The following is a 57671-nucleotide window of genomic DNA, read 5'->3' as shown; positions in this document are numbered from 1 at the left end:
CGTTGATCGCTCCACTCGGATCAACAGAGTCACTGACAATTTTCGAAAGGGATTTTCGAACCTCTATAGGTAGCGTACTCTTAAAAATTTCCGCAAGATTATCGCTAAAATTCGAGTCAAGTCCGTTTAATACTGGTATGCCTTCCGCTTTCCAACCCTGGGCATTCAATTTTTGATTATCTGCAGTTAAAATCGCAATCATTGGACGGCCGGTAGCAGCAATTTCATAGGTAGTGTGACCGCATGCGGTCAAGCATAAGTCTGATCTTTCAATTAATGTCTTCATATCGGAAATTGATAATGCTCTGTTAAACCTGATCCTTTCGTTATTCAAGGGAAAGAATTCGAAGGATGTATTACCAGGACCGATAATTACTTCAAATACGATGCTTGGAAAGTTTTTAACAAGAGTTTCCAAAGCGACTTTTGTCAAATTCGCATTGTCCGCTCCGCCAAAAGTAATTAATACCGTTTCGACTTTCTCCCTTATCTCCGAACTTTTCTTTGATAGAAGTTGCCAATAGTCCCTTGCAAGAAGGGCGTATTTCGGTCCGAGCAAATAGGATTTTCTACCGGACTGGTTTTCGTACATTTCAAGATTTGAACCGATTGAATAATTTATAATTATGCCGTTCGGATAATCCAGACGGTTAAAGTCATCAATGTACGCAAACTTTATAGAATTTACAGAATTTGAGACGATTTCCCTTAAGACTTCTATTCCGACTTGGTAGCTATCGAAGAATACCAAATTAGAGTTATTAATGTAAGCGATGGATTCGGTTGGTTGATCCTTCCAGTCGAAATTCTTCGTATTTAATCCATTCATGTATATGGAAGCATTAGCGTCATAGTTAGCTAGAATAAAGCAATCCATGCCTAACGATTCCGCGGCTTGATACAAAGATTTTATTCGTGATAAATGACCATAACCTGTTTGTGAAGTACCTTCGGTCAGGAATGTCGCCCGCATCTAATCTTAATGAACCCGGAACTTACGAACCGGAATTCCATTCGCCTCTAAGAATTTCTTCGCTTCCAAGGGAGTTTGCTGCGTAAAATGAAAAATACTGGCGGCGGCGACCGCGGATGCATGCCCTTCCTTAATTGCCCCAAGCATATGTCCGTAATTACCGGCGCCGCCGGAAGCAATCACAGGGATTTTTACGGCGTCGGCGATCTTTCGGAGCATTGTTAAATCATAGCCCGTCATCGTACCGTCTCGATCCACGGAAGTTACGAGCAATTCTCCGACCCCAAGCCTTTCTAAAGTTAGAGCCCATTCGACCGGGTCCTTATCCACCTTAACCTTTCCCGAATGTGAGTAGCATACATATTTTCCGGGCTCCGTTTCTCCGAAATCGATGCTACCAACTATGCATTGTGATCCGAATTTTTCGGACGCTTCCGTTATAAGTTCCGGAAAATCGAACGCGGCTGAATTTATACAAACCTTGTCGGCTCCGGCTAATAAGACTTTACGAATGTCGGTTATTTTTTTTATTCCACCACCGACCGTTAACGGAACAAAGCACTCCTCGGAAAACTCTGCAACCGATTCATAGTCTAATTCTCTGGATTCGCTAGTAGCAGTTATATCGACGACAATGAGCTCATCGACTTCTCGCATATTATAAACTTTAATAGCAGGTAATATAGTGTCGACTCGACGCCAACTATCGAATTTTACTCCTTTGACAATACCTACGTTTTTAAGTAGCAAAGTTGGGATAATTCTAGTCTTTAACATATTTTAACTTCGAAATTCCAAATTTTAATTAATATCGAGGAAGTTACGAATAATCCTAAATCCCAACTGACTACTTTTCTCCGGATGAAATTGAACTCCCATTACGTTGTCCTTTCGAACGACAGACACAAAGCCTTGGCCATAAGGGGTAATTCCGACAATTACACTTTCGGATGAGGGTTCAAAATGATAGCTATGTACAAAATAAAAATCGGAGTTATCAGGAATGTTTGTAAAAAGAGAATCCTCTTTTTTATAATTAACTTCGTTCCAGCCGACGTGAGGGATACGTACACCGGCCGCTTCATCCAGTTTTTTAACCTCGCCGGATATCAAGCCCAAACCATCGCTCTTCCTTACTTCGTAACCGGTATCGGCCAAAAGCTGCATCCCTAAACATATACCTAGTAGAGGAATGCCGTCCGCAACGATATGTTCAATCGCCTGATCGAACTTCCTTTCTCTCAAATTATTAATTCCGTCTGGAAAAGCCCCGACTCCCGGTAAAACGATATGCGTTGCTTTCTTCAAATCTAACGGGTTATCTGAAATTTCCGCAGATGCCCCGCATTCTTGAAAGGCCCTCAAGACGGATGAGAGGTTTCCCATTCCATAATCAATTATTATGACGTTCATCTTTTCAATCGACCTAGTTTATCCGTTAATCCAGGTTATCATAGTTAACCTTCGTAAGGTTCATTTCCTTATCTTTAATCAGGTTTCCTCTAGAATCTTTTAAAAATAGTTTTTTATTTGTAAACTTATCGGCGACCCTTACGAACTCATCCACAGTCATACCGAGCGGCTTTAATATCTCGGAAAGCGGCCTATCTAAATAGGTTGAAGGGAACTTGCCGTCGTGCTTCGATACTAGATAAATTCCATCCTCTCTCGTCAATCGGCCTCTTCGAATATGTAAAGAAGCGTGATCGCTAGCTCTTCCAAAACCGAACTTAATGAATTTAAAAAATTCATGGATAGCCGTCTGATAATTATCCAAATTTTCGTAATTTACGATCGAACCTTCAGTAACCTTGTACCAAGTTTGAAATCCATGAGCCTGAGCTAAAAGTGAATTCGAATAGCCGTCCCAGGGAAGATAATAGCCTAAAAATAAACCCGTTACACCGACCTTCTTCAGGTCTTCGTCCGTTGGATATGTGTACGGTATCAAATCTTTCTGCGCTATACCGTCGATCCCTACCAAATCCGAGACTCTGAGACCAAGAAGACCACCGAATTCCTCTAACCATCTACGATCCAAGACATTTCTGTCTGAGTCGGCTGCTGGTCCTCCGTACTCGTTCTGAGAATTCTCTCCCCAGATAATTAACGGAATATTATATTGAACCGCTACTCGGACAGGAATCGTAAAAATACTTACATGCTCCGGCCACGAAATGTCGCCAACCTTCGTCAAACCTATATAATTTAATTTAGCTCTGACTCTCGGATTAGGAGAAAACTCCAAGTAATCGACCCCTAACTGCTTAATATTTTCTATATTTTTTCTTCCGATTTCGGTAAGATCGCAAGTGGAAGCCGTAACACAAAGCGGATTCATTCCTAGTTGCAACAAGCGAACGACCTGAAAGGTGCTGTCCTTTCCCCCGCTTACCGGAACTATGCAATCCCAATTGGATGAATCCTTAGAGCGGTATTTATTCAAAAGTACCATAAGTTCTTCTTTACGAAGATCCCAATTTACGACCTTGCGATTTTCGTAGCTTCGGCAAGCGTTACATACGCCTTCCTCGTCAAGAAAGAGGTTCGGCTTCGTATCGGGCATTACGCATCTTCTACAATACTTGATCATTTATTATCCTTTATACTTTTTTCTGAATAACATGTTCGTTGATCTTCAAATGCTCAGGGAACTCGTTAAGAAAGTTAATAATTTCATCAATTCCAAACTCGTGATTCTTTGGGTAAAGAGCTTCGATGATGACTTTAATCAACTGAAAGTCTTCAGGAGTATCGACGGTTAATCTTAAATTACTATTATCAATGGAACTTACTATGCTCCTTAACCTAAACTTGTCAGGATTAGCATAAATGTAAGCCGTAACATGCTCTCTATAGTTAGATTCGCGCGCTTCGAGATGAGCTCTAGTTAAAGCTTCATATGAGAAAATTTCCGTGTCCATTCCGCGAGGATAGCTTCTTTCCAGGCAGTTAGAAGCATAGTCAATTGACTTTTTGGACTCTAAGTAAGATACGATTACCTTACTCACGATCACAGGGTCGATAACTGGACAATCCGAAGTCACCCTAATAATATCATTCAAACCGAAATGAGTAGCCGCTTCGTAATAACGAGAAAGAACATCGTTTTCCGATCCTCTATAATAAGGAATATCCAGTTTTTTACACAGCTCAACTACCGGCAGATCAGTCTCGTTAATCGTCGTCGCGATTACGATTCCGTCGGCTTCTTTTACTCTTCGCAAACGCTCTATTTGATATTCGAGCAAAGGTTTATTTAATACTTCTTTTAGAATCTTCCCCGGAAGCCGAGTGGAAGTCATTCTAGCCTGGATTATGAATGCAGTTTTCATTTTTGCAGCAAACTTCGAATCGTATTTACTACGTATAATTGTTGTTCGTGAGTTAGGTCATAGTAAATCGGAAGACTAACAACAGACTCATAATACTCTTCCGCCTCCGGAAAGTCCCCTAATTTAAAACCTAATTTTTGATAGTAAGGCTGAAGATGAACGGGAATATAATGAACTTGAACGCCGATTCCCGATTTACGCAACTCATCAAAAAATTGTTTTCGACCGATTTTTGCATCCTTCGATAATCTAATCGGATAAAGGTGCAGAGCTGAATTAACTTTCGGATTACGATAAGGGATTATCACCGGTAATCCACTCAATAGCTTATCGTAATTTTCTGCAATGTTTCGTCTTTTTTCGATAAATCTTTCGAGTCTTGCGAATTGACTAATGCCCAACGCAGCCTGTATATCGGTCATCCTATAGTTAAAACCCAGCTCAAGCTGCTGATAATACCAACCGCCCTCCGACTCGGAAACCATAAGGTCAGGATCACGACTAATTCCATGCGATCGCAATAGCGCCAATTTTTCATGTAAATGTTTTGAATTAGTCGTAAGCATTCCACCCTCTCCGGTCGTAATTATTTTGACCGGATGAAAACTAAACACGGCTATATCAGAATATTTGCAATTTCCGATAGACTTCCCCAGATATTTTCCACCGATCGCATGGGAAGCATCCTCAATAATTTTAAATCCGTACTGTTTACTAAGCTCCGAAATCTCTTCCATGTCGCAAGACTGACCTGCAAAATGCACCGGAATCACGACTTTTGGTAATCTATTCTTATTTTTCGCTTCGATAAGTTTTAATCGAAGCTTATCAACGTCCATATTGTACGTCTTAGGATCGATATCGACGAATCCAATTTTAGCTCCGCAGTACAGGGCGCAATTTGCAGAGGCTACAAAGGTATTTGGGGAAGTCCACACTTCGTCGCCCGCCCCAACCTCAAGGGCTAAACAAGCTATATGAAGGGCGGCGGTTGCATTGGAAACCGCTAACGCATATTGCGAGCCGCAGTATTCAGATACTGTTTTTTCAAACTGATCGATAGTCGGTCCTTGTGTGATGAAATCGGACTTTAAAATCTGAATTACCGAATCAATATCGGCTTGCGTTATATTTTGTCTACCGTACGGAATCATACGTGAAATGCCGGATCTACATGCTCTACGATCAACTTTCTAATCTGCTCAACGGTAAGCCAATCTGCATTCAAACCGCTACTATAACGAAAATCTTTGGTACAATATTCTCCGTTAAATTTCTTTTTAAATTCATTAATACTCCAGAGTTCCACCGAAGGAAGAATAACGAAATAATCTTTGAATTCTATGGTACTCATTCCGTCCGTTTCCGTTATCATTTCTTCATGAAGTTTTTCGCCCGGCCGAATTCCGACTACTTTCTGTTCACAATTCGGACCGATCGCCTCGGCTACTACTTTGATGTTATAACTTGGAATCTTCGGCACAAAAATCTCACCGCCCCACATATTCTCTAGGGCGTAAAGAACCAAATCGACGCCTTCCTCTAGAGTAATATTAAACCGAGTCATTCTTTCATCGGTTATGGGCAGGACTCCTTCAGATCTTTTTTTCAAAAAGAACGGTATCACACTTCCCCTGCTCCCCATCACGTTACCGTAACGAACAACCGAAAATCGAATATCATGCTTTCCTTTATAGTTATTTGCAGCTACGAATAACTTGTCCGAACAAAGCTTAGTAGCTCCGTAAAGATTGATAGGTGCTGCAGCTTTATCCGTACTTAATGCGACAACTTGTTTCACTCCCGAATCCATCGCCGCATCGATGACGTTTTGAGAACCCAAAATATTAGTTTTTATTGCCTCAAAAGGATTATATTCGGCAGCCGGAACTTGTTTAAGAGCCGCAGCGTGCACCACGACATTTATACCTTCCATCGCGCGCATCAACCGATCCTTATCGCGAATATCGCCGATAAAATATCGCATCTGCGGATATTTTGACTCCGGGATCTCTTGTTGCATTTCAAACTGCTTCAACTCGTCGCGGGAAAACACAACAAGCCTTTTCAAATTCGGATATTTAGTTAGGACAGTTTGTATAAATTTTTTCCCGAAAGAGCCAGTCCCTCCAGTCACCAAAATAGATAAGTTATTCAACATTTATATTACCCTTACATTATATATCGAACAGATGTCACAAAAATCAAACAGTATCAACGAAATCCCTTTCTGCCCGTGAAAAGATCAAAATACCTATAAAAAAAACCAAAGCAGTAATAATCCAGCTTTGCGCCCATGCATAAAGATCCAAATGTCCGTGCCCCAAAAAGGAAAACCGAAAATTTTCAATCAAATTAGCCATCGGGTTCAAATTATACAAAAACTTAAATCGTTCGGGAACAAGCGATAAAGGATAGACAACCGGGGTTGCATACATCCATAGCTGAACGCCGAAAGCCACAAGAAGCGAAAGATCTCTATACTTGGTGGTCATGGAAGAGACCATGACTCCAAACCCTAAACCTAAAATGGCAATTTGGAGTATAAAAAATGGAAGTAAAATGACAGACCATTGCATCTCAAGCGTTGCACCTTTAAGAATAAAGTAGGAATAAAATGCGAGGAAGGTAGCGAACTGAATCGCAAATTTAATAAGGCTACTGATTACTATGGAAAACGGGACTGCTAGCCTAGGAAAGTAAACTTTGCTAAAAATCCCGGCATTTGCCACAAACGTATTCGAAGTGGCAATGAGGCAATCGGCGAAATAACTCCAAAGCACGGTGCCGGATAAGTAAAAAATAAAATGAGGCACTCCGTCCGTTGAAACGTTCGCAATTTTACCGAAGATTATTGTATAAATCACGGTGGAGGCCAGAGGTTGTATTATATACCAAAGAGGCCCCAAGATGGTCTGTTTATAAAGGGAAATGAAATCCCTTTTAACGAATAAAAATATTAGGTCCTTATAATTCCAAAGATCAACTAAATGTAAAGAAAACCACCCTTCTTTAGGCCGAATGACCAAATCCCATTTTTGATCAATTGCCTCCTCCTTTCCGAATTTTTGTATAATGTTACTTATCATCGATTTCCCTAAAATACTTCATTGTCAATTTGAGGTCACAAAATTAATGTCCGTCGGACATCTGCGCGTCATCCTTGATTATCCCGTCTTCCCGAATTCCCAATTTTTCCAATTCTTCTCTTAACTCTTCATATTCTCTTTTCTTAATAGAATAATATGTCAGAGTTAGCTTAATTTTCTCTTCTAGTCCAGCCGGAGTAAGAATATAAGCGTAAGCCAACTTATTCTTACTGTTCTTAAAGTTTTTTGCCTTGATCCAACCTTTCTCTAGTAGGGCTTTAAGACAGTAATTGGTCTTACCTAAACTAATCCCGAGCGTATTAGCCAAATCTCTTTGGTTAAAGTCCGGACGATCTTCGATCAGTTTTAAAATTTTATGCCTGAGTTCGTCGGTCATTGAATTTATAAAAACGGGGATTTTTCCCTTAAATGAAATATAGGGAAAAGGGAATGAAGAATGAGGATTCCGCAGAATGAACTCCCTGGACGTAGCTTCGCCCCTTGGGTCCCATTCCGATTAAATCGAGTCCAGTAAATTGCGTAAAAGACAAGTGTCAAGAATTTTGTTCAAGAATTGAACGAACAAAAGAGGCCTAAATGTCAGGAATTCGATCAAAATCAATCCTTTAATACTTTTTATCTTGCGCAAAGGCACCTTGTAGGAGCTCCCACAGACTCTTCGCATGAAAAAAGATTGCCAACGGAAAGATTTTATGAAATAGCAAGCAGGTACCACCGCTTCGCTCCGGCCCCCGCCCAGGAAGGGTGGGGCCTCCTTAAATCCCCCCCCCCCCCAAAAAAAAACGCAACGCCGCACTCGTAAATAGCACTATCCGCTATGGCCTGCTAAATTTTAGAAAAAAAAAGTTGAACCTTTTTCAAAAATTGGCACTCTATATTAATGAGTGCCAATGCACAGGAGAATTTAGAAATGAGACATCAAGTCGACCTTTTCCACCAGATGCGCAGAATGCAAAACCGAATTCATAACCTATTTGATCCCGTATGGGAGAGTGGTCGCGCATTTCCCGCATTAAACGTTTATTCAAACGAAGATCGAATCACCGTTACTGCCGAAGTTCCGGGCTTGAGTCCCGAAGATCTAGAAATTACCGTGGCTCATAATTTACTTACGATCCACGGAGAAATCAAAGATCCGGCTCAAGAATCAGGAGCTAAACTTCGTAGATTGGAACGATCTCGCGGAAAATTCAAGCGGACTCTCGAATTGCCGGTTGCCGTCGATTCGGAGAAAGTACAAGCCACTGTCAAGGATGGAGTTCTTACGCTAACTCTTCCGGTCCAAGAGAGTGAAAAACCTAGAAAGATCAAAATCGAAACGCAGGCCTAAAAACAGGAGGAAAAATTAAAATGAGCGTTGAAGAACTTACAAAAACTCAAGAAACTACAACCGATAAAAACAAATCGGATAACGCCAAGAACGAAACGACTCGTAAGCCGGTATACACGCCCGCAACCGACGTTTATTCGGACGAAGAAAAATATCTCCTCGTACTGGATCTGCCAGGCGTAAAGGAAAGCGATCTCGAGATTAGCTTAGAAAAAGATGAGCTCAAGATAATTGGTAAAACATCCTATATTGAGACCGATGGCGATTTGCGGTATTCGGAATATAAAACGGGAGATTATCGTAGAAGCTTTGCGATTTCGGAACCATTAGATGAGGAGAAAATCTCCGCAGTACTTTCCAACGGAATTTTGAAAGTCACCCTTCCTCGTCGGAAGCCGTCGACTAAAAAAATTGAAGTTAGAACAAACTAGACAGAACTTCTCGACCTGAATCGAACGGGCCACGCTCTGTTCAAACCGATTTGCCCGGAGTAAACTCCGGGATTTTTTTTGCCGTTTCCGGTCGACTCAAATTCTATGGGCTAATGAAGACATTATTTCTTCTTTCCCTTTCCAACCTTTTCATGACCTTCGCATGGTACGGTCATTTAAAATTCTTTAACGAATTACCGCTTTGGAAAACGATCTTGATATCCTGGGGAATCGCGCTATTCGAATATATCCTTATGGTACCCGCCAATAGAATCGGCTTCTCTGAGGAAGGATTCAGCGGCTTCCAACTAAAGATATTGCAGGAAATTATCACGATAACTATCTTTATTGGCTTCGCAAGTTTGATTTTAAAAGAAAAGATGAAGTGGAATCATGCAGTTAGCTTCTTTCTAATTCTATTAGCGGTGGTATTTGCATTCTACGATAAAAAATAGCGGTTTTATTAACCGCCTAAAATCCGTTATTTCTGAATAAAGGTCCGCATTTGCAAGCGAGCTGACATTAGACGCTAAACTTTATCCATCCAGGCTAAAATTGCCTTTGTTAGGTCTGCCGGATTCGTTCCGGTTGGGAATGCAGCCAAAATATTTCCCTTTTTATCGACCAAATAGATTAACAAAGTATGATCGACTCCATATCCTGCTTCTTTAGACGGAAGAATTACTTTTTTTGAAACTACTCCGAATCCTGACTGTAATGAATCAATATTCTTTTTTGAACTTGTCAGAGCCACCAGCGAATTTCCCGGAAAGGTCGAAACATACTTTTTTAAAACTTCCGGAGAATCTCTTTCCGGATCGACCGAGATGAAAACCGGCCTCACTCTACCGGACGAATCTTTTAATCCCCTTAGTGCCGAGCCGATCTCTTCGATAGCCAGCGGACACATATCCGGACAATGCGAGAATCCGAAATAAACTACGAATATATCCCCTTTTAATCCGGAAAGAGAGGTTTCTTTTCCTTCGGTATCCTTGAGAAAAATAGTTTTCCACTCGGCAATCGGCGAATCCGATGCAAAACTCTGCTTTCTATTAAAAAATCGAGGAGCCAATCCGATCGTGACTCCGGCAAAAACGACGATAAAACCGATGATGATCTTTTTTAAATTCATAAATTCTAATATATCTCTACGTTAATAACTCGAAAAACCGATTACGGAAAGATTCATACTGCTACGATCCAGCCCATTGCTCCCCGATCCGCCATATAAGTCTGGTGAGGATGGAACATGTATCTTCCCCGTTTTGTTAAGGTAAATTCCACAATCACTCTTTCAGTCTGTCCGAGGGTAACAACGTCAGTATGCTCGTCCGGTGTAAGTTTCGTTCCCGTTCTAAAAACATCAAACGTCTGAGAATGGAGATGAAAGGAAGCGATCGGATCGAACTCGGTCATATTCGCAATGTACAATCGAACCTTTTTGCCGACCGGGACCTTGATCGGAAAGCGATCATAAAATCCTGCCATGCCGTTCCAAGAATAAATATCATTCCTTCCAGTTTCATTCAAATCCCACCCGGAAAGAATCAGCATGTATTCTAGTGCAGGCGGTCGACCTCCCGGCGGATCCACGATAAACCCACCGTACAATCCCTTGGACATATGACTCGCCAACGGAGGAACATGACAATGATACGGATGAAATCCTACAGGTCCGGCCTGGATTTTATAAAGCCGGTCTCCTCCCGGAACTACCGGTTCCCAACCGTCTTCTTGAGGATCATGAGTTCCATGAAAATGAATGGAATGCGGATGGGCAGATTGATTGCGAAAAAGAATTTCCATTCTCTGTCCTTCCCGAGCCCTAAGCACTTTTCCCGGAACGACACCGTCGAATGTCCAAGCATTTACGATCGTATTATGTGCGACCGTCAACGGAGTTTCGATAATATTGATCTCCGTTTTAAAGGACTTACCTGAGGGAGCCTCCGGTAACGATTTATGTAATTCCATTCGATCCAGAAAACCGGAATCGGTAAACATGGGAGGATGAACCATACTACCATAGGAGTTACCTCCGATAGCTCCCGGAAGCCGGACGGAGGCTGCGCTAGAATTGATGGAGGTGGGATTCGTTTTACAGAAGGCAGGGTCGTCTTTTTTTCCGGAGCCTATTCTTGCAAACCCTGTTCCTGCAGCCAGACCGGCCCCTCCGAGTCCTAGCCAGCGCAGGAATTCTTTACGATCCATTCTTGACCTCTATTAAAATTTTGCCAACGAGGAGACAAGGATCACTAAAATCAGCAGCCCTCCTCCCCCGTAAACCAGAGACTTCTTGGCCCAATCCGGTATTTTAGATCCGCCGAAGATATGATATGCCCCGGCGCCCAAAAGCGGAATTACTACGATTGCAGCTGTCCATAAACTTCCTTGTTTAGGAGTGACATCCTCCCTTCTGGCTAAATCGACGAGAGCCAAGGAAGCCCATAACGCGAAAAGTATGTAGGGAAGATAATAACCGTAAAAATTAAATAGAAGCGTAAAAAACCCGGGTTCAAAAATTTCATTTGTATTCATAAAAATCTCCTAATGTAGCAAAATATAAAATCGTTAGATATCGAAAAAGGGGTCGTCGTTTTCCTAGATCACCCGCCAACGCTGCCGACTACGATTCCCGCCAAAATTATCAAGAAACCCAGGCTAAAGCCGAAACCTGTTCCCAACAAAGTGTGTCTCAGCCATTTGGGAATTTCGCTCTTTCCGAATAAAAGATAGGAGGCGCCTCCGAGATACGGTACAAAAGCGATAAAGGCGAGCCATCCGAATCGATTCGGCCTTCCGGGATGCAAGTAAATTAAATCCGCAACGCTCAAGCTGGTTAAACAAACGTACAATAGCATCGGAAGAATATAACCGAACCAACGGAAAAGTAACGCTTGAAAATCCAGAGGCCTCGGTAAAGACAAACTTCCTAGAACGTTTCCGAATTTAGGTTTCCGTTCGGCGAGTATTTTCTTGGACTCTTCTGGAAGAACGACCTTCTTCAAATCCAATCCGAAATCTTCGTACGGATGAATCGCAGGTTTTACCGGCGCTCCGACTCCACCGGGAATATTTGTCTGGAGAGGCGGGACCGGTTGGCTTTTCCAATCCCCGCTTTTGAAACGTCCTAGTGTAGCGTCCACCATAAGGGAAAGAATATTATAAGTCGGTAATAATTCTCCCCCGGCCGGGATCCGAATTCCACCGTCACAAGAGGAGATTTTTTCCAACAAAGGAGGAATGGAAGTTTGAAATTTATTTTTGGAAAAACAATTGCCTATGCTTATAGGTCCGTTCAGGCTCAAGTCTCCCAATCCCGAAGAATGAATCACGTTTTCTTCCACGATATTTGAATGGGATAGCCAGAAATTCTCGTCCAGATTGGGTAGAATTGCTACTCCGAAATTATCGTGCCCGATAATTATGTTACTCTTAATTACGTTCCTTAGTCCTCCGGCTATCAGGACGCCTGTTCCGTACGAAGGATATTCCAAAGCCTTATACGGAGCGCTAAGATTATTATTATCGTAAATTAAATTGTTTAGAATCGTAGTTTCCCGCTCCGGAGGGAGTAACTCCCGATCGAGAGAATTAGGTGCGAGCCCTACAATATTATTTCTCCAGATGGAACTTATTATGTATAAATCTCCTCCCGCATTCGTACCGGAATATCCCAACGCACTGTTCTCCGAAATTAAGTCATATAAAATCGCACGACAAGGATAACATTGTCCAACGTAAATTCCGGAATCTGGAGATCCGGAAGCATACGAATGCTCTAGTACTCCGTTACTAGAATCGAACGCATAGATTCCATAGTCTCCGTTATTGTACGCTGTTAAATAAGAACCCCGATAACCTTTGACTCCTGTCCAAAAAAAGCCGTTTAGAGTGGCGTTTCTGGCAGTCATATTTTCAATTGCAACGCCGTTTGCTCCTACTACGATCACTCCGTTCCCGCGTTGGAATTGTCCGTCTAAGATAACCTTATTCCGGTCCGTTCCGCGTAGAGTAATCGAAGGCGTAGTTACGACTACCTCTTCGTAGTACACTCCTTCGCTTATCAATACGAGATCACCCGGAGACGAGGCATCGACTGCGTTTTGAATCGTAGGATAAACTTGTGGAACTTTGCGAGTCACACCCGAAAAAGTTTCGACGGACTTCCAGGATTTTCCCGCCTTAGCCGCCGGATTGAACGGAATATTACCGACTACTATATCCCCCACCATTCCCTGCTTTCCGTCGGGAGAAGCGTGAAAGGAACAAAAATAAGGAAACACTCCCTCTTTAGGAAACGTAACCTTTACCTTTGCCCCCCTGGGCATCGCCAAATTACCGTATGACTTTTCTGTTGACCAGGATCGATCCACGCTGATCGCATTGTGAGGATTGGCTCCGGTATTCACAAACTCGATCACCCCGCCGATCGGGATCCTTTGCATTGGCGGCGAGAAGGCATTATCCACCATCACTATGTGTGCGAAACCTTCCGTCCCCCCGTCCTTGCTACAGGAAGAAATAAATCCTCCTAGTAGAATCCCAAAGACTAATAGTCCTAGCCAGGGAAGCAGCCTGACGTGTTTCTTGTGAATCGACATCGGAACTCCTCTTATTTATGAGCTTTTACTCATCTTCTGCAATGATTGCATCGAAACCTTGATGATACAATCACTTTTTAAAAAGTTTATTTTCAATCAATCGTTATCATTAAGAACTTGAGCTAGTTTCATTAGCAGGAATTTTTCCCGCCCAACCCAAACGCCACCAACCAGTTACTAAGGAAAGAAGCGGTGAAAGTAAATTCAAAAACGCGTAGGGAAGATATACGAGAGTAGGCACTCCCAAAGCAGCAGCCATAAAAGAGCCGCAAGAATTCCAGGGAACTAAAGCGGAAGTCATCGTTCCTGAGTCTTCCAATACTCGCGATAGGTTTCTAGGATCGATCCCTCTCCTCAGATAGGCCTCATGGAACATTTTTCCGGGCACAACGATCGCTAAATATTGGTCTGCACAAAGTAAATTGACGCCGATGCAGGTAAATACCGTACTCGAAAAAAGTGAGCCATTCGTTTTTACCCTTTTTAAAATGAAATCGGCTATCGTTTTAGTCATTCCCCCGCCCTCCATTGTTCCGGCGTAAAACATAGCCGATAAAATCAACCATACAGTGGAGAGCATGGAAGACATTCCTCCTCGGGACAATAAATCGTCGACGACCGATTGTCCCGTTTTTACCTTCGTTCCTTCCGAAGCAGCTAATAGAAGTTTTTGAAATGCGGTGGATATCGCGGTTCTCCAATCCCCCTGATGTCCGTATAGATCGGCTTGAGTAAAGAGAGCCAAAACTGCGCCGGAAAGGATTCCTATAAACAAAGCCGGCACCGCGGAGACTCTAAGGTAAATCATGAAAAACGTCAAGAAAGGCGGAATGAGAAGATACCAACCGATTGCCCATCCCGAGCGTAATGCGCTTACTACGGGCTGAACGGCGACGGAAGTTTCGCCCGTTCCGAGACTAAGCCCGAGTCCGAGTGCGGTAAACGCAACTAAACAGAATAAAAAAAGCGGAACCGTTGTCCTGGACATATTACGAATATGTGATATTAAGGGAACCCCGGTGATGGAGGACGCCAGATTCGTAGTTTCGGAAAAAGGGGAAAGTTTGTCTCCGAAGTATGCGCCCGAAACGATGGCGCCGGCTACCATTCCTAAGGGAATTCCTAGCGCGGCCCCGACTCCGACCAAAGCAACGCCGACAGTGCCGGCCGTCGACCAGGAACTTCCTGTCGCTAAGGAAACGACCGAAGAAAGTACTAACGCCGACGGCAAAAAGACCGAAGGGCGGAGTAGCTCCAAACCCCAAACGATTAATCCCGGAACGATACCGGATCGAATCCATATCCCGATTAAGGCTCCGATTAATAATAGAATTAGAATCGGCTGAAGAACGTTTCGCATAGAATCTAATACGGTTTCTTCAAGTCGTTCCCAGGGAATTCCTCGTAGTCTGGAAATTCCGGCAGAGAGTGCCGCCGCGCTAAACAAAAGAATCTGTGCAGGCCCTTCCGCAATGCCGCGGCCGAAAACGAATCCTGCCCCCGTTAAGGTCAAAACCAAAAAAGCAAAAGGAATTAAAGAGATTACGAGTCCGGGTCCCTCTCGATTCATGCACGCATATCCTCGGGGATAGGAGAGAAAATATTTATCCGCTTTTTAAAATAAGGATGCGGAAACTTTAAGGATATTGCATGCAAAGCCTGTCTCTCTCTCCCGAGTCGATCGATCAAATTCGGTTGCTTACCCTCTATAAAATCCAAAAATACCGTTTCGTCAACTCCGTAGAGCTTATCTCCGATTAACGGAAATCCGAGAGAATAGAGAGTCGCTCGAATTTGATGGTTTCTACCCGTTTTTGGAAAGCAAAGAATTCGGGAAAAACGCTTTCCATCTAAAAAACCTCCGCCTACCAATCGAAAGTCCGTGCTACTAGTCTCCCAATCTGCCGTTGGTATCTGCGGAACCCTAGAATCGGTCGAATAATAGAATGCCCTTTTTTTTCGAATTTTAGATTCGGCATCCGGACCTAGCCAGCCGGAGGCGGTAAGCCGTTTCGGAAAATTCCCCCAAACCAGACTAGTGTATATTTTATGCACCTTCCGAGTCGAAAAGAAAGAAGCTAAACGGGAAGCGGTTTCCGCATCTTTACCGAATAGAACGATTCCGGACGTTTCACGATCCAGACGATTTACCAAGTAGGGTCGTCCGAATCTTCCATCCGATTCCAGGATATCCACAAGATTATTCTTTCGATACCGTCCCGCAGCATGAACCGGCAGATCTCCGGATTTATTAACGGCAAAAAAACGTTCTTCATCGTAGAGGAGAGAAAAGCGAGTATCCACGCTAGGTTCGGGAAAATCGGATGGAAGATATTCGACTTCTTCTCCTTCCCTTAAGATATGCGATGCCTTACAGGGTTTCCCATCCAGAAGTATGTTTCCGTCGGACAAATGCTTTTTCCAACTAGAACGGGAAAGATATGTAAATCGTTTTGCAAGGAAGAGATCCAATCGTTCACCTGCCTCTTCCTTTCCGACTCGAGTGCGAAGTGCAGTTTGATTCAGATCTTCTCTCCGGAATCGAATCCCATTTCGGGAATTTCCTCGATGATTGAACCGTCCGGTTCGGAATGGGGAATTTCAGGAACTATCCCTTCTGGTTCTGATTCGGTTCCGATTTTTTTTGCGCCCGGAGAGCCCACCGCCGAAACTTCCTCCTGAACCAACTCCCCTGAGCTAGCGGATTCGGCCGATCCATCCTCCGTATTCTTTTCCTCGGAACTTGGGGCTTGCTTACCGCCGTCCTTTCCAAGTTTGGAATCCACAAATTGATTTAAGATTTCCTCTTCTCTTGGGTTTAAATTGAAGAACTGACAACCGACCCGAAACATTCGATCCGTATTAGCTATATTTCGAATCACAGCGCGAAACGTTCCCTTAAGTTCTCGATTCAATTGCAAATCGAATAACAAAGTTTCGCCGACGGCAAAACTTCGGGAAAAGAAGATGGATTGCTGATGAAAAAAACCGAGTCCATTCCTGCTGATGTCTTCCACTTGGCATTTTTCTTTCGACTCTTGGAAAAAGCCCGAACTAATCACTTCCCTTGAAATCGCAGCCGAGAAAAGGGTAATCTTATTATAATCTTCCGTATTCATCGGTTTTTCCGAAAGCACTTGAATATACCCTAGCGGCGTATAATTTTTATATCGTATCAATACGCAAATTTCGGAAACAAAACGGGATTCGATTTTATTTAAGGAGATCAGTTTCAGATACTCTTCCATCGGAACAAAATTGACCCCTCCCGAACTTCTATCATGACGATCGATAATATAAATGGACTGCTCGAAATTATACATGATCCTGAGCCGGTTATCCATTCGATCCGAAAAATACACCAATGAATCGTTATAGCTTTCTTTGATTTTTTTGGAATGCCTTTGGATAATTTCATCAACTGACTTATCCACAAAGCCCAGTGATTTTCTTAAGTGTTGCTGATTGATGATATTATAAATAACTATCGGTTCTCCATTTGCGTTTTCAAATTCGATCCTTCCCTGGGCCCTCTTAGCCTCGGATACTTTTACTGCCTGGACTCTAAGCAGCTCCAGACCGTTGTTTTCGTTGCGCCCTTCGACGGTAAAAACTCCGTGGAAAAAATGGTAGTTATGAGTAAGAAAGAGGATTCGGATCTTCTCGTTAGTAGGTTTGCCGGGAACGGAAACCAGGAGAAAAAGATCATCCTTGATTCCAACGATTTTTACAGGATAGGAACGCCCCTTAATATCTACGGATACGGGAAGGCGTGTAAACAGTGTCTGGAGAATTTTCCCCAATGCATCGGCTTCCTTTACCGTTTTATCCAAGGCTTTCCCCCGATAGAATTAGCAATCAGACAATCAAGAGACGAATTTACTTATGCCCTTCACAATGGGAAGAAATTTCCATTCGGATTTTCTAAAAGGGATTGGATATAAAACTCCAAAAGAATGATCTACATCAAAGTATATATTCCATTCTCCGAAGGAATCTACGACTTTTGAGTTATTAAAAAATCTCGCTCGTTCGGAATTTTATGGCAACGTACGAAATCTACCTATTTTACCGGCTCTTCTTCTTTCTTCTTAAAAATGAATTCACGTTTAATCTCGGAAATTTTGGAAGCGCCGACAGTATTCATAGCTTGAACTAAAGTTTCGGTATATTGTCCGATCAGGAATCGAACACCGGCAACTCCCCCTCCTACGGCGGAAATTGCCATCGGCCTTCCTACCAAAACAGTATCGGCACCCAATGCATGCATTTTAAAAGCATCCGTTCCGCTTCTAACGCCGCCATCGACCGAAATATGAATTTTCGTACTTATAGAGTCCCGAATCGAGGAAAGCACTCTGGCTGTTCCAGGCATATCGTCGAGCACTCTTCCTCCGTGATTGGAAACCACAATAGCGTCGGCTCCCGCATCCACTGCCAGGCGAGCGTCTTCCGGAGTCATAATGCCTTTTAGAATAAATGGAAGTTTGGTTAAGGACCTGATTCGAGAAAGGGTCTCTAAGTTTCGAGTAATCGAAGGAATTTTCTTTTGAACCATCGTTTTAAAATTTACCGCATCGATATCCATGCCTAAAGCGATGATTCCTTTTTCTTCGGCCTCCAGGAAGCGTTCCTTCAATAACCCTTCATCTTCTCTAGGTTTGCAGATTAGAATTCCCTTTCCGTTGACTTTCGACAAGGCTTCCAACATTACCAGATATTTTTCCGGACTAGCGCCGTCGCCTAACCATGCAATGGTGCCGGAGGCGATACAACCCTCCAATAGAGTGTATGCAAGGGTGTATTCATCCATTGCCCCGTTCATATTGGTGATCGCTCCGGTCATCGGAGCCGCCATTATCGATGTGGAAAGTTTTTGCCCTAAGAATTCTATCTCCGTGGATGCGCGCACATGCTCGCGAATATAGCGGGGAAGAATTGCATATTCCGCAAGAGCATTTATATTATCCTGGAACGTAAGCATTCTTCCGACTCCGCCCATTCCGGGAACCCCGGACGCGCAATCGGTTCCGTCGCAAACTTTACAAACCCAACAAATTTCCTTTCCGAATCTGATTCTCGCATTTTGGGCGATTTCTTTTTCGGAAACGGAATAAAGTTCGTCGCAAGTGAACCGAACCGAAGAACGGACCGACTCGAAAATTTTTTCCGCTTCGCTTAACGTGTCCGCAGTGATGATAACATGTCCAGTCTTCTCGATATTATTCGTCGGTTCCGGAATGATATCTCCGATTTTGTGAAGCAGAAAAATATCGGTCACTCCGTCGATTTTCTTGGCTTCTTCGAATCCTTCGATCGCAAGAAGTTTTCCTTTTGGCGCAAGTAATGCCCTTTCGATCGAAACCCGCTTATATAAAGGTTCTAGATTATCCGGTTCTTCCCCTAGAGCTATCAGGATCGCGGCTCGATTCAAATTGATCCCGCTTGATAGAGGAAAAGTAAATGCCGACATGAAACCGCCCGATAATCTAGCGGCGATTTCGCCGATCTTCACTCCATCCGGAGTTACTTTTATATCCCCCTTACCTGCGCCCCTACGAATGCCGAGCGCCTTCATACCTCGAAACATAACGTCTTCGATTTCTTTTAAAACGGATTCGGAAAGTGCGGAGGGCATATTATGGCCCATTTCTATAAAGTACGGTTCCCGCTCGATGATTCGGTCGGCGATTCCGGTGATGGCATAGTTCCCGTCCCAAGCCAGGGCATCGACCGATACTTCGGGACCGGGCATGTATTCTTCTAAGATCATTTCTCCGGTCGGAGAATATTTCTTAGCATGTTTAAAAGCGGCCTGTAGTTCTTCGCGATTATTGACTTTTACCACTCCGCGGGCGCCCATATTATCTGCGGGTTTCATCACTAATGGAAATTTCAAAAACTCTAATGCATCTCTAGTATCCTGAATGCTCCAAATAGCCGCAAAACCCGGAATCGGAACCCCGGCCTTTTTAAGCCGCTCTCGCATCTTTACCTTATTGGATGCCGCCTCCGCGTCTATGAAGCGGATTCCGGGAAGGTCCAGCGCATTGGAGACTGCGGCAACCGTCATACTCGCATCGGTTCCCGCCGTAATGACGCCGTCGACTTTGATCGTCGTCGCTAACTTTTTGGATTCGCGCACCATTCCTTCGATATCCTTAGTGGACATTACCAAAGGAAGATCACAAATCTTTAATCCTGGGGCCTCGGGATTCATATCAGCGACGATCGTCCGAAGCTGCATTGTCTTTGCGGTCTGTATGATGGGAACCTGTAAGAGGCCCCCACCCACTATCAGGATGGTTTTGCCTGCGACTTTCCTACTCACGGAAGAACGGCTGCTCCAATTTCCCGAGTTTCGTCGGTTCCCTCAAGGATCCTTTCGATAGTTTGAATGCTACCTTTTCGAATAATTCCGCCGGCCAATAAATAGTTTTCATTCCTAGGATAGAATATCGCCGATTGTCCGGGAGCTACGCCTTTAACGTCCTCTATCGGGAATACGCGAATCGCAAAATCCTCTTCCTGTCTGATCTTAGCGAGAATCGGTCGAGAACGATAGCGAACTTGCACTCGACATTCTTCTTCCTGACCGGATCGTAACGGAGACCAGGCTTGAAAATTCAAATCTTCGACGAGAAACGATTCTACGAATGTTTCCCTATCTTCTCCTAAAATTACCGTTCCATCATCCTCGATGGATAGAACGTACAAGGGATTTTTCCACGCGATTCCAAGGCCTTTGCGCTGGCCGATGGTAAAATTTTCTTTTCCCGAATGTTTTCCTACGATTCTGCCGTCTCGAAGCTTAAAGAACCCCGGAGTAAAGTCCACATTTTTGCGGGCCAAAAACTTTCTATAATCGTTTTCAGGAATAAAACATATTTCCTGAGATTCGGCTTTTTCTGCAACAGGCAAGCCCATCCTTCTTGCGATATCCCGTACTTCCGGCTTCGTCATTCCACCTAACGGAAATAATACGTTCTTTAAATTTTCTTGGGAAAGTCCGTATAGGTAATACGCTTGATTTTTATTTTGGTCGATCGCATCCGCAATCGCGTATCTCCCGTCGACTTCTACTACCTTAGAATAATGACCGGTCGCGATCTTATCGATTCCTAACGCTTTAGCTTTTTCGAATAAAGCTCCGAACTTTACGAAAGTATTACATTCTACGCAAGGATTCGGAGTCTTTCCGTCCTTATAATCGCTCACAAAACGATCGATCACTTTTTCTTGAAAAAGCTTTTCCATCTTGATTACGTAAAAAGGAATGTTTAGAGAAAGACCCACGTCTCTCGCGTCCCGAATATCTTCCGGTGAACAGCAGGATTTTTTGGTCGTATCGCATGCAGGAGCTTCGTATTCCCAGGTTCGAAGGTTCACTCCGATGACCTCATAACCTTCTTCCATAAGGAGTCCCGCAGTTACGGCGCTATCCACCCCGCCGCTCATTGCTACGATGATCTTCCCTTTACTCATGACCTGCACCCGTTTCCTTTCCTACTATACCAATAAGACTCCGTTTTGTGTCCAAAAGAATTCGGTAGTTTTCTAGCCAATTTCGACCCAGGATTCCTCGAATCCCCTTATTGAAATCGCGTGAAATCGCATCGGGAGGAATTCCACCGGGAAATACTTCCAATTCGGATAAACAAAACTCGGTCGCTTCTCCCATTTTTTTTACGAAGACCGGGCAAAAAGGCTTAAAAATTCTGGTTCGAGCGGATAAACGTCCTCCTCCGAAATTGAATACCATCGTTTCGGCTCCTTCCGCATACTGAAGCTCTTCGGCCCCTCCCCATTCCATAGCGGTATATTTTGCCCCGGTATCCAAGACCCAAGCCTCCATATTAATACCCGGAGGCCTAAGAATAAAAGCCAAAGGTTGACCTGACCGAATTTGAAGATGAAAAAGATTATCCTCAGGAAATCCCGGAGCCGGCCTAGACTCCTCGGACTTCCAGAAAGAAATCCGCTTCGGTAATTCTAGAAGAACGATATGACCCAAAAATGCATTCATCCCGAGCAGACCCTGGATTCTTAATTCGGGCGGAAAGGTGTGAGAGTAAAATTCGATTTCACCGGGAATGTGGCCTCCTCTAAAAAAAAGATTGGAAGAATGAATTCTTCGTACGGATCGAATACTACCACCGGGAAAACTAGCGCTTAAAACTTTCGTAGGAGAATTCTTGGGAACATGCTCTTCCGCCAAGAAGGATGCAAACGAACCGGTATCCAGCAGAAATCGAATCGGCTCCGCGCCCTCGGTTAGTGAAAATTCCAAAACAGGTAAATGATCCACGTTGTGTAACGGAAGGCGTAACCATTTTCCCCCCGGAGCCTCTTCCATACGCGTATATTCCGGAAGTAATTCCGAGAGCCGGATCGGAAGGCAGGATGAGAGCGGAAAAAGAAATATCGCGAAGAGAGAAAATTCGAAGGCAGAACTCAAAAAAATCTTTGCGGCATCGACAAGCTTATCGTCTTTAACTCGATAAAAACGATCCGTAAAAAAAAATCTTCTCATCTTTCTACGCTCCTAATAGAGGAAACGTATTCCGATGAACCGTCAAGCAAAGGACGAGATACGTTTACGTCAGTTTTTTAATACAACGATTGTTCGGACAACGGGTGTGGTCGATTACACAATCTCTGTATTCAATTCCGGTCTTTGCATCCTTGGATTTGTATTCGATAAAACATGCATATGGTGAAAAATCGAACTCTTCCCGACCGAGAGCCCGATTTCGAATCCTTCTGCCTAACTCAGCCTCTTCGGTCTGGCTAAGATAGAAATGGTCCAGCGCAAGTTGTCTTTCCATGATAGATTCATCGGCAAAAACTCAAAAGACATAACTGCCGTTTTTTCGTAAAATTTGAAACTAAAGGCAAAAATCCTTCCGAAAGGAGCTCAATTCGAGTTCATAGATTGGTGTATAATAGTTCTATTTTTTCCGGAATGTTTCGCTTCGTAAAGGGCCTTATCGGCTCTTTCGATCAAATCTTTGTTATTCCGGTCCGAAACCCAAAATTCGGAAACTCCGATAGAAAGAGTCACTTTAAAATCCGGCCCTCCATTAGGATTCGGAATCGCAGTGTCTTCCACGGCTTTCCGAATCCGCTCCCCCATTTCGAAACCTCTCTTTAAATCGGCTCCGGGCATTACCAAGCAGAATTCCTCTCCGCCGTATCGAGCGGCTATATCGTGTTTTCCCGCACTTTCAATCAATCTTTTTGCGACAGCAATTAAGACTTCGTCTCCCGCCTGGTGGCCGTGAGTATCGTTGAATTTTTTGAAGTTATCTACGTCGGTAAATAGAAGCGCCAAGCCGGTCCTTTTCTTACGACTTCGCTCCATTTCTTCCTTTAACTTTGTTTGAAAGTAATGGTGAACTTTCAAGCCGGTCATCATATCCACCGTCGCGAGTTCATACAAACGGGAATTTTCAACGGCAATTCCGGCTAACGTCGATAGAGTCGTAAGAAACTCACGATCTTCCTCCATCCATTCGCCGAGAGTGATTTTTTCACCCAATAGTAAGAGTCCGTTCACTTTCCCTTTAGCGTTAAGAGGAATGATCAAATCTCCTCCGATTTTTCTAAGAAACTGCAATTCGGGACTCAGACCCATGGCCTCTTCCACCTGGTCCGGAGTCATCGCTTTCAATTTGGTTTCGAGAAAAGTAACCAAAGGCGCATCCGTTTTAATGCGAAAGCTTACGTCATCTTCGTTTAAATCGAATCCTTTAAAGCTTGGTTCCAACTCGAAATAATTCGAATCCGCTTCCGGCGCGAGAAAAATCGCCGCACTTAACGTTTGAAGTTGAGCAAGGCAGATATTTAAAATTGCATCTATAAGATACTTATAATCGAGTGTAGAGTTAAGGGCCTTACTGATCTCGATTAATTGCTTTTGATCGTAGATCTTTTTCTCATAGTACTCGATCATTAGAGGATCGTTGTCTTTTCCGATCAAGTTGGATTCTCCCATTCCGTGGTTACAATGGTTACTATTTCGCTATGCCCATATCGGCGAAGAATTTTCGACTGAAATGAAAGTCGATTTGCTCCAAGGTAGTAGCATCAAAAACGTTTCCTTGTGGAAATCAAACTCTTTTTAGTTTTTTCACTTGACTTTGAGCCCTGGCGAGTGAAACATGGTTTCAAGACACCGCGCGGTGGAGCAGCCGGTAGCTCGTTGGGCTCATAACCCAAAGGTCACAGGTTCGAATCCTGTCCGCGCTAGAGTGTCACGCCAATCCTTATATCTGCAAAAGCAAACAATTGGACGCGCAAAACTTGCGTAATTCGACAATTTGTTTTAGTTTCTTTTTGAAATCTCTTTAAATCTAATTCGAAAGGATTAACCTTTACAACTTACCGAGTTCTTTTGATCTTTCTGTCGCTCGTTTAACCGCTGCAAGGATTGAATAAGCGAACTTGTTTTTTTCTAATTCTTCCAAGCCGGCGATCGTTGTTCCGCCGGGAGAAGTAACTCTATTTTTCAATTCTTCTGGATGGAGGTCAGGATCCTTTCCTCTCTCTTCCAACAAGAGACTCGCAGCACCCAATACGGTATGAATGGATAACTCTAAGGACTGATTATATGTTAGACCGGACGCGACTCCACCTTCCGCCAAACTTTGTATAAAACGTAAAACATAAGCAGGCCCGGATCCTGATAAACCTGTAACCGAGTCTAGTAACTCTTCCTTGGAAACTTCTAAGCAGTAAGATATAGGAGAAAAAATTTCTCTTACGGTTGCATAAAGTTCCGGATCTCCGAAATAACCCAATGCTCCCTTTTCGACAAGAATCGGCAGATTGGGCATGATTCTTACGATACTGGAACCTTTCGGGGAAGAATTGCGCAACGTACTTGTATCGATTCCTGCTGCAACGGAAAGAATTTTCTTAGGTGAATCGAGAGTCTTTAGAGTTTTAGAAACATCTCCCGGTTTTACCGAAATCAGCAATAACTCCGATTTTTTTTGAAACTCTTCCCAATTATTCTCCAGCAGGATCCCTTGCGCTTTCTCAGCGGGAAGAAACGGATCGAAGCCAAGAACGTTTCTTTTTCTATTTTTAAGCGAACGATAAATCGCTCCGCCCATGTTTCCGCAACCGATGATTCCGATAGTTTCTTGGCTCATGCTCTCTCTCCGAATATTGCGCTTCCAATTCTTACATAATCGCTGCCTTCCGATACTGCGATTCTATAATCCCCGGACATTCCCATAGAAAGTTTGGCCTCGGGAAAATAATCCCTACGAATTTCGTTTAATTCATGAAAAACGTTTCGAGTCATTCCCTCTTCGCCGGAACTGGGTCCCATTGTCATCAATCCTTCAATCCTGCAAAATTCGGAGGAAAAAGAAGAACGATCTTGCAGAAATTCCAACAATTGCGAACGGGAGAAGCCTGATTTGGACGTCTCCTCGGTAAGATTCGCTTGCAGGAAGATTCCCATTTTCCATCGATCTTTTTCCAGTCGTTTTCTCAACTCTTCGAGAGTAGCGACGGAACCGACTCCATGCGCATAAGAATATAATCCCGCGTATTTTCGTAACGTCCCAGACTGCAACGGTCCGATATGATGGAGAATAAAGTCCACCCCGGCTGTTCCTAAATCTGCGAATTTATCCCACCCTTCTTGCACTCGATTTTCACCGAAATGCAGACATCCTGCCGAAATCGCCTGAACCACTTTTTCCTTGGGCTGAAATTTAGAGACTGCGATAATCGTAGAGGGATTGTCGGGCCGAATCGATTCGATTTCGGATCGCAACGATAAATATTGTTCTAAAACTCCCAAGGCACAACCTTTGACGTTACTCTTCCTTGGATTTCTTTTTCAGAGTGGAGATTTCCTTTTCCAATCGTTCGACTCTTTTTTCCAAGGGAAGATTCTTTTTTGGACGAACCGCTTTATCTGATTTTACGCCTAGTTTCTTTTCCAGTCTATTGACTCTTTTTTCCAGAGAATGCAAACGAGTTTGCATTCTGCTTGAATGCGGTTTCTTTTTTTTATACGAATGCTTTCTATGCTTGCGGGAAATTTTTTCCGATTTCTTAGGGACTTCTTCTTCGCCGCCCTTAAATTCCATGGGTCGTTTGGATTTGGGTAAAGGCTGATTTACTTCAGGGTATTCTTCCTTACCGGACTCCCGCTTACTCGCCGCCTCATCCTGACGACGATCCGATCCCTTAGATTTTCCCTTTTCGGGGCCCAATCCGGGAACCTCGTAATCAGTTTTCGGAAGAGGTTTAGAAATTTCATTTTGGGTCTCTTTCGCCGGAGGGAATTCCGAATCGAAATTTTGAGCCGGAGGTGAGAGTTCCTTGCTTGGGGGGACCTCGTCCAAACCGATGATCACCCGTTCGTTCGGAGCCTGTGCGTTCGACGACGCTTGTTGATTTTTTATCCATGCGGATATTTTATCCCGCTGAAAGATTACGTAAACGATCAAGCATCCTAACAAAAGGATTAGTAATCCACCTAGAAGAGTTTTCAGAATATCCCGGTTCATACGTTTTCCTTTCTACAATATCGGCCTATTAAGGCCGCAAACGGGTAAAAAACCCCGGTTTACCTCAGGGGAAACCTTAATTCTTCCGAAAGAACTAGGGTGGCACGGCGCGCATTATTCTTCGTACTATCCATTTTATCGATAGGTTTCATTCCCGCAAACTACTCCTGGGCCCCGCCTATCACCCGAGATCAAGACGAAGCAAGTCGAGTTTTGCAACTTGAAAAAGTACTTGGAGATTGGAGACACTACAACCTTTTTCTTGTGGATGCATTTGAAGGGGCAAGACCTTGGGAAATATACCGGGGAATTTCGTTTATCAACCGAATCGAATTCACCTCGCAAATTCCCTCCTCTCCGGCTTTTTTAAAAGAAAGAGAACTCTATAAGGAAACCGCCTCGGAAGAATACCGATCCATGATGATTCATAGTTTCTTTGAAAACCCGAAACAGGAACATCTGGAAATCCGACCGAAAGAGCCGATTCGTCTACCGATCGGAATTCCGACTCGAATTTTCTTCTGGGCATACTCTTCCAACCATAATGCATCGATCGAAATCGTGTTCCGGCAGAGAAAGTCTAAAGAAGTAAGTCTCGAAATCGGGGATTTAAAATTCGACGGTTGGAAGAGAATCGAAACCAAACTATCAGTTCCGGGTCGGAATATCCGTCTCAACCAATCTCTCCGATTTCCCTTGGAAGTCAGTGCGATTCGAATCAAACCGAGTCCGTTTCAACCGAAAGGTGAGTTTGTATTTTATCTGGACCGATTAGGAATACTAATCGATAGCCGAGACGAAATTTACCCCGGCGCGGAAATCAAAGACAATTGGGGAACTGCTCTATAAGAAAATTCCGGAGTTCCCCGGGATTCTTAGGGTCGAACCGAAATGCATTCCAATTTAAATATCCGGCGACCTCTACATTAGTCGCATTGTCATCCACGAAGACATATTCTCTATCAGGGTAATCCGTCGCTATCCATTGATAATATTCCTGAGCCGGTTTGCGCACACCCATTTCGCAGGAAAAATAAAGCCGGTCCAAGGAGCGGAAAAGAGAGCCAACTTCGGGAAATTGTAGTAACTCCTTGTACCAAACCGAATAATTGCTGGCCAAGAGAACCTGAAATCCTTTCTCCTTCAAAGTCTTCACTATTTGAAAGGATTCCCGGATCGGATGCACCGAAGAAAACATTTGTTCTTTCAATTCCCGTGGGGAAGGAAGTCCAGCGTTTCTATGAGACTCCAAGTAAAATCGGGAAAAGAATTCTTCTTCGGTGATCTGCCCTTTTTCAAATTCCAAGAAAGCTTGCCTTTCTCGGCCATTTCGAAAAGATTCCAATTGGTCCTTGGACAGAAGAGTCTTCAAAGCCGAATGAAACGGATCTTTGATGAGAGTGTCCATTAGATCGAAAACAAAGAGCGGAGATCGCATACCCCATGGTTTTCTTATATCGGTTTTTGACGATTCTTCTTTGGCCCCCTCTTTATGTTTTCTCCTTTATTATTCCATCGGCTCGGGAATTCCTACGAATTCGATCGAATGATAAAAAAAAGCTGCTTGCGATTTCACCTCCGGGACCGAATCAAAAAGTGGTCTGGCTGCACGCGGCTTCGGTGGGAGAACTGGATCAGTGTAAAGCGTTAGCCGTCGTTTTCAGAGAAAAAGAACCTGAAACTCTCCTACTGCAAAGCGTATTCTCACCTTCCGTTCGTGAATCTCAATTAGACGCCTTTCCTGCACACATAAAATTCCATCTTCCGCTGGATTTTCCATGGGCTTATACTTTTATCTTTGAAAAATTTCATCCTGAACTATTGGTCTTAATGGCCTGGGATCGTTGGCCGAATCTATTACTGGAAGCAAGAAAGCGGGGAGTTCTTACGATTTTAGCAAGCGCGGTTTTAACTCCACCGGAAGGGTTTTTCAAAAAAGGATTCTATCGTTCAGTGTTCGGTTTGTTCGATCAAATCTTTCCTTCACATTCTTCGGCCGAGGAAAGCTTTCGAAATTTATTGGGACCTTCCGCAAAAATCCGGACATTAGGGGATTGTAGAATCGACACAGTGATTCGAAAAGTGGAATCAAACCCTCGGCGCTTTGAAAGACCTGAAAACTATCCCTTTTCAAAGATATTCCTGCTCGCATCCACGTACGAAGAATGCGAAGATTTACTACTACCGCTACTATCCGAAACTTCCCTTCAAGATTTCGCATTCTGGATCTTCCCTCATAAAACCGATCCGCCCAGAATTCTATCAGTTCTGGAGCAGGTCAAAAAACGGACCGAAAACTATTGTTTGTTCAGTTCGATATCGTTTGAAAAAATTGATTCGCGGGTAATCATATTCGACGTTTTAGGCCTGCTAGCTTACGCATACCAAGTGGTGGATTTTGCTTATGTTGGAGGTGCCTTGCATAGCCGAGTCCATAATGTCTTGGAGCCGGCTTACTTCGGTCTTCCATTATTAACCGGTCCGAGAATCAGTCATTCTCCGGAGGCCAAGGAATTGAATCGGCGGGGAGGCCTCTTTATCATTCGAAATCGGGAAGACGTGATTCCAATTCTTTCCTTATCGGAAGAAAAAAAGAAGGAGATTGCCGAGACGAATCGATCCTTTTTGGAGATCGGACGCGGCGCGGGAGAAAGAATTTATCAAGCTCTGCGCGGTTAACATATGAAATGCAGGTTGCCTTGTGAAGAATGCTCGCAACTCTCTTCCCGCTTCGAAAAAAGGTTTTCTCCTGTCGTTCGGTCGCAGAGACTGGGGAGGAAATGCCCATCTACCGTTGCACGGCCGTAAGCCTCCGAACGACTCCACTCGATTTCAAAGGAAATCGGGAACGAATTCTATCCGCATTAGAAATTTGCAAAACTTCTTCGATCGTTTTATTTCCGGAACTTTCGTTAAGCGGCTATGGTTGCGAGGATGCATTTTATTTTCCTTGGGTTTGGGAACATTCATGGAAGAGCCTAAAAGAAATCGCCCGAACGGTCGGAAAAAGAACGGTAATACTTGGTTTACCTTTTTTCCAAAGTCCTTATTTATTTAACGTTGCAGCCATCTTACAAGACGGGGAAATCTTGGGATTGGTACCCAAGCAGAATTTAGCCCAAACCGGAGTCCACTACGAGAACCGATGGTTCGTCAAAGGCGAAGAAGCCGGTTCTTACGCTCTTACTCCCGACGGACAAGAAATTCCTTTCGGATCCATGATATTTGAGACGGAGGACTTTGATTTTGGAATCGAAATCTGCGAAGATTCCTGGGTTCAAACTAGACCGGGGCAAACTCTGGTGGACGCAGGCGCCGACCTGATTCTTTCTCCGGGCGCATCCCACTTTGCATTAGGAAAACAAGATATAAGAAAAAGATTATTCGGCGAGGCTTCTAGAAACGGAGCCGGCGCGGTCCTGTACGCAAACCTCGATGGAAATGAATCCGGACGATTGATTTTTGAAGGCGGTTCTTTAGGATTTAGAGAAGGGGATTTGGTTGCGGAAGGACCAAGATTACATTTTACGGATTTTGAATTAACTCATTTGGATTTAGATCCGCAGGATTTGCGAGCGAGACGGGCGCGTAATTTCCGTTCTTCCGGCACGAAAGAATTTCGATCCAAAGGCAGAAGTCTGCACCGAATTCGAATTTCGGAAATAGTAGTATCGAACGAAGTTCAAAAACCTTCTACGAAAATTCAAGATTCTCCGACTCAAGCATTTCAAGACTTTACTCGAGCAACATCCTTAGGTCTCTTCGATTATCTAAGAAAATCAAAGACAAGAGGATATACGCTCTCCTTATCCGGTGGCGCCGACAGCGCGGCCTGCGCCCTCTTGGTTAAAGCCGGAATTCTAATTGCCGAATCGGAATTGGGAGATTCCTTTTTAAAATCGATAGGCCTAGATAAGAATCACATACTCTTTACTCTTTATCAGGGAACGGAAAATAATTCGGAATATACTCTTGAAAGTGCAAAATGTCTAACTTCCGAGTTGGGAATTTCCCATTCCGCCATCGAAATCGGTTCCGAAGTATCGTCGATGATCGAAAAAATTTCGGGAGTTGTCGGCTATCCTCTAGATTGGAAACATCACAATCTAGCTTTGCAAAATATCCAAGCACGGGTCCGCTCGCCTCTCATCTGGCTTTTGGCGAATCTCAACGGTCATTTACTTTTATCCACAGGAAATCGAAGCGAGGCTAGCGTAGGGTATACGACGATGGACGGAGACTCATCGGGCTCAGTTGCTCCGTTAACCGGAATTAGTAAGGAATTTTTATTAGGGTGGTTGGCACATGTTTATTCCGGCAAAGATCATGTTCTTCCGGCTGTAAAATGCTTAGGGCGAATTTTAGAAACAAAGCCTACCGCCGAGCTAAAACCCTTGGAAGAACATCAGGAAGACGAAACCGATCTAATGCCTTATCCTCTTTTGCAGAAATTAGAAGAAGCCTTCGTTTTGCTTGGACGAGCGCCGAACAATTTGAACGAAAGCATATCCTGGGCCGATTCGAAAGAAGCCGAGGAAGGAGCGCGGAAATTTCTCCGTCTTTTCCCCGCTAGTCAATGGAAGCGAGAAAGACTCCCTCCTTCCTTTCATTTAGATTCGTACGGCTTAGATCCTAAATCCAGCTTCCGCTTTCCGATCTTGAGCGAAATTACGTTTTGATTCTTTAAAAGATCCGCGATCGGTTCGGATTAAACTGTTTATTTTCCGATTTGCTCAAAAGACTTTCGCTTATCCTGTTGAACCTGGTCAAGTTGCTGAACCATCGATTGGCGGATTGCTTCTAATTTCTTTTCCTGCTCTTCATCACCGGAACCTTTTTGCAGATCCACCAAGTAAGTTACGATGTCCAAACGATCCTTTGCCTGCTTTTCCAGAAAATCGTAATATACAACCGTCTGTTCCCGATTGGCTGTTCTTCCCAAAACGGCTCTCGTCGCCTCGGAAACCGTTTGTTCGAACTGCTTTCGCTGCTCTTTTTCGGCGGGACTTAACTTGGAAGGAATCAAGGAATTTCCTGGAAACCGTTCCTTTAATTGCTGGAAACGGTCCATCTCTTCGTTGGTATAAGGCTTACCGGTTTGAGGATTTACCGGATTATCCGCATCTGCCGCATCAGGTCGATTTTCTTGCCCGGATTCCTGCTTTTCGTTCTCTACATATTCTCCTTTTCCCGCCCGAAAGAAATCGGAATCAAAGACCGAACTTGCGGCTCCGGCAGTTCCTGTAGAACCGGAAGAAGAACGAGATCCTCCGCCTAAAAGACTGCTAACTGCATCCAATTCTCCTTTCTTTCGACTTGCTTCGCCGCCGGAGCCATCTCCGCTAGTAAAAAGAAAGGTAATTAATAGGATAAAAAATACGATAAACCCGCCGATAAATAATAATTTGCGTATACCGCCCAAGGTTTCTGCCTCTCTTTTTTTTGTTGTAAGACCGTCCGAAGAGGGAATCCTATCCACGTGGGTCGTATTTTTGGGATCTCATACCGCTGGAATCCGGGCAACCTAAAAACCCGGAAATTCCTGACAGGACTCAGTTCGCTGATTCTGATTTTTTACGTAAATACTTGCGGTACGAATACTGAAGTCGCACAATCCCCGTTCGTATTCATTACACCTGTGAGTGTTCCTCAAGTCTATAGCGTGCAAGCTACGAATCCGGGAATGGACGATCTTTTCAATATCGTCGATCCGCTTTATTCAATCAATTACGCAAATTATAAACCCAATTATTTACTCAAATATTATATTTCGAATTTGGAACCCCAGTTCGTCGGCTATAATTTGTACATCACTTCGGCAACTCCCTCGATAGCGGAAACTTCTACGGGCGGCGGCCTATATCTTGAAAACGGAACTCAGCCGTCCTTTCCTCAATTGGCGGTCCAGGCATCCACGACTACTCTGACAATCCATCGAATTAAGAATTTTATTCCTCCTCCGGGAATAACCTCCTTTCAGAAATGTGAAGTTTATACATTCACGTTACGCGCACTCCTTAATTCCGGAGTCACATCGAATCAATCGACTGCCGTATCGAGATGTAGTTCCCTGCAACCCGCTACTGAATGCGGATCGGATACTAGTTGTAATCCTACATACTGCCAGGATCCCGCTTGCACACCTGCCGTTCAAGCCACGTGTTCGATTGGAACCATTTGCAATCCGTGTCTCTATCCAAGTTTAGCAAGTAAGGGATGCCCTTGCCCAACCGGAACCCTTCCACCCGGCTGCAATCTATGAATGTATCCTGGGAATCCAGGTTTAAAATCGTTCCCGGAACTGCGTACGTTGTCGCGACACCGATCGGTAATTTGGAGGATATCACTCTCCGGGCGATCGAGGTATTGAAACAATCCGACACAATTTATTGTGAAAACGCGAATCATAGCCGGAGGCTGTTGCAAACTTTCGGCATCCAAACCGTTTCTAAAACCCTATATAAAGATCAATCCGAACAACCCTTTGCAGGAATTATCCAAAATCTCAGATCCGGTCAAACATTGTCCCTAATATCGGATGCTGGTACGCCAGGTGTTTCCGATCCTGGGTCCCAATTAGTTCGTGTTCTGAGAGAAAATGAGATTTCAGTCATTCCAATTCCCGGGCCGAGCGCCCTGACTGCACTTCTTTCCGTTTCGGGTTGGCAAGTACAGCCTTGCATTTTTCTGGGATTTCTGTCCGAGAAAAAAGGGAAGAAACGGAATCAATTAAAAGAATGGGAAGAGTTTGAGGGCGTACTCGCCCTCTTTGAATCGGTGCATCGGATCCGGGATACTCTCGCTGCAGCCAGAGAAATTTTTCCTCGATCGGAGCTTTTACTCGGCCGAGAACTTACTAAAATGCACGAAGAAATCATAAAAATTTCGCCCGAACAATCCGTCGAAACGCTAAAATTCGCAGAAAAAGGGGAATTTGTTCTGCTAATCCAAGGAAATATTAAAAAAATGCTTAACGGACGTGTCGGGGTTGCCGATACTTAGAAGTAAGAGGGAAATCCAATGACCATTGACAAAGTAGGCGGCATCAGTGGCGGTTCCTACGAGCCTCGTAAACCGACACCTGTAAGGAAAAACGAAGCCAAAGAATCTTTCGATAATATATCTATTTCAGACACTGCCAAGCAAAAGGCATCTGAAGCTCGTTTGCAAGCCGAAGTACAGACAATTTCGCAAAAGATCGTCTCATCTCCAGTAGACTCCGAGCGTTCCGCTAAACTTAAGGAAGTCAAAGAAAAACTTAAGAACGGCGAATATGATACTCTTAGTCCAGAGATCCTAAATGCGGTTGCAGATCGTATCGCCGAATCGTTTCTCGGACGTTGATCTTTTCTTAAACCCCGGAATGATTCCCTTGTATTCCGGGCTTATATTCATCTCCCCGTTCTGATTAGCGGGAGGACCGCAGGTGCCGATACTCCCCGACTGGATCAATTTTAGTTTTCCCACCAAAGTCCATTTTGAGGCCGATTGCGGTTTCAAAATGGGTAATTTTGTAAAGAATGTAGGCACGAGAGCCGTCATACTTTCCACCCAGAACGAGTTGGAAAACATGGACGAATTTTCCATTATTAAGACCTCCTTGGAAAAGCACATAGATGGCGTAATTCTCTACGACAATATCGAAAAAGAACCTACATTAAAAGAACTGGATACGGCGGCCTACTTTGCAAGAATATCGAACGCGAATTGCATTATCGGTTACGGTTCATACGAAAGTTTAAATACCGCTAAATTAGTTTCCCTACTTACAACGAACGATTCTTTCGCCGAAGATATCTTCATAGCGAAAAGAGTCCCGAAATTAAAAAGACCGGTTCCTTTGGTTTTGATACCCACTCATCCGATCATGGGACTGGAGTGTGCACCTATCGCTACCATCTACACTGACGAAGACAGGACGGTCCGCTATTTTACTCACGAATATCTTTTTCCGGAACTTGTAATCGCGGACGCTAAAATCGGAGCTTTCATGACTTCGGCCGACGTCGCAAAAGTCGGAGTGGGAATTTTAGCCGCCGCCGTGGATAGTATCCTATCCAAATATTCGAACGAACTTACGAATTCTTCCGCACTAAGGGCGATCGAAATTATTTATAAAAATTTAGTACCTGCAATTCGAGACCCGAAAAATTTACAATATCGTAATGGGATTTTCGGGGCAAGCTTACTAGTTGGAATGTCCCATTCATCGAGTTCGCTTGGCCTTTGTTACGCTTTATCCTTGGCAGCTTCGAATTTAACGAACCTGGATATTTTTCAAGCGATGTCGATTCTTCTTCCTCACGTTATGGAATATAATTTGACCTCTTCTGCCGGAAAATACGTTTTGATCGCAAAGGCTTTAGACGAAGATATTTCCAATATATCAGTAATCGAAGCCGCGATTAAAGCTGTGGAAGGAATCAGGAAGATTTATATAGAATTGAAGATTCCGCAAAGACTCTCAGAATACGAAGTAAGAAAAATCGATCTTCCCGGAATTGCTAGCTTGGCGTCCTCGTTTCCCTTTTTAGACTGCCTACCACGCGAATTGCCAAAAAACGAAATTGAAACGATTTTAGTCGCCGCCTTTTAAGGTCTCAATTACGGGGAGGCTGGGGCATTTCATTACTGATTTGGAGATGCCCACCCTTCCTGGGTGGGGGATGGGGGCGGTTTTACAGAAGCAATTTCATAGCACGAAATATGCGTACTGTCAACAATCATCACAAAAAGCGTGTGTAGGAGCTCCCACACAAAACCTAGAAAGAAAAAGAGTTTCCCAAAAAATCAAATTATGTTAATGGAACGCTTCTGCGGGGCAGCGGGTACCGCCGATCCGGCCCCCGCCCAGGAAGGGTGGGGAATCCCTCCAAAACCACCCGAAGCACATCATCAAAATTCGACTTCATTTCCACGAACTTGGAACTTACTAAACAATTTTTACCATCCTCTGCAAAATCCTATATTTCTTCTTGAGACGATCCGCATTAATATTCAGAAAAAAACAGATGAATTAGGGAAAAACATTTGAAAGGCACCTCTAGAAAATCAAAATGGAACCGATGAACGAAGAATCTATCGATACAGTGATCGGCGACGATATCCAATTTAGGGGTAAGCTTCGCTTCAATAATGCCTTAAAAATTAAAGGATTGTTCAAAGGTACGATAGAAACGTCCGGCACATTGATCGTCGGAGAAACTGGACAAGTTGAAGCCGACGTTGAAACTGGAACCTTGGAAGTAGAAGGTGACCTAAAAGGTAATATCAACGCAGTTCAAAAAATCTCCGTGCGTAAAACCGGAAAAGTAGTCGGGGATGTTCGGACTCCCGATTTAGAAATTGAATCAGGAGCAAAATTCAGCGGAAATTGTATCATGTAACCATGCCCCACCATGGTCTTTCACTTTCAGAACTTTCTCCTTCGACTGTCCCTGGTCTAAGTGTCCTCCAGTCCCATGTATTTCGAATTCGTTTTCGACAGGGCCAGCCCGGTCTATCGCCTTTAAGTTACCGTTTCGAAGATCTCCCCTCCCCGTTTTTATTACCTGATTTAGAAAGCTCTTTAGAACTTATCAGACGGTTTGTAAAAGAGAATAAGACAATCCTCTTATTTGGAGATCGCGACAGCGATGGAGTAAGTTCAACGAGTTTGCTCGGTTCCTTTTTAAGAAAAGTTCATTTTGGAAATCTCATTATTAAGACTTCCAGCAACGAAGACTATGGGCTCTGTGCTCCGGCGATGAAGTTTATTAGAGATGCCAAGCCCGATCTTCTGATTACTTTGGATTTCGGAACCAGCAACAGTTCTGAAATTGATGAACTCACAAAAGAAGGGATTCAGGTCATCGTTCTAGATCATCATGAAATTCCAGCTAGAATCTCCGCAACAGGCAAATTGATATCTCCTAAGCGTAGTGATTCCAGATATCCGTACGAAAAAATCTGTACATCTTTAATCGCCTGGAAATTGGTTACCGGCTGGCTCTATGAGTCTCTACAGGAAGCGAACCAGTATATATGGATCCAAGATACCGAAACTTTATTCGAGGGATCTCTAGTTCATAAAGGAGTGCGCCTATTTCAAGGCGACCGAGCTTCTGCGGAAAAAATATACCCGACTCCGTTTGTCGATTGGCAAGAACGCGTAAATGAAGAATATCCGGAACGAAGCGTATTCTTTTCTCAAATTTCAAGATACCCAGGAATCTTGAACGAAATCTTAATGAATTTGGATTTGGCTGCAGTCGGGACGATCACCGACATGATGCCTTTGACGGGAGAGAATCGTATCATTGTCCAGCGCGGCTGCGAAACACTGCAGAAAATACGTGCTGGCGAATACTCCCACAGACCTGGTCTAAATCAATTGATGAAGCAACTCGAATTGAGTAAAAAGAAGATTACTTCCAAAGACCTTGGTTGGAGCATCGGGCCCGCGTTAAATGCCGCGGGAAGAATGCATAAGACGGAAACAGCTTTGAAACTTTTACTAAGCGAATCGGAATCCGAGGCTGAATCTCTGTCCAAGGATTTATTAAAACTGAACGAAGAAAGAAGGGAAAGAACTAAGCGTAATTTATTTCGAGTCGACGGTTTTTTAAAAAGAAAGAAGGAAAGAACCGAGCGCCCGGTAATTTTCTGTTACGAACCGGATTTCGAACCAGGTGTATCCGGAATTGTTGCGACTCGTTTAGTCGAACAGTATCGACGTCCAGTAATCTTTATCGCTCCTGATCACGGTCACGCAAAGGGAAGCATCCGAGCTTACGGATCGGAAAACGTTCTCAATTTATTAAAGAAGGCTGAGCCTATTTTTCAGCAATTCGGCGGCCATAAGGAAGCTGGCGGCTTTTCCTTACCTATCGAAAAAATTCCGGAGCTTGCGGAAATTTTATTCAAGGAAGCGGAAATTTGGCTGAAAGAAGAGAAAAATCTTTCTATGCAAACCGTGGAAGAAAGTATCGTCAGTCTCTATCCTGCGGAATTAAAAGATTCCATCCATAAGGAGTTGGGAATATTTGAACCCTTTGGCCAAGGCAACCCGACCCCTATTCTCTCCATAAAAGAAGCAAGAATCCTATCTTATCGCCCTCTCTCTGACGGAAAACATGCAAGATTTAAGCTGCTGTCTGCCTCCGACTCGATTCATTGCATTATCTGGAATCGAGCTGGTGAATTCTCCGAAGTTCTTCGGGATAAAGGAAGCCTAGATCTATGGGGATATCTGGAAGAAAACACGTTTCGCGGCAAGACAACATTACAATTTGTAATAACCGCTTTCTCTTAAAAATCTTCTATGTTAAATTTTTCTTATAAGCTTCTGCTTTAGTTGCTGGAGCTCCTACAAAGCTGTACGCACAAAAAATACTTGAAACTTTTCCGAATCCGTGATAAATGCGCGACTGCAGCCTGCTGGGCGGGGGTACCACCGAACCGGCCCCCACCCAGGAAGGGTGGGGATTCCTCCGTATTCGACAAAATCAATGGATCGAATCGAATTTATTCTTCGTCAAAATCGGAATCGGAAGAATTTCCGCGACCCGGTCTATCGACTGGCTGGTCCGAATTTTCTTCCTCCGCATCGACGGCAGACCTGCGATTCCTATCGCGATCCGGTCTTCCACCTCTTCCCTTAAAATTCGCGCCTTCTCTCCTGTGATTACTTCTGGAAGGGCGCCCTTCTCTTTTACCGGAAGGAGGAACGGGGCGTTTTCGAACAGAGATCTCCCAAAAGAAGGCGCATTGCAGTGCCTTATCGTTATTATCCGCAATCGCATTGATTTTAAAAACGTAGAACGCGTCGTAAAAGAAATCCTTTTTCCGGAAGAAGTTGTTTTGAGAGGCTTTTTCGTCCTCAGTATGATAAAATCTTTCCTGAGATGCAAAGACTTTAATTAGCCTTTCTTTATCCTTTTTCGGCGTGCCCAATCGTTGGAAAATTGGTTCGAGGGCGGTCTTCAGTGAGGCGACTAGATGCCCCCCTTTTTTAGATACGGCGTCCTGAACAATGTCCGAAAAAAGAAGCGCATAAAAAATCTGAGGAGTCAATTCTTCCCGCTCGGAAAGTAATTTATCCGCGATCATCAGACGTTTGCCGATGCGGGTTTGCAGGAATTTATCGCCGAAGTCCACATTCTTTTTTCTTTCTTTTTCGAAAGCTTCTTTAAAAAGAACGTCCAAAAGATGATTTTGTGCCATCCCTTGAAAAATCAAAGATGTCTTCCAAGTCCGGAAGATTTTATTATACTCTTCCAGCATCCGCGAAGTGGATGCCTTCTCCAGCTCGGAAGTATTTTTCTTAATAGATTTGGAAGTACCTCTATCTATCTTAAGACCGAGTAGCACGGCAAATTTTACCGCCCGCAACATACGAACCGGGTCCTCACGGAAAGAAATTTCGGGATTCCCGATCACCCTTAGCTGTCTATTCCGGATGTCGTCGAACCCGCCGACATAGTCGACAATGGAATCGTTTCGAATATCGTAGTATAACGCGTTGATCGTAAAATCGCGACGAGCGGCGTCTTCTTGCGGAGTTCCGAATTTATTATCCCGTTTGATCAGATAATCCTGTTCTTCAACGTGCTTACCGAAGCGATGTTCGGGAAGAGACCGAAAGGTACTTACTTCGATTACTTTTCCCCGAAACAAAATATGAACGATCTTAAATCGACGCCCGATGATTCTACAGTTATTAAAGATTTTCTTAATTTGATTCGGTGTCGCGTTAGTTACGACGTCAAAATCTTTCGGCTTGCGTTCGAGAAGGAGATCGCGAACTCCCCCGCCGACTATATAGGCCTTGTATCCGAATTTATGAAGTCGGTGAATAATCTTGACGGCGTCCTCATCAATCATATTCTTCCGAATCGGGTGAGCATCCCGGTAGAATCGCTTTCCATCCGGGTAAATTAGAATGTCTTCGACGGATCCTATTTTTTTCTTGAATAGATTGGACAGGAATTTCATATGATAGGATGTACAGTCCTATAATCCCCCTCGGACCCCTACCTGCAAGTAAAAATCTATGAACACAGAGGCAAAGTTCGAAGACCAACCGAGTTACCGTGAACGATTGAAAATATCCTATCTTCGCGCATGCTCAAGTTGGGCTCGAATCCGGGAAAAAGGTTCCAGAAAAATTTCTTTTCTCTTAGTTCCTCACGATCACGAAGCTGTTTTCAATTTGGAAGTGAGCGTCTTTATGGCGATCTTCTTAGCCGCTCTTAGTGTCGCACTCTTCCTTCTCGCTGCAGCATTTGTCATTTATATGAACTTCTTTTTCGAGCCGGACCGGGAGCTGATTAGAAAAACCGATAATAATGTAGGCTTATTTTTATACTATGATTCTCTTTTGCAGGATGCAAAGAAAGAAATTTCCGGACTTGAACGTAAAACCGAGCAATTGAATTTAGTGGCTTGGGACGAAGTTCCCTGGAAGAGAATACTGACCTTTGACTATGTTCCTGAATTCAGTTTAAAAAAAGACGTACCGGAATCTTCGACTAACATGGATTTGTATCAGGACACCGTCGAAGGTTTTGCAGAGCGCAATATCGAACTCTTTAAAATTAAACATGCATTTCAAAATGCCTTTGATTATTTGGAAGAAAGGGAGTCTATCTTGTATTCTATGCCGAGAGGGCGCCCTCTAAAACCCGGAGTCGGCTTTGTGACTTCCACTTTCGGCGGTCGCGTGGATCCTTTCGGACTCGTGCAATTAGGAGAGTTCCATTCAGGAATCGACTTTGCTGCTGGAGAAGGAACTCCGATTTATGCGACCGCTCCCGGAATCATCGCGGATAATGGACAGTCTGCGGGCGGCCTTGGAAGAAGTATTAGAATCAATCACTTAAACGGTTTTTATACCGTGTATGGACATTGCTCTCAGGTTCTCGTCGAGAAAGACCAGGTCGTAAATCGAGGGGATCTGATCGGTCTCGTAGGTTCCACCGGTAAGGCAACGGGACCTCACGTTCATTACGAAGTTCATATCGGATACGATCCTCCTATGGATCCTGCCGAGTTCGTGAACATGGAATAATACGATAAAATCCCCGAAATCCCTCCCGTTTTGGGGAACAAAATACTAGGGAAGAAGATCCAAAGTAGGAAACATGTTCGAAGTTATCCCCGTTCCAAAATGGCTCATGAACTTTGTTCAAGAGTATATAAGCAGAGACTGGCATGGATTGTCCACGTTCAGTCTTTTAGTCGTAATGGCCTTTTTAGCGGCTTCCTATCTTTTACCTAAAGAATTAGAACGTAAAGGATTAGAACCGGAGCATGCCGATTGGCTTTTAATCCTTGGCGTTATCGGTACTCTGGTAGGAGCAAAAATCTTCTTTATTTTTGAAATTTGGGATCAGGTATTCGTGGATACCCCCGGTTTTGACGGTAAGTATCTTTACCCCTTAACCCATTATAATGGCTTTCCCGGACGTCCCGGGCTTTGGAGCAGTCTTTTCTCCGGAAGCGGGCTTGTCTTTTACGGAGGATTTTTATTCGGAATTCTCTTCGTGACTCTTTATATTCTCAGACACGGTTTGGATGTTAAATCCTATCTAGACGCCTCGGTTCCGAGCATGGCATTAGGCTACGCAATTGGTCGCTTGGGATGTTTTGTATCCGGCGACGGTTGCTATGGATTTGCGACCGATGTCCGAATTCCACTGCTCGTTTTCAATTACGACGGAGCTCATCCTTCCGGAGTACCTGTCTGGAATACTCCGATCATAGAATCCGTCGTATCGTTAGGTTTTTTTGCTTACTTCCAAGGTTGGGCGAGATTTCAAAACTTCCGTAAATTCAGTATTGGCGCACAGTATTTAATTCTTCATGGACTGGCAAGATTAGGGGTGGAATTTCTTAGAGTAAATAAAGCGGTAATTCCTTTCATCGATCCGCCGAAATTGGTGAATATTCCGACAGCGGACGGAAATCCTGAATTTCTAACCGGATATTATTGGCATGGTTTTTCTCAATCCCAATACGTGTCTATCGCGCTCATTCTCGTCGGAATTTACTTCATTGTTAAATGGCGACTCTGGGAAAAAGAAACTCCTCAAGCATCGACGTAAACGATTCCATTTTTCGGCCGTAAGTCTCTCTCTCAGTCGACGTTATTTTGATCCGAGAAAGAGACTACAGAGAACCTTCCCAGTTCAACGCAGGTTAGTTGGTATTGTAATTTTCGATTTTGGCTTGAACGGACTCTCCGTAAATTGTTCGAATCATATCCGAAGTATTAAGATAATTATTCGTTTTAAATAGGACCCGACCGTCCGGCGAGAAAATTACGAAGAAAGGCAGACCGATTTTCAATTCGGGAAATCTAAGATCTTGTTCGAAATTTTGAAAGTCTTTATCATCATCTTTTATTTTTAAAAGGACCGCGTGATTCAAAGCTTTATTCAATTCGGGATCCGAAAGCGTTAGCTCTTCGAACTCTTTGCAATTCGTGCACCAATCGGCATAAAAATCCACGAAGACTGGACGCGCTTCCGATTTTGCTACTTCAAAAGCGACTTGGGAAGTTCGATGCCAGCCTAAATTCCCGTGTTGCTCGATAAGATTTTCCTTATAAATATCGGATGCAGTTCCCCAGCCGACCAATCGTATAAATAATGCGATGCACGCGACTAAACCGGTTAACAGTAACGCTTTTTTAGTTCGTTCGATCTTATGAAGATTTTTATTTTGATAAAAATAACCGGTTAGAAAAATTCCTATTCCGGCGATTAATATCGAGGCGCTAATATGATTCTGAATCCCCCAGAGGTTCATCGCTTTTATATAATATAGCCACGCGAAATAAAAAACTAAAAGCCCGAGCGAAATTTGAATCCACTTTAACCATTTCCCCGATTTTGGAAGATGCAGACCAAAAACGCCTATCATCAGAAATGGAAGCCCCAAACCCATGCCGAAGAGAGTCATCTTAACGGAAGCTAACGCAAGGGAGGAAATTGAAACGGAACCGACTCCGGCTGTCACTTGGATTAGTATCGCAACAACCACAGGTCCGACACAGGGCGATGATAAAAAGCCGGCGCCCATTCCCAAGAGAAAAGTTCCTTTCCAACCTTGGTAGCCTTTCACGTTATTCGAATAACGCCCCGGTAAATGAAGTAGATTAATCGAAGCAAGGGCCAAGAGAAAAATTAAAATCGATAAAATTAGATTGGTTACGGGAAAACGAAGAATCGTATTGAAAGCCCCGCCGGTCAAGCCGGCAAGAATTCCGAAGCAAAGATACATAAAGGAAAGGCCTATATAGTACAGAAGCGGATGTAGAATTTTGCTCTCCGTAGATTGCCCCCGGCTCTGGATAATTCCGACAGTGATAGGATAGAGAGGGTAAACGCAAGGGAGTAAGCTCGCAAATAATCCGCCCGCGACTAGGAATACGGCGCTAAAGACCGAGAAAGAACTACCGCCAATTCCGCTCTCTATCCATCGATTTAGTGACTGCACCGCATTCGACGAAATAGAACCCTCCGCCCAAAGTTGCAACGGGGCAAGAATGACCAGGATAGCGGCGATTACGTTGACTTGGCGGAAGCCGAGGTTTTTTATTATCGAAGGTCTTTGCATGTGCTGTATGTTTTAGACCGGAAATCGGCTAGAATATTCTCGAAAATGAGAAAGAACCGCTTTGATTGCTCTCCACCTAATTACAAGGACGGGTCTCAAGGGTCAATTCAGAATCCTGCCACCTTAGCATCGATTTTCGGAACGTTGTTCTTTTGACGTCGAAAGACGAGGGAGTGGATAGGAAAAGTCGCTAATTTACGTTTCTGGACCCGTCCAAAATTGCCGATAGAAATTCTGATGAAGGAAAAATTCCCCCGGGTACGATCGATAGGAGTCATTCTGACGCTTGTGCTCGTATTTTCAGGCAATCCTTCCCTAATCTCGGTTCCGGTTTCTATCAGCACTGAACCGGATCTGGACTATAACTACGAATACGAAAAGAACGGCGTTTATACGAAATTCTCCGATTGGGTCCCTTACAAACTTCACAAATGGGAACCTAAATTCTTGGAGGACTATTACGAGTTATATGGTCTAAAATTGCATTATAAAGAAAATGAACTTCGTCGAAATATCTTCTTCTTAAAAGCAGGTTTGAATCGGCGGTTTCGCCATCCTAGAAACGCTCTTTGCCCGGTAAAAAACGAAGAGGAATATCATAAGTATCGCCTTCTTCTATTCATGCATATCAATCTCCAAATTATGAGATCTTATATGAGGATTGCGTCCCAATTCGATAAAAGGCATCTCTACTTCTATAACCTGGACTTTGCTCACGAACTTAAACAATCATTCGAAGTCGCGGACGGCTTCTATAAGGAGGCGATTCCTTATTGGGAAAATGCACTCAAATATGCTGACGAGGCCTCCGAAAATGATTCGGATCTCGACCTCGGAACGATGGAAACCGAGCGTTTTGAAATAATAACGGGAAAATTGGACTTTGGAAAAATCATTTCAGATCATCGAAGTCGATTGACGAAAAAACGCGAAACCGTAAGCGAATATCTGACTAAGTATCCGAATGCGGATAAGCCGAACCTGGATCAAATTCCGTAAATACTAAATGAGATCAGAACCGGTCAGCAGAAAAAAAAGGTCTGCAAAGACAAAAGCTAGTTCAAAATAAAAAACCCCGAGTTGTTATGCTCGGGGTTTTCCATTTCTACCTGTGTCTGCTAATTAGCAAGAATACGTAGTTAGGAACTCGAACGGATGCGGACGCCCTTCCCAAGGCCAAATCTCGGTTTCAAATTTGTAAGCCTTGTACGTCTGAATGAATTCTTCGGTAAAGACGCTTCCTTTTTTGAAAATTTCCTTTCCGGCTAGCATATGCTCGATCGCTTCTCTTAACGTATGAGGCATTTGCTGAATTCCCTTCTCGCGAATTTCATCGAGAGTCAATTCAAACAAGTCCTCTTCCCGAGGCGGCCCCGGATCGATCTTGTTCTGAATTCCGTCCAAACCCGCCATCAACATTGCGGAGAATGCTAGGTAAGGATTTGCGGAAGAATCCGGGAAACGGAACTCTACGCGTTTGGCTTTTTCGCCGCTCACGAAAGGGATACGTGCGCAAGCCGAACGGTTTTGAGCTGAATATGCCAAAATCGCCGGCGCTTCGAAACCTGGTAATAAGCGCTTATAGGAATTGGTAGAAGCATTCGTAAAAGCAGCGACTGTCTTTCCGTGCTTCAATACTCCGCCGGTGTAATGTAGAGCGATTTCGCTGAGTCCTTGATAACCGTTACCTGCGAATAGGTTCTTACCGCCTTTCCAAATGGATTGATGGCAGTGCATACCGTTCCCGTTATCTCCGTAAAGAGGTTTCGGCATAAAGGTAGCGGTCTTTCCCCATTTGTGAGCCACGTTTTTCACGACGTATTTCAACTTTTGAACGTTATCCGCAGCTTCAATCAGGGTTCCGAATTTAACTCCGATTTCTCCTTGTGCTTGCGCGACCTCGTGGTGGACCACGAAAGTTTCCATTCCGATTTTATGCAGAGTTTTAACGATGTCTGCACGAAGATCTACTTGAGAATCGACCGGGGCAACGGGAAAATAACCGCCTTTCGTTCCAGGGCGGTGACCGGTGTTGATTGAACCGGGCATATCGGTATGAGAATTCCAGATACCTTCCGATGACTCTAATTCATAATATTGAATATTGATGGCATCGCGAACTTTCAATCCGTCAAAAATGAAAAATTCGTTTTCCGGTCCGAAATAAACGGTGTCGCCGATTCCGCTCGATTGCAGATATTTGACCGCATTCTTAGCAATGGAACGAGGGCATTTTTCGTAAGCTTGGTTTTTATAAATATCCCATACATCGCAAATCACTACCAAGGTAGCATCTGCCGTAAATGGATCGAGGAAGATCGAAGTTGGATCCGGAATCAATTGCATATCCGATTTGTCAATCGGTTGCCATGCGGGAATTGAGCTACCATCAAACGGAAGCCCTTTTAGAGTATCTTCTCCCACTGAATCAACGTGGTAGGATACATGATGCCAGGCACCCTTAATGTCCGTGAACCGGAAGTCGTAAAAAAGAATGTTATTCGCTTTAGCGTAAGCGATCACCTCTGCGGCGTTTTTAGCCATTGATATGTGTCTCCTATGTTTTTCTACTAGGGGTCTCTAATTCACACGCCTAGAGCGTGGTCATCAAGAAGTATGCAAAACGCGTGCCAATTCGCAATTTGCTTTTCCTAGTCATCCGAGTCTTCTTCCCGAAACCGTAACTAAAGAAAGGAAAGCTCTTCCTGCTCAGGCTAAAAATCCTTGAAGCGGAGGCAATCAGGAAAAAACTCCACATCAATGGATTCACTGGAATTTTCAAGAGCCCAAACTCGCTCTCCTTTTAATTTATACCTGTACCGAACCGGTACACTCCGCTCAAATCGTACTCAAGGGTCGGCTGTATGAGAAATGAGGTAATTTGGCCGAGCCCTGGCGACCTGCATATTCCGGAATCAAAAGAGAATTCGAATGAATTCTACCGCCAAAGCCAATATTGGACGGCTTTGCTGGATTGGGGAATTGCAAACGGCGCTAACGAATATTCCTTTTTACCCGTAGGAACGGAGCGCTGGATAGAGAAATCGGAAATCGAGCGATTTCCGATTTCGGTAAATCGGGCGGAACTCAATTCGAAACAAAAACCTTCATTTCTTCTTCCGCCTATTTTACACGGGGATCGATTAATCTTGTGGATCGACGCCCCAGGAAGCACGGCCGAAGCCTTCTTTCAGACCCTGAAAGAATTGCAACGACTCCGTCAGCAAGCCGAAGAAATTCTAGATATAGAAATTCCGAATTATCCGACCGTAGCCTTTTCGGAAGCAATAGATTCAAGGTTCAATTCGGCACTACTTCTTTCCAACTCCTGGACTTCACAAAACAACGATTCTACTCTTTCCAAAGATCTAGTCCTACCGGAAGCTTTCCTTTTCGGTTCTTCGATTTCACAGGAAAGAGTTCTGCGTATTCAATGGAAGGAACTTAGCACATCGGATCCGCTAAGTTCTCTTGCGAGTGAATTCATTTTGGCAAGAGCATTAAGAAAATATAATCATGTTTTAAAGGCATTGGGCGAACTTAAAGAATCGACAGGAACTACTGTTCTTGAATATCGTCCCAATACGTATTTTTCATTCTCGTTTCACTTACTTATAGTTACGGCGATATGGGCGGACGCGTGGGAAAGGTTAGTTTCACTCTGGATCGAAGAACGACCGAAGGAAGATGAAGCAAAGACAAAATTGGAAACTTGGATCGGGCAACTTCCTACCGGCGAATTAGAGTCAGGAATCGAAGCCCTATTCGAAGAAAGAACGATACGATTAATCGATAAATATACCGGAAGAAGCAATCGACAATTATTGAAATTTTTGGAGGAGGAGTACCGAATCGCTTCTGCAAAAATAAAATTCCAAAGGAGAAACAGATTACGGGAACTGGACGAAACAATCCTGCCTCAGCAATTTTTACTTCGAGAAGCACATTCTAAATACGTTCCGTCCTCCTCGATTGAACTGGCCCAATGGGAAGATCTGGGAAAAATCTACGAAGAAAATCTGAAAATTCTATTTTTAGAACGAAACAGTCTTAATAAAGAATTTGTTTCAAATGACGGAAAATCCGCACAAAGTTGGAACAAGCTTATTAAATGAAGGTCCAATGAACTTGTAATCGACCCGGCTCCTTTTCCATCCCTTTTTGCACCTTGAGAAATCTTTGACAAAGAGAGGATTCAGGAAAGAATGACCGGGGAAGTCTGGAAACAGATTTCATCCCAAGGAATGACGGCGACGTAGCTCAGCCGGTTAGAGCAACGGAATCATAATCCGCAGGTCCGGGGTTCGAATCCCTGCGTCGCTAGTACATCAAAATTTACGCCTATGAATAAGACTCTCCTACTCACCCTAATTCTCTTAGTTTCAACGCTATTGGGTTCCAGCAACCTAAAAGCACAAAACCCTGCATGCGGGCAGATTTGCGATTTTTACGTAAATTGCGTTGAATCTCAAACGAAGAAAAAATTCAGCGCTGAGGAACAAACGAAGGTTTCCGCCGGATGTTTAAATACCTGTCGTAAAAATTTTCCCGCAGTCACTCAGTGTTATGAAAATCACTCGAATCAGTGTGTTCCGTTTCACGCCTGCCTCGTAAATACTTATAAATCGAAAGAAAAGAAATAGCGAAGCTTCCCGCCGATTAAGGAATGATCGGTAATTATAAAAAGCCGAGATCATTAAATTGCCTCGGCTTTTTTGTGCGGATGGCGCGGATTCAATGCGTTTAATCTGAGGATTTGCGGCGTTCGGGCCCACCCTTCCTGGGTGGGGGATGGGGGACGGTTTTACAGAAGAAATTTCTTAGCACGAAATATGCGTCCAGTCAACAATCTTGTTAAAAAAAGTGTGTGGGAACTCCTACACAAAACCCAGAAAGAAAAAGAGTTTCCAAAAAAATCAAATTATGTTAGAGAGCAGCGTCGGAGCGGGTACCACCGATCCGGCCCCCGCCCAGGAAGGGCGGGGACTCATCTCAAAAACGCCAGATCAAAATCCTTAAAGACAGGATCTAACCCTTTTGACCGTAGCATCTCTAAAATTTCCGGAATCCGTCTTTCATCTTCGATTTCAAACTGCTTCAAAGCGTCGCCTCCGGAATATCCGCCTGGATCCGTTCTAGATTCTACTGACATGTGGGTTACTACTAAACCAGCCAAGTGATCCCGCATTCTACGAGTTTCGCGTGTGGATTGAACTATCCCGGAATCAGGAAGAAATAATCTCAATGCAAATAGAAAGCGCACAAATTCTCGATCATCAATCTTAATCGTTTTATTAAAATCGCCTGCCGCTGGTCTCATTCTGGGTAAAGAAATCTGGACCGTACTTTTCCAATAGTTCTTCGATATATAGGATGCATGCTCTCCTAATTTGAACATTTCTCCATAAGGGTCCGCTAATCCAAGTAATGCGCCTAGCCCGATTCTCCTAAAACCGGCAATGCCTCCACGATCGGGAGCTTCGAGTCGATACCGCATATTTTTTTTGATACCGCGCAGATGATACTTAACGTAAATTTCCGGGTCGTAGGTTTCCTGATAAACGACGAGTCCTTCCACTCCTTCCTCGATCAATTGCGAGTATTGCGCGACGTCCATCGGGTAAATCTCGATCGAGATCGAATCAAAGTATTGTCTGAGAATTTTGACGGCGTTTTTTAAATATTCCAAATTTGTTTTGGAATATTCCTCTCCGGTCAAGAATACTAAATGTCTGATTCCTTTCGCATGTAGTATCTTTGCCTCTCGGTGAATCTCTTCCTCGTTTAACGTCTTTCTCGGAATCTTGTTCTCAAAACTGAACCCGCAATAAATGCAGGAAGACCGGCATTCGTTCGAAAGATACATAGGCATGTATAAAGATACGATATTTCCGAATCTCTTTCGAGTCCAATGTCGGGAAAGAGACGCCATTTCTTCCAAATAGCTATCCGCAGACGGAGATAAAAGCGCGAGGTATTCTTCGAACGTAACCGGACGGCCGCTGGAAGATTTGTCCAAAGCAGCCTCTACATCGTATTTCGTCTTAGATAAGACTCTCTCGGAAGCCGCGGAAAATGAGGTAGAGTCAAAGAGCTCCGTGTACATTTCGGGTTTCTTCTTCTAAAAAGCCTGTCAATGGACTCGATGCCTCCGCTGTTTTACGAAAACGCATTTTTGCCCCGCCATATTTATAGGAAATTCTACCTGCCTCGGTGGCAAGCTTAAACGCATATCCGATTTTTTTCGGATCCTTAGCGATCGCAATCGCGGTATTAACCAAGACAGCAGCTGCCCCCAATTCCATGGCTTGAGAAGCGTGAGAAGGTTCTCCCAAACCTGCGTCTACGACGACCGGAACTTTAGATTGCTCAATGATGATTTCAAGATTGGCTAGAGTTCGAATTCCCTGATTGGTTCCGATCGGCGAACCTAGGGGCATTACAGTCGCGCATCCGGCGTCCTCGAGATGTTTGCAGAGAATCGGATCCGCATTTATGTACGGTAGAACGATAAAGCCTTCTTTTACCAATATCTCGGCAGCTTTTAATGTTTCGATGGGGTCCGGTAGAAGATAGACCGGATCAGGGGTGACTTCAAGCTTTACCCAATTTCCTGCTCCTAGTTCTCGAGCAAGTCTGGCTAAGCGAACTGCCTCTTCGGCATTTCGGGCTCCGCTCGTATTCGGAAGCAATAAAACTCTTTCCCGATCTATATGCGCAAGGATATCATCCTCTTTCGATTCTAAATCAACCCTACGGAGAGCTACAGTCACGACTTCGGTTTCCGAAGACAGAATTGCCTCCTTCATAGTTTTGGCAGAAGAAAATTTTCCCGTTCCCAGAAAAAGCCGCGACCGAAAGGTTCGACCGGCGATAACCAACTCGTCGGAGTCTCCGCCCATGTCTATTTAGACCGCCTCGGAAACATTTCCGGCAAAATCTCTGGCTTGATCCAAACGAAGACTGATGATTTTCGAAATTCCAGGTTCTTCGTTGGTAACCCCGAAAATTGAATTTGCTCTGTGAATCGTAGATTGTGCGTGCGTAATCACCACAAATTGGGATTTATCTTTAAACTTATCTAGAATCTGACAAAAACGAAGTTTATTCGCTTCATCCAAAGCCGCATCGATTTCATCCAAGAAACAGAACGGAGAAGGTTTCACCATATAAATGGCAAACAACAAAGCGATTGCGGTTAAGGATTTTTCCCCGCCCGAAAGCAGGCGAAGATTTTGAACGTGCTTACCCGGAGGTTCCGCCATAATTTCGATACCCGCATTAAGACTATCCTCCCCTTCAACCAACTCGAGGATTGCACGGCCTCCGTTAAATAATGTGGAGAAAGTTTCCTGGAAATTCTCTCGAATTTTTTCGAATGTTTCTCGGAAGAGTTTCTCCGATTCTTCGTTGATGTTTTTTAAGATTTCGGCGATATCGTTTTTGGATTTCTCGATATCTTCTTTTTGTGTTCGATGGTGTTCGTAAATTTCCTTAATATTTCGATACTCTTCTATGGAAAGAGGATTGATGGAACCTAACATTTGAATTTCCGACTTAAATTTCTTAAGTTTAGATTCGTTCTCTCCGCGTTCGAAATTTTTATCCTTAAATTCGTCGTACAATTCCTGTTCTGAAATGGAATAATCGTTATATAACTCTTCCGAAAAGGACTCCAACTGGACTTTAAAAACGGAAACCGCTTTTTCTTTTTCGGTCAAGACCGGAAACAGATTCTTATAATCTTCCTGATTTTTCTGAATCTCGTTCTTCAAAGTTTGGATTTCTTTTACGATATTCCGAAGCGCTTCCTTTTCGGAATCGAGAGCTCGGCTCATTTCCAAAAATTCGTTGTATCGGTTTTCGATCTGTAATTCTAGATCCGCTACTTCCTTTTCAAACTCGGATTTCCTTATTTGAAGAGCCTTAGCCGATTCCTGAGCCGATTGGATTCTTTTTTCGGCTTCTAAAATTCTTGCAGAGATCGACTTCCCGCTTTCGATCTTGCCGTTTCGTTCCGAATTCAGCTCCAAAATTCGTTTTTCAAGATAAACGATTTTTTCCTTATTTCCTTCCACGTCCTCTCGTAAAGTTTCAATGGAAATTCCGGATTCCTTAATGGATCGAGTATGATTTTCGTTTTCCAATATAAGATCTTCGATCTCTTGATCCAAGCCTTCTTTTTGGGATAGAAATCCGTCCCGATCGAATAATAAATTCCGAAGACCGTCTTCCAGCGCAAAATAATCGGATAGTTTTTCTTGGAATTCTCCGGTATTTAAACCGGAGGCGAGAGTCAAAATTCGTACATGATTTTCCTCCGTAAAGGATATCTCCAATTCGGATTTAAGAGCTGCGCCCGTCTGGTGCAAACGACTCGCTTCTTGTAGTAAAATTTCTTTCAGTTCGCTTCTCTGAGCGTCCGATTCCTGCGCTTCTTTCTTTCGCGACTCGAGCTGGCTGATCAAATCGAAGATGACTTCTTTAAGTCGGTCCCTCAATTCCACATGACGCTTATCGTTAAGACGAATGTGAGTTTCCTTTTCCTGAATGGATAGATTCTCCTGATCGATCTTGAACTCCAACTCGGCCTTTTGCTTCTTAAGCTCCTCGATACCGACTTCTAAACTTTTGATTTCGGCTTCCAAATCCACTGCGTCTTTTTCCAAACGCTCTTTTTCGATTTGAAGAATGCTCAACGAAGCTTCCTCTCCCGTTAGAGAATCTCGTATATCCGAGATGCGATCTTGGTAATCCTGAATAATTCCTTTATTACTTTCGACCTTATCTTTTTGAATCTGAGTTTGAGTCAGGTGATCCAAAAGTCTTTTATCGATCTCGGCTACCTTCTTTTCAAGATCCGATTTTTCCGAATCCAGTAGCTCGATCCGTCCCGTTTCGACGGAGATTCTTTCCAATAAAACCTGGTTCTTTTCTTTAATTTCGCGCAGTTCCGTTTCGGACGCATTCAATTTGCGAGTCAACGTATCATATTTAATAAATCGAATGATTTTGTCGGTCTCGTCGAGAGCCTGCTTCAAACGGAAATATTCTTCCGCTCTTTCCGCCTGCTTTTCCTTGATCTCCATTTCCTTTTTCATGGTATTCATGATATCTTGGATTCGGAGTAGGTTTTGACTCGTATCCGCCAATTTCTTAAGCGCCTCTTGACGTTCCATCTTGAAGCGGGAAATTCCGGCGGCCTCCTCGAAGATCAATCTACGTTCTTCGGGTTTAGAGTGGAGAATTCGATCCACCTTTCCCTGCTCCATAATGGAGTAGCTGGACTTTCCGATACCGGTATCCATTAGGATTTTCTCAATATCCTTCCGCTGTACTCGAGAGTCGTTTATCAAGTACTCGTTAGTGGAATCCGCATAGAGCCTTCGAGTCAGCTTGATGGTAGGATAATCCATCTTAATTACTTTGGAAGAATTATCGAAGACTACGCTTACTTCGGCGTACCCCGCAGGTTTACGAGCTTCGGAACCGTGAAAGATGACATCGTCCATCTTTTCTCCCCGGAGTCCTTTGGCGGACTTTTCTCCGAACACCCACTTTAAAGCGTCTACTATATTCGATTTGCCGGAACCGTTCGGTCCTACTACGGCGGTAAATCCCGGATCGAGAATTACTTCCGTCTCGTCCGCAAACGTCTTGAATCCAACAATATTCAGGCTTTTAAGATACATGGTTTTTTTTGTTTCTTCGGGAAATTGATTGCAAGTGACCAGAATCGGGCAGACTCTGGAATGCCTAGGAGTATTATGTCTCACGATCTCCCGGAAAAAACAAGAGAAATATTCGGGAAAAAGCCCTACTTAGCGCTCTATTTCAAGGAGCCGACGCCGGAGCCTTCGCGATTCAAGCTCGTACCTGCGAAAAATCCGGGAGAAGTATTTCTCTCTCGTGACGGAAGAGCCATGGCGAGTTCCGTTTCTCCACTCACACAAGCTCTACGGCAATTGGAGAATACTAAGATTTCTGCGACTGATTTGATCGCAGTGCTCGGATTAGGAAATCCTCATCTTATTCGAGAGATACATTCAAAATTAGAACCGGGGCAGATTCTTTTACTCGTAGATAAGGAAAGAGATCTATTATTTCCGCTTTGGAACGATTGGCTTGAACCTGTCATGGACGTTCCAGGACGGCATCTTTTTTTGGGGGAAAATTCCCTCTCACTTCTTTGGAATTACGTCGAATCCCTTCCGGTTGAAAGAGTTTCGGGAATTCGAATCCTGAGAAACGCGGCCAGCATTTCTCAGGATGAACTTTTTTATGCGGAAGTGGATATGAGGCTCCGCAAAGTCCTCTCCTCGAAAATGAGCGATCTTCTGACCAAGTTTGAATTCGAAAGAATCTGGGTGAAGAATAGCCTCGTGAATACCTCCAATTTTCTTTCTTCGAATAACCCTCGTACTCGTATAGAATCCTTAAAAGCAAAATTCGCGGGAGTTCCGTCTTTACTTGTTTCCGCCGGTCCGAATCTGAGACGTCAATGCGAATGGATTCAATCCGTACGGGAGAAAGTTTTCATTCTTTCCTGCGACACCTCTCTGAAAGTATTACTAAAACATGGAATCGTCCCCGATGGAATTATGACTCTGGATGCACAAACTCATTCCATCTTCCATTTTCTGGGCGAAGATACCTCTAAAATCCCTCTCTTTGCCGATTTGGTAAGTTCTCCGCCGATCCTAAGAAACCAAAAATTTCAGTCCATAGTTCATAGTATTACGGCGAAATATATCGTGAATGCGTCCGGAGAATTAAAACGGGAGGCGACCGCTGGAAGTCATAGCGCGGAGGCTTTGCTCGGCCCGATCGGAGACGTTCAATCCGGCGGTAGTGTCGCTACGACCGCCTTCGATCTGTTGAGAGGATTGGGTTGCAGGCCGTGTTTTTTGGTAGGACAAGATCTAGCCTATTCCGGAAGAGAAATTCATTCCACGGGAACTCATCATAACGAAAAATGGCTTACCCTACTAAGCAGAAAAACTAGTTTAGAAAAAATTAATGAATCAGTAGTGAGAAAGCGGGATACCCGCTATGTGCCTTCGGTCAACGGAGGAGAAGTCCTTACGGATTATGTTCTGGATTTGTATCGGCATTGGTTTGAAGAGTCCGCCAAAACCCTTGAATTCCCCGTCTATAATGTGAATACTCAGGGAGCAAAGATCGAAAATGCGGAGAATATCGGTCCCGAACTCGCCTCCGAAATTCTAAGCGGCTTTCCGAATCACGAATATTTTTGGAGGAATTTACCGGCATGGAAATCCGAAAACCTTCTTGAAATTTTACCCGACGGTTCTCCCCAAGAATTCAGATCCGATTTATTACGAGTTATCGACACCATTAAAACCTCGTTCTCCAATCCTGAAAAGAAAGATTCGACTTACGATTCTTTGCTCAAGGAATTTAAAACCTGTTTGATCGGTTGGGAAGATTTGGGCTATTTAGTACGTAAGACGGAAGTCTACATACTTAGGCATCGAGATAGCCTCGAGGATTCCCGCAAAAAGGATCTATTTCTGGGTGCAGTTCTAAAGGAGTTCACCGGACTCAGACGCAAACTTCTAGCTGGGAAAAATTGAGCGAAAGTTCTCCTACCTTATTTCGAGTCTTATTAAAAATTATAGATATATTATATACCGTAGAAATTGAGAGAAAAACCGTATGAGTATAAGCGGATTTTGCTTTTTCATTACTACGAATTACATCCGAGGCCAGAATCGTAACTGCACAGCTAGATTCCAGATGATCTCGATGAATCCGACTTAGATAGGCCCGGATAAGAGACTCAAGGGTGTGATTTTTTCTCCTTTGGAAGCCACAGAAGGTGGATAAGGAATCGTAGGAACAGCTTTCGGCAAAGAAGAATTTGTAGCACTCGTGGCGAAAGCGGCTGCTGCAAAATAATAAAAAATCCTATGATTGCTAGTTTCTATCCGGATACTAGCAATCATGGAGATCCCGGGAAAAGAATTCTATAATCGATTGGATATAGACTCTGTCTTATCCGCGGTAGAAGACGCGGGGTTTCCGGTGTCCGGGCATTGTCTGGCCTTAAATAGTTTGGAAAATAGAGTCTATGATGTCGGGTTAGAAGAAGGCGGCCATCTGATCGTAAAATTCTATCGTCCCGCTCGTTGGAATCTGGAGCAAATTCTGGAGGAACATTCCTTCCTTGCAGAATTGTCCGAAGCCGAAATTCCGGTCATCGCTCCTATCAGGCTTAAAGAAGGAACTACTATCCGGGAAACAAAAGGAATTTATTATACTCTTTGGCCGGCACAAAGAGGAAGACTTGTGGAAGAATTGGACGAAGAGTCTTTGACAGTACTCGGAAGATTGGTGGCGAGAATTCATAATGTAGGCGCTGCTGCACCCGCAAAACATAGAATCACTCTTACCGTTCGAAATTTCGGAGAAGAGCCGTTGCGCTTTCTGATCGAAAAGGATTTTTTACCTTCTTCCCTTCGAAATCGTTACGAGACTGCCGCAGGTAAAGTGTTTCAATGCTTTCACGAAAATGCAAAGAACGTTCCGTTTCATAGGATTCACGGCGATTGTCATAAAGGAAATTTAATACGAACCGACGACGGTTTTTGCTTTATCGATTTTGACGACTTCGTGACCGGTCCTGCGATCCAGGATCTTTGGATGCTTCTCCCTTTCGGCGATTCCAAGGCCGATTATGAGAGGGGGATTTTCTTATCCGGTTATCGCGAATTTAGGCATTTTTCCGACAGTTGGTTTCATCTTGTCGAACCCTTGCGCGGATTACGGTATATTCATTATTCTGCATGGATTGCGAAGCGATGGGAAGACCCTTCTTTTCCGAATGCGTTTCCTCATTTCGGCTCGGACGAATACTGGGAAAGAGAAACGACCGATTTGGAGCGACTTACCTCCGGTTTAGTAAGAGATGAACGACTATCTGAAGAAGTGCCTTCTGTCGCTGAAGCGCAAGAGCTGACAAACAAGGATTTCTTTTGGGATCTGGAATAGCAGAAGACTGATCATTGATGAGCGGAGTTTCCATGTTCTATAGAAAAATTCTTGTGTTACAGTAGATCTTTCCTTTACTTCTATTACTTTTCCAACATCGCGCAGCTTCTGTTTAGCATGAACAAAGCGAACTTGTCAGTCCTCTGTCCTCCGTGCAGGAGCTCCAACAAAAAACTCTTCATAAAAAATACTTGGCAAATCCGAAGATTTATGATATAGAGCCGAGCACCCTCGCCCACGAGCCCTCCTCCTCCACCCGAAATCAGGGTGGGGGCCCGCCGAATGGCCCGCACTAGTACGACCTAGTACCGCACCGGAGATGCGCAGGGCCGCCAGAAGACTGAGGACAGAACATCGATGAGTGGAGCTTCCACGTACTAGAGAAAGATTCTTGCGTTACAATAGATCCTTCCTACTTCTATCGCCTTTCCAACACACGCTGCTTCTGTCCAGCGTGAGCAAAGCGAACGCGTCAGTCATCTGCTATCGGTTAACCGAATATAATAAGAGAAAACCTGGCGCTAGATCTTGTCCTTCTCTTTGAATTTCGCCTCTTCCGTATCATTACGGCTCTTCCAATATTGGTAAAAGCCTACAAGAGCTACGATCACCGTATCGTCCAACCAGCCCGGAATTAGATCCGGAGCTAGTAAATAAATCAATGCGAATATGAGCGGCCAGAATCTCCGCAAGGTTTGAATCGGCTCCGGGTCCTTCCAAGAAAGCCAGGCCGAAAAAAATAAGGAGACGATCAGCAAGAAGATGGAAATACCCAAGGCAAATATATGACCGAAAAGCAGGAAGAGCCAATCCTTCCAGCTAACGGCCTGGAAGTAATCGTCTTTAAAAATGAATATCGTGAAAGCAAAGGATAAAAATAAAACGACTGTCGGCACCACAATCGCAAATAGGCATCCGTTTTTAATGGTTTTTTTCCTTTCGAGCATAAGGGTGTCGATTTAGAACTCGAAGGAAACCTCAGTCAACAACACAAAATCAATCGATCAATATCAGAATAAAGCCCGCCGACTTCTCTCCCAAATAAGTCCCCCATAATAAATCGAAGAAACGCTTCATTTTTCGTTTGATATAAGAGATATATTATCCAATATAGCAGAAATGCGGTATTTAGAAATTCGCGATGCGGAAGTGCTGCCATTCTTCCAACCCATTCTTTCGGTCGAGGACGGGAGCATTTTCGGACACGAGGTCCTTGCAAGAATAAAAACCGATCGGGGATGGGAAAGCGGAGGTTATTTGTTTTCCACAGAAATCGGGCTGTCCGATCAGGATCTTTCCGCATTCGAAGCTTCGATATGGAAATCGTCGATGAGGAAAATCCGGGGATCATCGACTAAACATCATCTTTTTCTAAATATCTCGCCGAATCGTTTATACAGAGAATTGGAAAACGAACGAATCGATTCCTTTCGCCTTCTTAAATTCGCAAGAGAGTTCGAGATCGAACCGAAGCAAATTATCCTAGAGATAACCGAGGAGGAATTCGCGGGAAGCTTGGATTCTCTTAGAATTGCAGTGGATTTACTTCGGGCGTACGGATTCAGAATTGCAGTGGATGATTTGGGTTCGGAAGCATCCGGGATAGAAAGAGTCGGTTTGCTTCGTCCTGATTTTTTGAAGATGGACCTTAGATTGATTCGCGCTTCTGCTCGATCTCCTTCGATAAGGAAAGTAATGGAACATATCCGCGATCTTGCTTTTTCCTTAGGAGC

General features: G+C 43.9%; 53 protein-coding genes and 2 tRNA genes (2 of these 55 running past the window's edge). 22 read left to right on the top strand and 33 right to left on the bottom strand.

Annotated features, from left to right (window positions below; all coding sequences use genetic code 11):
- From LEP1GSC050_RS01765 to LEP1GSC050_RS01725, 9 genes are all read right to left on the bottom strand, one after another.
- Positions 1 to 877, bottom strand: partial view of a glycosyl transferase family 28 gene (locus tag LEP1GSC050_RS01765; RefSeq protein WP_232225633.1) — the 5' portion only. Its footprint begins 29 nt before the window's first position; only the first 877 of its 906 coding nucleotides appear in the window; its start codon is at positions 875 to 877; its stop codon lies beyond the left edge, outside the window.
- A 102-nt stretch (positions 878 to 979) separates the two neighbouring features.
- Positions 980 to 1750 (bottom strand): imidazole glycerol phosphate synthase subunit HisF, encoded by a 771-nt coding sequence (gene hisF, locus LEP1GSC050_RS01760; protein WP_020986896.1) that lies wholly within the window; start codon positions 1748 to 1750, stop codon positions 980 to 982.
- A 24-nt stretch (positions 1751 to 1774) separates the two neighbouring features.
- Positions 1775 to 2386: an imidazole glycerol phosphate synthase subunit HisH gene (hisH, locus tag LEP1GSC050_RS01755; RefSeq protein ID WP_010569348.1), complete on the bottom strand. Its 612-nt coding sequence runs from the start codon at positions 2384 to 2386 to the stop codon at positions 1775 to 1777.
- 25 nt (positions 2387 to 2411) lie between these two features.
- Positions 2412 to 3566 carry an N-acetyl sugar amidotransferase gene (locus LEP1GSC050_RS01750; protein WP_020986932.1) on the bottom strand — a complete coding sequence of 385 codons (1155 nt, stop codon included), beginning with the start codon at positions 3564 to 3566 and terminating at the stop codon, positions 2412 to 2414.
- 10 nt (positions 3567 to 3576) lie between these two features.
- Entirely contained in the window at positions 3577 to 4308 is a 732-nt protein-coding gene (locus LEP1GSC050_RS01745) for a cytidylyltransferase domain-containing protein (RefSeq protein ID WP_010569346.1), read from the bottom strand.
- Positions 4305 to 5462, bottom strand: coding sequence for a UDP-4-amino-4,6-dideoxy-N-acetyl-beta-L-altrosamine transaminase (pseC, locus tag LEP1GSC050_RS01740; protein WP_010569345.1), 1158 nt, complete (start codon positions 5460 to 5462; stop codon positions 4305 to 4307). The genes LEP1GSC050_RS01745 and pseC overlap by 4 nt, the downstream gene beginning before the upstream one ends.
- Positions 5459 to 6469, bottom strand: a complete 1011-nt coding sequence (pseB, locus tag LEP1GSC050_RS01735) for a UDP-N-acetylglucosamine 4,6-dehydratase (inverting) (RefSeq protein WP_010569344.1) — start codon at positions 6467 to 6469, stop codon at positions 5459 to 5461. Before pseB ends, pseC begins: the two co-directional genes overlap by 4 nt.
- A 43-nt stretch (positions 6470 to 6512) precedes the next feature.
- Positions 6513 to 7397, bottom strand: coding sequence for an ABC transporter permease (locus LEP1GSC050_RS01730; RefSeq protein ID WP_010569343.1), 885 nt, complete (start codon positions 7395 to 7397; stop codon positions 6513 to 6515).
- Positions 7398 to 7440: 43 nt separating this feature from the next.
- Positions 7441 to 7794, bottom strand: coding sequence for a MarR family EPS-associated transcriptional regulator (locus tag LEP1GSC050_RS01725; protein WP_010569342.1), 354 nt, complete (start codon positions 7792 to 7794; stop codon positions 7441 to 7443).
- Between the two features lie 534 nt (positions 7795 to 8328).
- On the opposite strand from LEP1GSC050_RS01725, the gene LEP1GSC050_RS01720 reads away from it, so the two are divergent.
- The 3 genes from LEP1GSC050_RS01720 to LEP1GSC050_RS01710 all read left to right on the top strand — a co-directional run bounded on the left by LEP1GSC050_RS01720 (position 8329) and on the right by LEP1GSC050_RS01710 (position 9634).
- Positions 8329 to 8748: an Hsp20/alpha crystallin family protein gene (locus LEP1GSC050_RS01720; RefSeq protein ID WP_010569341.1), complete on the top strand. Its 420-nt coding sequence runs from the start codon at positions 8329 to 8331 to the stop codon at positions 8746 to 8748.
- Positions 8749 to 8768: 20 nt separating this feature from the next.
- Positions 8769 to 9179, top strand: coding sequence for an Hsp20/alpha crystallin family protein (locus LEP1GSC050_RS01715; protein WP_010569340.1), 411 nt, complete (start codon positions 8769 to 8771; stop codon positions 9177 to 9179).
- 113 nt (positions 9180 to 9292) lie between these two features.
- On the top strand, positions 9293 to 9634 hold the full coding sequence (locus LEP1GSC050_RS01710; RefSeq protein WP_051184832.1) for a DMT family protein: 342 nt from the start codon (positions 9293 to 9295) through the stop codon (positions 9632 to 9634).
- A gap of 74 nt (positions 9635 to 9708) precedes the next feature.
- On the opposite strand, the gene LEP1GSC050_RS01705 is transcribed toward LEP1GSC050_RS01710, so the two are convergent.
- The 12 genes from LEP1GSC050_RS01705 to LEP1GSC050_RS01650 all read right to left on the bottom strand — a co-directional run bounded on the left by LEP1GSC050_RS01705 (position 9709) and on the right by LEP1GSC050_RS01650 (position 23768).
- Positions 9709 to 10314, bottom strand: a complete 606-nt coding sequence (locus LEP1GSC050_RS01705; protein WP_010569338.1) for an SCO family protein — start codon at positions 10312 to 10314, stop codon at positions 9709 to 9711.
- Between the two features lie 53 nt (positions 10315 to 10367).
- Positions 10368 to 11393 carry a multicopper oxidase domain-containing protein gene (locus LEP1GSC050_RS01700; protein WP_010569337.1) on the bottom strand — a complete coding sequence of 342 codons (1026 nt, stop codon included), beginning with the start codon at positions 11391 to 11393 and terminating at the stop codon, positions 10368 to 10370.
- A gap of 12 nt (positions 11394 to 11405) precedes the next feature.
- Positions 11406 to 11720, bottom strand: coding sequence for a PLDc N-terminal domain-containing protein (locus LEP1GSC050_RS01695; RefSeq protein WP_010569336.1), 315 nt, complete (start codon positions 11718 to 11720; stop codon positions 11406 to 11408).
- A 68-nt stretch (positions 11721 to 11788) separates the two neighbouring features.
- Positions 11789 to 13786 (bottom strand): PLDc N-terminal domain-containing protein, encoded by a 1998-nt coding sequence (locus LEP1GSC050_RS01690; RefSeq protein ID WP_010569335.1) that lies wholly within the window; start codon positions 13784 to 13786, stop codon positions 11789 to 11791.
- Between the two features lie 109 nt (positions 13787 to 13895).
- Positions 13896 to 15356: a Na+/H+ antiporter NhaC gene (gene nhaC, locus LEP1GSC050_RS01685; protein ID WP_010569334.1), complete on the bottom strand. Its 1461-nt coding sequence runs from the start codon at positions 15354 to 15356 to the stop codon at positions 13896 to 13898.
- Positions 15353 to 16258 carry an RluA family pseudouridine synthase gene (locus LEP1GSC050_RS01680; RefSeq protein WP_010569333.1) on the bottom strand — a complete coding sequence of 302 codons (906 nt, stop codon included), beginning with the start codon at positions 16256 to 16258 and terminating at the stop codon, positions 15353 to 15355. The genes nhaC and LEP1GSC050_RS01680 overlap by 4 nt, the downstream gene beginning before the upstream one ends.
- A gap of 50 nt (positions 16259 to 16308) precedes the next feature.
- A complete protein-coding gene (locus LEP1GSC050_RS01675; RefSeq protein ID WP_010569332.1) occupies positions 16309 to 17619 on the bottom strand; it encodes a PilZ domain-containing protein in 1311 nt (436 codons plus the stop codon).
- Positions 17620 to 17849: 230 nt separating this feature from the next.
- Positions 17850 to 20117, bottom strand: coding sequence for an alpha-hydroxy-acid oxidizing protein (locus tag LEP1GSC050_RS01670; RefSeq protein WP_010569331.1), 2268 nt, complete (start codon positions 20115 to 20117; stop codon positions 17850 to 17852).
- A complete protein-coding gene (gene mnmA / locus LEP1GSC050_RS01665) occupies positions 20114 to 21271 on the bottom strand; it encodes a tRNA 2-thiouridine(34) synthase MnmA (RefSeq protein ID WP_010569330.1) in 1158 nt (385 codons plus the stop codon). Before mnmA ends, LEP1GSC050_RS01670 begins: the two co-directional genes overlap by 4 nt.
- Positions 21264 to 22319 carry a pepsin/retropepsin-like aspartic protease family protein gene (locus LEP1GSC050_RS01660; protein ID WP_020986929.1) on the bottom strand — a complete coding sequence of 352 codons (1056 nt, stop codon included), beginning with the start codon at positions 22317 to 22319 and terminating at the stop codon, positions 21264 to 21266. Before LEP1GSC050_RS01660 ends, mnmA begins: the two co-directional genes overlap by 8 nt.
- A 64-nt stretch (positions 22320 to 22383) precedes the next feature.
- On the bottom strand, positions 22384 to 22614 hold the full coding sequence (locus LEP1GSC050_RS01655) for a hypothetical protein (RefSeq protein ID WP_010569328.1): 231 nt from the start codon (positions 22612 to 22614) through the stop codon (positions 22384 to 22386).
- Positions 22615 to 22703: 89 nt separating this feature from the next.
- On the bottom strand, positions 22704 to 23768 hold the full coding sequence (locus tag LEP1GSC050_RS01650; protein ID WP_010569327.1) for a sensor domain-containing diguanylate cyclase: 1065 nt from the start codon (positions 23766 to 23768) through the stop codon (positions 22704 to 22706).
- Between the two features lie 196 nt (positions 23769 to 23964).
- On the opposite strand from LEP1GSC050_RS01650, the gene LEP1GSC050_RS01645 reads away from it, so the two are divergent.
- Positions 23965 to 24037 (top strand) — tRNA-Met (locus LEP1GSC050_RS01645).
- A 125-nt stretch (positions 24038 to 24162) separates the two neighbouring features.
- Here the strand turns inward: LEP1GSC050_RS01645 and proC are convergent.
- The 3 genes from proC to LEP1GSC050_RS01630 are packed head-to-tail and all read right to left on the bottom strand — an operon-like array spanning position 24163 to position 26322.
- Positions 24163 to 24945 (bottom strand): pyrroline-5-carboxylate reductase, encoded by a 783-nt coding sequence (gene proC, locus LEP1GSC050_RS01640; RefSeq protein ID WP_010569326.1) that lies wholly within the window; start codon positions 24943 to 24945, stop codon positions 24163 to 24165.
- Positions 24942 to 25607, bottom strand: a complete 666-nt coding sequence (locus LEP1GSC050_RS01635) for a YggS family pyridoxal phosphate-dependent enzyme (RefSeq protein WP_010569325.1) — start codon at positions 25605 to 25607, stop codon at positions 24942 to 24944. Before LEP1GSC050_RS01635 ends, proC begins: the two co-directional genes overlap by 4 nt.
- A gap of 16 nt (positions 25608 to 25623) precedes the next feature.
- Positions 25624 to 26322 carry a hypothetical protein gene (locus LEP1GSC050_RS01630; protein WP_010569324.1) on the bottom strand — a complete coding sequence of 233 codons (699 nt, stop codon included), beginning with the start codon at positions 26320 to 26322 and terminating at the stop codon, positions 25624 to 25626.
- 132 nt (positions 26323 to 26454) lie between these two features.
- Here LEP1GSC050_RS01630 and LEP1GSC050_RS01625 point away from each other — a divergent pair, with 132 nt between their 5' ends.
- Positions 26455 to 27171: a flagellar filament outer layer protein FlaA gene (locus LEP1GSC050_RS01625; protein ID WP_232225645.1), complete on the top strand. Its 717-nt coding sequence runs from the start codon at positions 26455 to 26457 to the stop codon at positions 27169 to 27171.
- Here LEP1GSC050_RS01625 and LEP1GSC050_RS01620 read toward each other — a convergent pair.
- The gene (locus LEP1GSC050_RS01620; protein WP_010569322.1) at positions 27143 to 27760 is read right to left on the bottom strand and encodes an HAD family hydrolase; all 618 of its coding nucleotides are present in this window, start codon (positions 27758 to 27760) and stop codon (positions 27143 to 27145) included. The two genes, LEP1GSC050_RS01625 and LEP1GSC050_RS01620, sit on opposite strands and share 29 nt — an antisense overlap.
- 5 nt (positions 27761 to 27765) lie before the next feature.
- On the opposite strand from LEP1GSC050_RS01620, the gene LEP1GSC050_RS01615 reads away from it, so the two are divergent.
- On the top strand, positions 27766 to 29001 hold the full coding sequence (locus LEP1GSC050_RS01615; RefSeq protein WP_010569321.1) for a 3-deoxy-D-manno-octulosonic acid transferase: 1236 nt from the start codon (positions 27766 to 27768) through the stop codon (positions 28999 to 29001).
- 101 nt (positions 29002 to 29102) lie between these two features.
- Entirely contained in the window at positions 29103 to 31001 is a 1899-nt protein-coding gene (nadE, locus tag LEP1GSC050_RS01610) for an NAD(+) synthase (RefSeq protein ID WP_040910911.1), read from the top strand.
- 38 nt (positions 31002 to 31039) lie between these two features.
- Here the strand turns inward: nadE and LEP1GSC050_RS01605 are convergent, their stop codons facing one another.
- Complete coding sequence (locus LEP1GSC050_RS01605; RefSeq protein ID WP_010569319.1) at positions 31040 to 31744, bottom strand: LIC_20245 family lipoprotein; 705 nt, start codon at positions 31742 to 31744, stop codon at positions 31040 to 31042.
- A 66-nt stretch (positions 31745 to 31810) separates the two neighbouring features.
- Here LEP1GSC050_RS01605 and LEP1GSC050_RS01600 point away from each other — a divergent pair, with 66 nt between their 5' ends.
- From LEP1GSC050_RS01600 to recJ, 6 genes are all read left to right on the top strand, one after another.
- Positions 31811 to 32584, top strand: a complete 774-nt coding sequence (locus LEP1GSC050_RS01600; RefSeq protein ID WP_408605370.1) for an LIC11073 family putative lipoprotein — start codon at positions 31811 to 31813, stop codon at positions 32582 to 32584.
- On the top strand, positions 32581 to 33324 hold the full coding sequence (rsmI, locus tag LEP1GSC050_RS01595) for a 16S rRNA (cytidine(1402)-2'-O)-methyltransferase (RefSeq protein ID WP_010569317.1): 744 nt from the start codon (positions 32581 to 32583) through the stop codon (positions 33322 to 33324). Before LEP1GSC050_RS01600 ends, rsmI begins: the two co-directional genes overlap by 4 nt.
- A gap of 18 nt (positions 33325 to 33342) precedes the next feature.
- Positions 33343 to 33666 carry a flagellar biosynthesis anti-sigma factor FlgM gene (locus LEP1GSC050_RS01590; RefSeq protein WP_010418295.1) on the top strand — a complete coding sequence of 108 codons (324 nt, stop codon included), beginning with the start codon at positions 33343 to 33345 and terminating at the stop codon, positions 33664 to 33666.
- 82 nt (positions 33667 to 33748) lie between these two features.
- Positions 33749 to 34918, top strand: coding sequence for an iron-containing alcohol dehydrogenase (locus LEP1GSC050_RS01585; protein WP_010569316.1), 1170 nt, complete (start codon positions 33749 to 33751; stop codon positions 34916 to 34918).
- A gap of 469 nt (positions 34919 to 35387) precedes the next feature.
- A complete protein-coding gene (locus tag LEP1GSC050_RS01575; protein WP_010569314.1) occupies positions 35388 to 35708 on the top strand; it encodes a bactofilin family protein in 321 nt (106 codons plus the stop codon).
- Positions 35709 to 35710: 2 nt separating this feature from the next.
- Entirely contained in the window at positions 35711 to 37615 is a 1905-nt protein-coding gene (recJ, locus tag LEP1GSC050_RS01570) for a single-stranded-DNA-specific exonuclease RecJ (RefSeq protein ID WP_010569313.1), read from the top strand.
- A 212-nt stretch (positions 37616 to 37827) separates the two neighbouring features.
- Here recJ and pcnB read toward each other — a convergent pair whose 3' ends face one another.
- Positions 37828 to 39297 carry a polynucleotide adenylyltransferase PcnB gene (gene pcnB / locus LEP1GSC050_RS01565; protein WP_010569312.1) on the bottom strand — a complete coding sequence of 490 codons (1470 nt, stop codon included), beginning with the start codon at positions 39295 to 39297 and terminating at the stop codon, positions 37828 to 37830.
- Between the two features lie 58 nt (positions 39298 to 39355).
- On the opposite strand from pcnB, the gene LEP1GSC050_RS01560 reads away from it, so the two are divergent.
- Together LEP1GSC050_RS01560 and LEP1GSC050_RS01555 are read left to right on the top strand one after the other, a co-directional pair.
- On the top strand, positions 39356 to 40372 hold the full coding sequence (locus LEP1GSC050_RS01560; protein WP_010569311.1) for a M23 family metallopeptidase: 1017 nt from the start codon (positions 39356 to 39358) through the stop codon (positions 40370 to 40372).
- Between the two features lie 73 nt (positions 40373 to 40445).
- On the top strand, positions 40446 to 41408 hold the full coding sequence (locus LEP1GSC050_RS01555; RefSeq protein WP_010569310.1) for a prolipoprotein diacylglyceryl transferase: 963 nt from the start codon (positions 40446 to 40448) through the stop codon (positions 41406 to 41408).
- Positions 41409 to 41502: 94 nt separating this feature from the next.
- On the opposite strand, the gene LEP1GSC050_RS01550 is transcribed toward LEP1GSC050_RS01555, so the two are convergent.
- A complete protein-coding gene (locus LEP1GSC050_RS01550) occupies positions 41503 to 42924 on the bottom strand; it encodes a protein-disulfide reductase DsbD family protein (protein WP_010569309.1) in 1422 nt (473 codons plus the stop codon).
- A 237-nt stretch (positions 42925 to 43161) separates the two neighbouring features.
- Between LEP1GSC050_RS01550 and LEP1GSC050_RS01545 the strand changes: the two genes are divergently transcribed.
- The gene (locus LEP1GSC050_RS01545; protein WP_020986930.1) at positions 43162 to 43923 is read left to right on the top strand and encodes a hypothetical protein; all 762 of its coding nucleotides are present in this window, start codon (positions 43162 to 43164) and stop codon (positions 43921 to 43923) included.
- Between the two features lie 123 nt (positions 43924 to 44046).
- Here LEP1GSC050_RS01545 and glnA read toward each other — a convergent pair whose 3' ends face one another.
- Positions 44047 to 45468 carry a type I glutamate--ammonia ligase gene (gene glnA / locus LEP1GSC050_RS01540; RefSeq protein WP_010569307.1) on the bottom strand — a complete coding sequence of 474 codons (1422 nt, stop codon included), beginning with the start codon at positions 45466 to 45468 and terminating at the stop codon, positions 44047 to 44049.
- 320 nt (positions 45469 to 45788) lie between these two features.
- On the opposite strand from glnA, the gene LEP1GSC050_RS01535 reads away from it, so the two are divergent.
- The 3 genes from LEP1GSC050_RS01535 (at position 45789) to LEP1GSC050_RS01525 (ending at position 47567) form a co-directional block, all read left to right on the top strand.
- Complete coding sequence (locus tag LEP1GSC050_RS01535; RefSeq protein ID WP_010569306.1) at positions 45789 to 47039, top strand: hypothetical protein; 1251 nt, start codon at positions 45789 to 45791, stop codon at positions 47037 to 47039.
- A gap of 134 nt (positions 47040 to 47173) precedes the next feature.
- Positions 47174 to 47247: transfer RNA gene (locus LEP1GSC050_RS01530), tRNA-Met, on the top strand.
- A 20-nt stretch (positions 47248 to 47267) separates the two neighbouring features.
- Positions 47268 to 47567, top strand: coding sequence for a Cys-rich protein (locus LEP1GSC050_RS01525; RefSeq protein ID WP_010569305.1), 300 nt, complete (start codon positions 47268 to 47270; stop codon positions 47565 to 47567).
- A 344-nt stretch (positions 47568 to 47911) separates the two neighbouring features.
- Here the strand turns inward: LEP1GSC050_RS01525 and thiH are convergent, their stop codons facing one another.
- Genes thiH through LEP1GSC050_RS01510 form a run of 3 tightly spaced genes read right to left on the bottom strand, consistent with a single transcriptional unit; the run spans position 47912 to position 52616 of the window.
- Positions 47912 to 49030: a 2-iminoacetate synthase ThiH gene (gene thiH / locus LEP1GSC050_RS01520; RefSeq protein WP_010569304.1), complete on the bottom strand. Its 1119-nt coding sequence runs from the start codon at positions 49028 to 49030 to the stop codon at positions 47912 to 47914.
- Positions 49011 to 49826, bottom strand: coding sequence for a thiazole synthase (locus LEP1GSC050_RS01515; RefSeq protein WP_010569303.1), 816 nt, complete (start codon positions 49824 to 49826; stop codon positions 49011 to 49013). The genes thiH and LEP1GSC050_RS01515 overlap by 20 nt, the downstream gene beginning before the upstream one ends.
- A gap of 6 nt (positions 49827 to 49832) precedes the next feature.
- Positions 49833 to 52616 (bottom strand): chromosome segregation SMC family protein, encoded by a 2784-nt coding sequence (locus LEP1GSC050_RS01510; protein WP_010569302.1) that lies wholly within the window; start codon positions 52614 to 52616, stop codon positions 49833 to 49835.
- Between the two features lie 75 nt (positions 52617 to 52691).
- Here LEP1GSC050_RS01510 and LEP1GSC050_RS01505 point away from each other — a divergent pair, with 75 nt between their 5' ends.
- Together LEP1GSC050_RS01505 and LEP1GSC050_RS01495 are read left to right on the top strand one after the other, a co-directional pair.
- Positions 52692 to 54521, top strand: a complete 1830-nt coding sequence (locus LEP1GSC050_RS01505; RefSeq protein ID WP_010569301.1) for a motility associated factor glycosyltransferase family protein — start codon at positions 52692 to 52694, stop codon at positions 54519 to 54521.
- A 370-nt stretch (positions 54522 to 54891) separates the two neighbouring features.
- Complete coding sequence (locus LEP1GSC050_RS01495) at positions 54892 to 55938, top strand: serine/threonine protein kinase (protein ID WP_010569299.1); 1047 nt, start codon at positions 54892 to 54894, stop codon at positions 55936 to 55938.
- Between the two features lie 521 nt (positions 55939 to 56459).
- Here the strand turns inward: LEP1GSC050_RS01495 and LEP1GSC050_RS01490 are convergent.
- Positions 56460 to 56885, bottom strand: coding sequence for a hypothetical protein (locus LEP1GSC050_RS01490; RefSeq protein ID WP_010569298.1), 426 nt, complete (start codon positions 56883 to 56885; stop codon positions 56460 to 56462).
- Positions 56886 to 57057: 172 nt separating this feature from the next.
- Here LEP1GSC050_RS01490 and LEP1GSC050_RS01485 point away from each other — a divergent pair, with 172 nt between their 5' ends.
- Positions 57058 to 57671, top strand: the 5' portion of a protein-coding gene (locus LEP1GSC050_RS01485; RefSeq protein WP_010569297.1) for an EAL domain-containing protein. The gene runs 601 nt beyond the window's last position; only the first 614 of its 1215 coding nucleotides appear in the window; it begins with the start codon at positions 57058 to 57060; the stop codon falls past the right edge of the window.

The sequence above is a fragment of the Leptospira broomii serovar Hurstbridge str. 5399 genome (assembly GCF_000243715.2).
GTDB classification, from domain to species: Bacteria; Spirochaetota; Leptospiria; order Leptospirales; family Leptospiraceae; genus Leptospira_B; species Leptospira_B broomii.
The sequence above is the reverse complement of the archived record's forward strand: the minus strand, read 5'-3'. Positions and strand labels throughout refer to the sequence as shown.

Excerpts from the sequence above, each read along its gene's own strand:
- hisF (WP_020986896.1), bottom strand. The coding sequence starts at position 1,750 with ATGTTAAAGACTAGAATTATCCCAACTTTGCTACTTAAAAACGTAGGT.
- hisH (WP_010569348.1), bottom strand. The coding sequence starts at position 2,386 with ATGAACGTCATAATAATTGATTATGGAATGGGAAACCTCTCATCCGTC.
- LEP1GSC050_RS01750 (WP_020986932.1), bottom strand. The coding sequence starts at position 3,566 with ATGATCAAGTATTGTAGAAGATGCGTAATGCCCGATACGAAGCCGAAC.
- LEP1GSC050_RS01745 (WP_010569346.1), bottom strand. The coding sequence starts at position 4,308 with ATGAAAACTGCATTCATAATCCAGGCTAGAATGACTTCCACTCGGCTT.
- pseC (WP_010569345.1), bottom strand. The coding sequence starts at position 5,462 with ATGATTCCGTACGGTAGACAAAATATAACGCAAGCCGATATTGATTCG.
- pseB (WP_010569344.1), bottom strand. The coding sequence starts at position 6,469 with ATGTTGAATAACTTATCTATTTTGGTGACTGGAGGGACTGGCTCTTTC.
- LEP1GSC050_RS01730 (WP_010569343.1), bottom strand. The coding sequence starts at position 7,397 with ATGATAAGTAACATTATACAAAAATTCGGAAAGGAGGAGGCAATTGAT.
- LEP1GSC050_RS01725 (WP_010569342.1), bottom strand. The coding sequence starts at position 7,794 with ATGACCGACGAACTCAGGCATAAAATTTTAAAACTGATCGAAGATCGT.
- LEP1GSC050_RS01720 (WP_010569341.1), top strand. The coding sequence starts at position 8,329 with ATGAGACATCAAGTCGACCTTTTCCACCAGATGCGCAGAATGCAAAAC.
- LEP1GSC050_RS01715 (WP_010569340.1), top strand. The coding sequence starts at position 8,769 with ATGAGCGTTGAAGAACTTACAAAAACTCAAGAAACTACAACCGATAAA.
- LEP1GSC050_RS01710 (WP_051184832.1), top strand. The coding sequence starts at position 9,293 with ATGAAGACATTATTTCTTCTTTCCCTTTCCAACCTTTTCATGACCTTC.
- LEP1GSC050_RS01705 (WP_010569338.1), bottom strand. The coding sequence starts at position 10,314 with ATGAATTTAAAAAAGATCATCATCGGTTTTATCGTCGTTTTTGCCGGA.
- LEP1GSC050_RS01700 (WP_010569337.1), bottom strand. The coding sequence starts at position 11,393 with ATGGATCGTAAAGAATTCCTGCGCTGGCTAGGACTCGGAGGGGCCGGT.
- LEP1GSC050_RS01695 (WP_010569336.1), bottom strand. The coding sequence starts at position 11,720 with ATGAATACAAATGAAATTTTTGAACCCGGGTTTTTTACGCTTCTATTT.
- LEP1GSC050_RS01690 (WP_010569335.1), bottom strand. The coding sequence starts at position 13,786 with ATGTCGATTCACAAGAAACACGTCAGGCTGCTTCCCTGGCTAGGACTA.
- nhaC (WP_010569334.1), bottom strand. The coding sequence starts at position 15,356 with ATGAATCGAGAGGGACCCGGACTCGTAATCTCTTTAATTCCTTTTGCT.
- mnmA (WP_010569330.1), bottom strand. The coding sequence starts at position 21,271 with ATGAGTAAAGGGAAGATCATCGTAGCAATGAGCGGCGGGGTGGATAGC.
- LEP1GSC050_RS01660 (WP_020986929.1), bottom strand. The coding sequence starts at position 22,319 with ATGAGAAGATTTTTTTTTACGGATCGTTTTTATCGAGTTAAAGACGAT.
- LEP1GSC050_RS01655 (WP_010569328.1), bottom strand. The coding sequence starts at position 22,614 with ATGGAAAGACAACTTGCGCTGGACCATTTCTATCTTAGCCAGACCGAA.
- proC (WP_010569326.1), bottom strand. The coding sequence starts at position 24,945 with ATGAGCCAAGAAACTATCGGAATCATCGGTTGCGGAAACATGGGCGGA.
- LEP1GSC050_RS01630 (WP_010569324.1), bottom strand. The coding sequence starts at position 26,322 with ATGAACCGGGATATTCTGAAAACTCTTCTAGGTGGATTACTAATCCTT.
- LEP1GSC050_RS01620 (WP_010569322.1), bottom strand. The coding sequence starts at position 27,760 with ATGCGATCTCCGCTCTTTGTTTTCGATCTAATGGACACTCTCATCAAA.
- LEP1GSC050_RS01615 (WP_010569321.1), top strand. The coding sequence starts at position 27,766 with ATGGTTTTCTTATATCGGTTTTTGACGATTCTTCTTTGGCCCCCTCTT.
- nadE (WP_040910911.1), top strand. The coding sequence starts at position 29,103 with ATGCCCATCTACCGTTGCACGGCCGTAAGCCTCCGAACGACTCCACTC.
- rsmI (WP_010569317.1), top strand. The coding sequence starts at position 32,581 with ATGAATGTATCCTGGGAATCCAGGTTTAAAATCGTTCCCGGAACTGCG.
- LEP1GSC050_RS01590 (WP_010418295.1), top strand. The coding sequence starts at position 33,343 with ATGACCATTGACAAAGTAGGCGGCATCAGTGGCGGTTCCTACGAGCCT.
- LEP1GSC050_RS01575 (WP_010569314.1), top strand. The coding sequence starts at position 35,388 with ATGAACGAAGAATCTATCGATACAGTGATCGGCGACGATATCCAATTT.
- recJ (WP_010569313.1), top strand. The coding sequence starts at position 35,711 with ATGCCCCACCATGGTCTTTCACTTTCAGAACTTTCTCCTTCGACTGTC.
- pcnB (WP_010569312.1), bottom strand. The coding sequence starts at position 39,297 with ATGAAATTCCTGTCCAATCTATTCAAGAAAAAAATAGGATCCGTCGAA.
- LEP1GSC050_RS01560 (WP_010569311.1), top strand. The coding sequence starts at position 39,356 with ATGAACACAGAGGCAAAGTTCGAAGACCAACCGAGTTACCGTGAACGA.
- LEP1GSC050_RS01555 (WP_010569310.1), top strand. The coding sequence starts at position 40,446 with ATGTTCGAAGTTATCCCCGTTCCAAAATGGCTCATGAACTTTGTTCAA.
- LEP1GSC050_RS01550 (WP_010569309.1), bottom strand. The coding sequence starts at position 42,924 with ATGCAAAGACCTTCGATAATAAAAAACCTCGGCTTCCGCCAAGTCAAC.
- LEP1GSC050_RS01545 (WP_020986930.1), top strand. The coding sequence starts at position 43,162 with ATGAAGGAAAAATTCCCCCGGGTACGATCGATAGGAGTCATTCTGACG.
- glnA (WP_010569307.1), bottom strand. The coding sequence starts at position 45,468 with ATGGCTAAAAACGCCGCAGAGGTGATCGCTTACGCTAAAGCGAATAAC.
- LEP1GSC050_RS01535 (WP_010569306.1), top strand. The coding sequence starts at position 45,789 with ATGAGAAATGAGGTAATTTGGCCGAGCCCTGGCGACCTGCATATTCCG.
- LEP1GSC050_RS01525 (WP_010569305.1), top strand. The coding sequence starts at position 47,268 with ATGAATAAGACTCTCCTACTCACCCTAATTCTCTTAGTTTCAACGCTA.
- thiH (WP_010569304.1), bottom strand. The coding sequence starts at position 49,030 with ATGTACACGGAGCTCTTTGACTCTACCTCATTTTCCGCGGCTTCCGAG.
- LEP1GSC050_RS01515 (WP_010569303.1), bottom strand. The coding sequence starts at position 49,826 with ATGGGCGGAGACTCCGACGAGTTGGTTATCGCCGGTCGAACCTTTCGG.
- LEP1GSC050_RS01510 (WP_010569302.1), bottom strand. The coding sequence starts at position 52,616 with ATGTATCTTAAAAGCCTGAATATTGTTGGATTCAAGACGTTTGCGGAC.
- LEP1GSC050_RS01505 (WP_010569301.1), top strand. The coding sequence starts at position 52,692 with ATGTCTCACGATCTCCCGGAAAAAACAAGAGAAATATTCGGGAAAAAG.
- LEP1GSC050_RS01495 (WP_010569299.1), top strand. The coding sequence starts at position 54,892 with ATGGAGATCCCGGGAAAAGAATTCTATAATCGATTGGATATAGACTCT.
- LEP1GSC050_RS01490 (WP_010569298.1), bottom strand. The coding sequence starts at position 56,885 with ATGCTCGAAAGGAAAAAAACCATTAAAAACGGATGCCTATTTGCGATT.